Raw genomic sequence first — 56869 nt, 5'->3', positions numbered from 1 at the left:
TCAGGATCATGGAGGAGTTCCCGAGCCCGGTGTTGGGCCCGATGATCGTCATCCAGTTGGGGAAGCCGTCGACGGTCGCGCCGCGCAGCGACTGCACCCCGCCCTTCCACGCCTCGGACAGCCTGACGCCGTCCGCGCCGACGACCCGGTCGGCGATCGGCATGTCGGTGACGTGGAATCCCGTACCGAAGATGATCGCGTCGACCTCGGTCTCCGTCCCGTCGGCCGCGACGACGGTCGAGCCGCGCACCTCCCGCAGCCCCGAGGCGACGACGTCGACGTTGGGCTGTGCGAGCGCCGGGTAGTACGCGTTCGACAGCAGGATGCGCTTGCAGCCGATGCGGTACGACGGGGTCAGCTTGGCCCGCAGCGCCGGGTCCTTGATCGCCTTGGCCATGTTGGCCTTGGCGAGCGACTCGACGAGGCCCAGCTCGCCCGGCCGCTTGGTGAAGGCGCTGACCTGGAGCTCGCGGATCCCCCAGAGCAGCCCCCGGCGCGCGGTGCCGGTGAAGGGGAGCGTGCGGTGGAGCCAGCGCTCGGCGCCGGTGATGGCGCGGTCCATGCGCGGCATGACCCACGGCGGGGTGCGCTGGAAGAGGGTGAGCCTGCCGGCCTTGGGCTGGATCGCGGGCACGATCTGGATCGCGGAGGCGCCGGTGCCGACCATGGCGACGCGCTTGCCGGTGAGCTCGTAGTCGTGGTCCCACCGCGCGGAGTGGAAGACCTTGCCGGGGAAGTCGGCCAGGCCCGGTATGTCGGGGACCTTCGGGTCGGAGAGCGGCCCGGTCGCCGAGACGATGACGTCGGCGGTGAAGGAGCCCTGGCTGGTCTCGATCTCCCAGCGCAGCTCGTCGCCGTCCCAGCGCATCTCCGTGACCTCGTGGTTCAGCCGCAGGTGCGGGCGGAGCCGGAAGGTGTCGGTGACGTGCTCCAGGTACGCGCGGATGTGGCGCTGCCCGGAGAAGGTACGGGGCCAGTCGGGGTTGGGCGCGAAGGAGAAGGAGTAGAGGTGGGACGGGACGTCGCAGGCGCAGCCGGGGTAGCTGTTGTCGCGCCAGGTGCCGCCGACGGAGTCGGCCCGCTCCAGGACGACGAAGTCGGTGATCCCCTCACGGCGGAGCCGGACGGCGGCCCCGAGCCCGCCGAACCCCGATCCGATCACCGCCACTCGTACGTGCTCGTGCTTCGCCATGCCGCCTCCCGTGCGCCACGATTCCGCCAGCAATCACTGGCACAATCGGGACTGTAGAGCAGCGGCATACCGAGCGGTAGGGGTCGCGCAAGGGAAAGTTACCGGCGGTACAACATAGGCTGGCGGGCGTGGCAGAACGATCGGAAGACGGGTCGGAAGACGTGACGGTGGGCGGGGCGGCGGACGCGACGGCGGACCGGGCGGGCGTACGCGAGTACCGCATGGACGAGCTGGCCGCGAAGGCCGGCATCACCGTGCGCACGCTGCGCTTCTACCGCGAGCGCGGACTGATCGCACCGCCCCGCCGCGAGGGCCGGATCGCCTGGTACGACGACCACCACCTGGCCAAACTCCGTACCATCGCCGCCCTCCTCGAACGCGGCCACACCCTCAACGGCATCGCCGACCTCAACACCGCCTTCGAGAGCGGCAAGGACGTCAGCGAGGTCCTCGGCCTCGGCGAACCGACCGAGGAGGAGCCGGTCCGGCTCACCCCCCAGGACCTGGCCGACTACTTCGCGGGCCAGGACACCCCCGAGAACCTGCAGGCCGCCCTCGACCTCGGCTACCTCGCCACCGACGGCGACGCCATCGTCCACATCAGCCGCCGGCTGCTCGACGTGTCGGCCGCCCTGGTGAAGGAGGGCATCCCGCTCGCCGCCGTCCTGGAGGCGGGGCGGGCGGTCCGCGAGCACGCGGACGCGCTCGCCGGACTCTTCACCGAACTCCTGCGCGCGCACGCGGAGGAGAAGGACATCCAGCGGCTGCGCCCGCTCGCGAAGAGCGTGGTGGAGGCCGAGCTGTCGATGGCCATGGACCGGCGACTGCGGGAGGCCTGAGCCGGGCGGGGACGCCTCCACGCCTCCTCACGACCTCATGATCGGGTGACAGGTTCTTCAAAGGTTCTTCATCACCTCCGTCCTACGGTCGGTCCGCCCACCGCACCCGCGGCCGGGCGCGACAGGAGGAGCGGGAGAACCGATGAGGACGACGAACCGGGTCCTGATGGCCGCCGCTGCGTCGGTCATGGCCCTCGCGCTGACCGGCTGCGGCAGTGACGACGGCGGGTCGAAGGTTCCGACGGCCGGGGGCGCCACCAGCGGTACGGGAACGGGCGGCACCGGCTCCGGCTCCGGGGGCAGCGGAGGCGGAGGCGGAAGCGGGGACGGTGAACTCGCCGCGTACATCGACGGCAAGCGCGCCTTCGTGAAGTGCCTGCGGGAGAACGGGATCGACGCGCCCGACCCCGACGCGAACGGCCAGGTCGACCTCGGGGACAACGCGGCACTGAAGAAGAACCCGACGTTCCTGAAGGCCTCGGAGAAGTGCGCCGCGATCAACCCGCCGGTGCCCGAGGCCGTGGAGAAGAGCCTCCAGCCGAAGCTCTCGCCCGAGCAGATCAAGATCCGGCGCGACTACGCGGAATGCATGCAGAAGAACGGCGCACCCGACTTCCCCGAGCCCGCAGCCGACGGATACGACGCCGGCGACATCGAGTGGGACCAGACGTCCGCCGGGGCCAAGCGGGCCACCCGCACCTGCGCGCCGATCATCGGCGACCCCGTCGACCCGGGCCCGGGCAAGGGCTGACCGGACATGACGGGCACGGACATGACGGGCACGGAGACGACGTACGACCTCGACGAGACCGAGCCGCTCCCGGAGGCCTCTGCTCCGAACGGGCGGCGCCGGGCCCGGCCCCTGCTCGTGGGCGCGGGGTTCGTGGTGGTCACGGCGGTCGCCATAGTGGGCGCGCTGGGCCTCGGCGGCGGGGGCGGGGACGCGACCCCGGCCGCGCCCGCCCGGGCGGACTCCACGGTCCAGGTCACCCGCGCCACCCTCGTCGAACGGACCAAGGTGGACGGGGAGTTGGGTTACGGGGCGGAGATACCCCTGCCGGTCAAGGCGACCGGCACCGTCACCTGGCTCCCGGAGCCGGGCGCGCGCGTCGAGCGCGGGGACGAGCTGCTGCGGGTGGACGACCGGCCTGTGGTGCTGCTGTACGGAACCCTGCCGATGTACCGCGAACTGGGGCTCGGGGAGGGGCTCGGGCCAGGGGAGGGCGAGAACGTCCGGCCCTCCGGGACACCGGCGCCGGGGGGCGCCGGTGCCTCCGAAGGGCCGGACTCGGGGACGGACTCGGGGAAGGCCTCCGGGAAGGCCTCTGGGCCGACCCCTACGGGGACCCCGACCCCGCCGGCGTCCACCGCTCCCGTACCGATGCGCGGCATGGACGTCCTGCAGTTCGAGTCGAACCTCGCCGCCCTCGGCTACGACGGCTTCACGGTGGACGAGAAGTACACCTCCGGCACCGCCCGTGCGGTCAAGCGCTGGCAGAAGTCGCTGGGGCTCCCGCAGACCGGCCGGATCGGGGTCGGTGACGTCATCTACTCCTCCGGGACGGTACGGATCGGCCAAGCCGGCGTCCGCCTCGGCGCGACCGTCACCGAGAACGCCCTGACGTACACGGGCACCTCCCGGAAGGTCGTCGTCGACGCCTCGGCCCTGGAGGCGGCCTGGGCCGTACGGGACACGAAGGTCACGGTCCAGCTGCCCGACGGGCGCCCGGTGCAGGGGAAGGTGACGTCCGTGGGGAAGAGCGCGACCGCGCCCGAGGGGGGCGGCGGGGGCGACGGCGGCACCAACTCCGGGTCCGGCGGGGCCGGAGCGACCGTGCCGGTGACAGTCACCATCGCCGACCAGCGGGCCATCGGCCGCCTGGAGAGCGGCCCCGTCACCGTCGAGTACGTGGGCCGTGAGCGCAAGGACGTCCTGACCGTCCCGGTCGCCGCGCTCGTCGCCCTCGCCGAGGGCGGGCACGGCCTGGAGACCACGGACGGCACGTTCGTGGCCGTGAAGACGGGGCTCTTCGCGGACGGCCGGGTCGAGGTGAGCGGTACGGCGGTCCGCGAAGGCCTGAAGGTGAGGATCCCCCGGTGACGGCGACGGCGGTGATGGGGACGGAGACGGAGAGGGCATCGGCCGTCGTGGAGTTCGAGGCGGTCTCGAAGACGTACCCGGGCGGCGTCGCGGCCGTACGGGACGTGAGCCTGCGCATCGGGCGGGGCGAACTCGTCGCGATCGTCGGCCCGTCGGGCTCGGGCAAGTCCAGCATGCTCAACCTCATGGGCAGCCTGGACCGGCCCTCCGCAGGACGGGTCCTGGTCGACGGTCACGACGTGGCGGCGCTGACCGACCGCGAGGTGTCCGCGCTGCGGGCCACCCGGATCGGCTTCGTCTTCCAGCAGTTCCACCTGGCGGTCGGCGTGCCCGTCCTGGACTCGGTCGCCGACGGCCTGCTCTACGCCGGTACCCCGCTGCGCCGCCGGCGCGCCCGCGCGGCGGCGGCCCTGGCCCGGGTCGGGCTCAGCCACCGCGTCCACCACCTGCCCCACCAGCTCTCCGGTGGCGAACGCCAGCGGGTGGCGGTGGCCCGCGCGGTCGTCGGCGAACCGGCGGTCCTGCTGGCGGACGAGCCGACCGGCAACCTGGACTCCGCCTCCGGGGCGGCCGTCCTGAGCCTGCTCCGCGAACTCCACGCGTCCGGTACGACGGTCGTGGTCATCACCCACGACCGCGACATCGCCGCCGCGCTCCCCCGCCGTATCGAGATGCGCGACGGCCACGTCGTCGCCGACACGGCGACGGAGGCCCTCCGATGACCCGGGGACCGACCCCCCTCCGCGCCGCCCGCCTGCGCCCCGCCGATGTCGTACGGCTCGGCGGGACCGGGCTCCGTACCCGGCCGCTCCGGGTGTTCCTCTCCGCGCTCGGCATCGCGATCGGGGTCGCCGCCATGATCGCGGTGGTCGGGATCTCCGGCTCGGGCTCGGCCGAGGTGGACCGCCGGCTCGACGCGCTCGGGACCAACCTCCTACGGGTCGCCCCCGGCAACACCCTCGAAGGCGGCAGGGCCGAACTGCCCGCCGAGTCCGTGACCATGATCGACCGCATCCCGCCCGTGCGGCAGGTCGCCGCCACCGGCGCGACGAACGCGCACGTCTACCGCAACGAGCGCATCGCCGTCGGCCGCACCGGCTCCCTCGACGTCCTCGCGGCCGGCCGCGACCTGCTGCCCGCCGTCGGCGGCAGGCTCCACCGGGGCCGCTGGCTGGACGCGGCGACCGAGAGCTACCCGGCCGTGGTGCTCGGCTCCACCGCCGCCCAGCGCCTCGACGTCCACACCCCCGGCACCCGGGTCTGGCTGGGCGGACGCTGGTTCTCCCTGGTCGGCGTCCTGCGGCCGGTGCCCCTCGCCCCTGAGCTGGACAACGCCGCGCTCGTCGGCTGGCCGGCGGCCCGTACGTACTTGCGCTTCGGGGGCCATCCGTCGACCGTCTACGTACGGACCGAGGACAGTCAGGTCGCGGCCGTACGCTCCGTCCTAGCCGCCACCGCCTTCCCCGCGAGACCCGGCGAGGTGCGGATCTCCCGCCCGTCCGACGCGCTCGCGGCCCGCGAGGCCACCGAGTCGGCGCTGACCGGACTCCTCCTCGGCCTCGGCGGAGTCGCCCTGCTCGTCGGCGGCGTCGGGGTGGGCAACACCATGGTCATCTCGGTCCTGGAGCGCCGCCCCGAGATCGGCCTGCGCCGTGCCCTGGGCGCCACCCGGGGCCAGATCCGCACCCAGTTCGTCACGGAGTCGCTGCTCCTCTCGGTGATCGGCGGCCTCGGCGGCACCGTACTCGGCACACTGATCACCGCCGTGTACGCGACGTCCCGGGGCTGGCCCACGGTCGTCCCGGTCTGGGCGACGGCCGCCGGGGTGGGCGCCACGCTCCTCATCGGGGTGATCGCCGGCCTCTATCCGGCGGTCCGCGCGAGCCGGCTGTCCCCGACGGAGGCCTTGGCGGGCACCTGACGAGGCGACAGAAAGCGGCCAACTCTCTCCTCCCGTCCCTTGTGGGCCCGTTGGCCGCTTTCCGTCCGTACGGTGGCGGTGATTCCGCCGGGACCGGAGGAACGACCGGCCGACGCGCGACGCAGGCCGGGCGCACGGAACCCCTCCGACCGGAATTCCAACCCCCTCCGGGAAAGGATCAGTTCACGGTCCTGAATTACTCGCGCGCACTCCGTGAATCTTCTTTCTCGCCACCGCACAAAAGCGGCCGAGCATGTCGATGGCCATTGAAAGGGCCGCCGGGCCGGGCAATTCTTTCTCCGCACTCGAACGAACGAACCGGTCCCGCTCGGACGAACCGGGCGGGAATTCCAAAGAGTTCAGGAGAGATTGATGCGTCTTCGGACGAAGCTCGCCGCGGTGGCCGTCAGCGCCGTCGCGGCCACCGGTGGACTTGTCCTGCCCACCACCGTCGCCGTCGCGGCGCCCACGGAGGCCGCCGCCTGTTGGAGTTCCGGCTGGTCCACGAAGGACGGCAGCACCGGACGCACCAACACGAACTACGTGAACATCCGTTCCGGCCCCACCACCGACTGCCAGTCCAACGGGCAGGCGCAGATGAGCCACAGCCTGCGCTACGACTGCTTCGTCGACGGCCAGAACGGAACGTGGTCCCACGTCCGGGACAACGCCACGGGCGTCTCGGGCTGGATCAAGGACAGCCTGCTGGAGCGCTACGGGGCCGGCACCCGCTGCTGACACCCGCTCGGTGGACCGGGGCGCATGCCCCGGTCCACGCGGAGCGCCCGTCAGCGGGTGCTCCTCGGCGCCGGCAGCACGATCGTGAAGACCGTGCCCACGCCCACCTCGCTCTCGACCTCGATCGCCCCGTGGTGGTCGGCCACGATCTGCCGGGCGATCGACAGACCGAGCCCGCTGCCCCCGGTGGCCCGCCCGCGCGCGGCGTCCGCCCGCCAGAAGCGGTCGAAGAGCCGGGGCAGGTGCTCCGCCGGGATCCCGCTGCCGGTGTCCCTGACCGTGATCCGGACCATCTCGTCGCGTTCGGCCAGCTCCAGCCGGACGCCGCCCCCGGGAGCCGTATGCCGCACCGCGTTGCCGACCAGGTTGCTCAGCGCCTGGCGCAGCCGCCCCGGGTCGCCGTGCAGCCGTACGGGACCGGGCGTGTCGGCGGTGAGCCGTACGCCGGCCGCCGAGGCGTGGGCGGAGTGCGCGGTACGGCAGGTCTCCACCAGCTCGCGCGCGTCGAGCTCACCGCGGTGGTACGTGAGGGCTCCCGCCTCCGCGAGCGCGAGGTCCTGGAGGTCGTCGACGATCCGCTGCTGGAGCAGCACCTCCTCGTGGAGCGAGTCGAGCAGCTCGGCGTCGGGCTCCAGGACCCCGTCGCGCAGCGCCTCCAGATAGCCGCGCAGGTTGGCCAGCGGGGTGCGCAGCTCGTGCGCGATGTCGCCGACGAGGCGCCGCTGGCGCTCCTCGCTGGCCTGGAGCGAGTCGGCCATGCGGTTGAAGGACCGGCCGAGTTCGGCCATCTCGTCCCCGCCCGCGCCGGGGACGCGCCGCCCCAGGTCGCCCTCGCCGAGGCCGCGGGAGGCGGCGGTGAGAGCGCGGACCGGCCGCAGGACGGCCCGGCTCAGGAGCAGGGCGGCGAGGACGGCCGCGAGGGCCACCCCGGCCGCGACGGCCACGGTCGGGCCGACGGCGAGCGTGGTCTCCCCGGCGTCGTCCAGGGCGCCGAGGTGGACGCTGAGCGGCTGCGGGGCGACGGACGCGGTCCGCTCGTGGAACACCCGCTGGAGGCAGGCGCCGCGCCCGGTCTCCCGTACGACCTCGCAGGCGAGCGCCGCGTCGAGGTCGGGGCGGCCGGCCCGCACGTTCTCCTGCCGGACGCAGGCGCTGCCGCGGCCGGTCTCCGTCCCGCGCGCGCCCCCGTCGCCGAAGACGGGGACGCCCAGGTCGCCGGGGCGGGTGGTGACGGTGTGCCCGGCGCGGGTCAGGCAGGCGGCGTAGGTCGCGCCGTTCGCGTACGCGTCGACGGCGCTCGCGGTCACCTTGGCGACGGAGGGGAAATGGTCCCAGCGGGGCAGGGTCAGCGTGGGCCGGGGGTCGACGAGGAGCGGCGGGGCGGTGCCGCCGGGGCGCGGGGCGCGGCCGAGGACGGTGTCGGAGTCGGCGAGCTGGCCCTGGTTGGCGGTGCTGATCCGGATGCGCTGGCCGGTGTCGGCGGCGAGGGTACGGACGACGGCGGCGACGCCGTCCCAGGTGCCGTGGGTCCGCCCGTAGCGGAGCAGTTCGTCGGTGATCCGGGCGGTGACCTGGCGGTCGGCGGCGGCGGACTCGCGGAGCTGGTCGGTGGCCTGCCGCAGGGTCAGCCAGGCGGTGGCGGCGGTCGCGGCGACGGCGACGAGCAGCACCAGGGCGAAGACCCGCACCCGGAAGCTCACGACGCGCCGCCGCTGTCGGCGAGCCGGTACCCGCGCCCGTACACGGTCTCCAGGTACCGCGGCCGGTTCGGCTCGGCCTCCACCTTCAGCCGCAGGTTGCGCATGTGCGCGTCGACGGTCCGTTCCAGGACGTCCCGGTCGAAGCCGAAGACGCGCTCGATGATCTGGGCGCGGGTGAAGACCCGGCCCGGCTCGCGGGCCAGGGTCTCCAGGATGGCGAACTCCTTCGAGGTCAGCACCACCGGCCGCCCCGCCACCCGGACCTCGAAGCGCGCGGTGTCCAGCTCCACCTCGCCGACCCGCAGCAGGGCGTCCCCGGCGGCCGCGGCGACCCGCGCGGAGCGGCGCAGCAGCGCCCGGACGCGGGCGGTGAGCTCACGGGGGCTGTACGGCTTGGTGAGGTAGTCGTCGGCACCGAGGTCGAGCCCGAGGAGCATGTCCTCCTCGGTGCTGCGGGCGGTGAGCAGCAGAATCGGTACGTCGGAGGCCTCGGCGCGCAGAATGCGGCAGACGTCGAGACCGTCGACGTACGGCAGCATCACATCGAGCACGATCAGATCGGGCCGACTGGTCCGCGCCTTTTCCAACGCGGCCCGCCCGTCGGCGACGACCTGAACGGTGTGGCCTTCCCGTTCGAGATAGATCCGGATGAGCCGGGACTGTTTCGCGTCGTCTTCGGCGATCAGAATGCGAGCGCTCAACGATTCCCCCATGCGCGGCCTTCGACAATTCCCGAGCACGGTAATACAGATACGGAAGCCACGCGCCCGGGTGTCCGAAATCCGCCAAGGGCCGCATGCGCCTCAGGATCCTTCGACCTCTGCCATGAGAAGTCTAAGCGTGAGGGAGTGCCTTTCCGGCGGCAGTGCGTTCAGCGCCCTCCGGGCGTAGTCGGTGCCGCCGGCCAGGTCGCCGGAGCGCGCGAGCATGAGACCTCGGTGCATCTCCAGATGCGTGGCGAAGCGTGGGAGTTCTGAGGGGAGTTCGTGCCCTGCCGCGTCCTGTGCGCCTACTGCTGTGGACTCGTCCCCAAGCCGGGCGGCAAGGAGGGAGATGAAGACGTTGAGCCGCCACCACGGAACGGCGTAGTCGCTGGTCTGCTCGTGCGACCCGGCCTTGTCGAACACGCGCCGACCGTCATCCATGAGCCTGCGCGCCGTGTCCACGTCGCCCCGGATCGCTGCCGCGTGCGCCTTGCCGTAGATCGCGTTCAGCAGCCCGAGCGACGGCCGGTCACTGATGGCCATTGCCTGATCGGCAAGCACGTCGGCGACGCCGAGTGAAGCCCCCTCGTACCCCAGGGCGATGGCGGCCCGGCCCCGGACCCAGACGCGCGCGTCGTCGTCGCCCGACTGGTCCGCCGCCTGTGCTGCCATGCGGTACCACTGGACCGCCCTGGACCCGTCGGAACCAGGGAACGTCTTCGCGTACAGGGTCATGAGCCGTGCGGCCACCGACCACAGTCGGGGCTTCTCCAGCTGCTGTTGGACGACGACGAGTTCGCCGCTCACGCGCCGCTGAATGTCGGCAGCGCCGAGGCTCATGTACTCCGTGCCGTACGTGGCCAGCTTGGCCTCCCACGAGTCCACGGACGGGCCGCCCTGCAGCCGCGCCGCGAATCCCAAGCTGAGGAGGTCAGAGGCGACCACGGGCGCTATCGCGGCTCCGGCTGCGTCAGTGAGGAACGTTCGGCGCTTCACTTCACCTTCCAGAGCGGCTAGGGGCACGTCCAGGACGGCCGACAGGCACCGGAGGTAATAGGGCCCCGGCGTCACCTTGGAACGCTCCCAGCGGCTCACGTACTCCCGGTCGAGATTCGTCCCGAAGGCATCATTGATCGCTGACGCTAGCCGTCCCTGGCTCCACCCGCGAGCCGTACGCAGATCCCTGATCAGCTCCCCGATCGCCATGGGTCCATCTTGCCCCTACTGCTGCCCCTTGACGGGCCAAGAGAGGGTGATCCCGGGGCACTTGCCCCTAGGGATGCCCCTACGGGGGAGTGCTGGCCAACGGGACGATCGGCGGACCGAGACGCGAGGGGATGGCGGGGCGATGGCGACCCAGTCCGATACCGAGGCCGAGACCGACGCGCGACAGTGGGAGTACACGACGTACGCGCCGACGGGCGAGACGTGCCCGGCGTGCATGAAGCCCATCGAGCCCCTGGAGCGCTGCCGCCGGGGCTCACTCAAACCGAGGTCCGGCCCACCGATCGTGGTCTACCGGCACGCCGAAAGGTGCCCGTGATGATCACGGGAGAGAACGTCGGCCGACGGGTGGAAGACGGCGCAGGGCGGGTCGGCATCCTGCGGGACGTGATCCCTGACTATGAGGACCCATCCGACCCGCCGGCCGAGCGCCGAAAGAGCCCTACGGCGTTCCTGCGGCCCGAAGGCGGGGGTCGAGAATGGCTGGCCCCGCCGGACAGCGTGAAGTGCGTATAGCCACAGCCAGGCCCCGTCCGGCGACGGCGGGCAGCACAGCCGGACAGGGCCATCCGCCATCGCTCCCTACAGGTCGAACACGGCGGTCACAGGCGCGTGATCACTCCACCGCTCCGCATGGGTCGCCGCCCGCTCCACGTACGCCTTCACCGCTCGCTCGGCCAGGCGAGGCGAACTGACGATCAGGTCGATGCGCCAGCCGCTGTCGTTGTCGAAGGCGCGGCCGCGGTAGGACCACCAGGAGTATGGGCCGTCCTGGTCGGGGTGGAGGGCGCGGACGACGTCCACGTATCCCGCCTCGTCGAAGACGCGGGTCAGCCACTCCCGCTCCTCGGGGAGGAAGCCGGCGTTCTTCTGGTTGGCCTTCCAGTTCTTGAGGTCGGCCTCGCGGTGGGCGATGTTCCAGTCGCCGCAGACGACGACCTCGCGGCCGTCGGCGGCGGCGCGCTCCTTGAGCTCCTTCAGATACGGCAGGAACTCGTCCATGAAGCGGATCTTCTCGTCCTGCCGCTCGGTGCCGACCTCGCCGGAGGGGAGGTAGAGGCTGGCGACGGTGACGCCGGGCAGGTCGGCCTCGATGTACCGGCCGCTGGTGTCGAACTCGCTCGACCCGAAGCCGACGCGGACGGCGTCGGGCTCGCGCCGGGTGTAGAGGGAGACACCGGCCCGCCCCTTGGCGGCGGCGGGCGCGTGCGCGGTGAACCAGCCCTCGGGCGCCCGGACCTCGGCGGGGAGCTGGGCTTCCTCGGCGCGGACCTCCTGCAGACAGACAGCGTCGGCGGAGGTGCCCGCGAGCCACTCCACGAAGCCCTTCTTGGCGGCGGCTCGGAGACCATTGACATTGGCGGACGTCACTGTGTACAAGAAATTGCTCCTCGTCAGGCGGGCGTCGACGTCACGCCCAGGGGTCAGGTTCCCACATCGGGTGGACCTCCACCCGGAACCCCTTCTCCTGGCGGACCAGCGCGACCCGCCGGACGAGCTGCTTCAGCATCCCGTTCTTCTCCCCCTCGTTCAGCAGCTCCCACTTCTCGACGAGCCCCACGATCACAGGCTCGTAGTCGGCCTGCCTCGGCCTCGGCCCCACCACCGACACCCACTCCAGCGCTGCCGTCGTCGCGGCCTGCTGCTGCCGGATCCGCGCGACTGCGTCCTCATACTCCCCCGGCCCGTAGTCGTCCGGGTTCATCGCCCGGTCCACGCGCAGATTCGCCAGCGCCTTCTTCTGCTTCGCCGCCTCACCCTCAAGCCGGGCCCGTTCCCGGGCCGCGGTTTCCCGCTGGTCCACGGCCGGATCCCGGGGCGGCGGGACGCTGGGTGGGGCATCTATGGCCCGCGCCTGGTCCATGAGCCACTTGTGTACTTCCTTCTCCACCCCAGCGCGTACGGCGTAGACGCCTTCGCAGCCGTGGGTTCCGGTGACGGCCCGGCGCCCGCACATGTAGTTGTGGCCCTTGGTCGACTGCGGTCGGCCGTCGACCACCCTGGTGGCGCTCTGCACGGGCGTGGTGCCCCGGCACCCGGCGCAGCGCACAAGTCCTGTGAGCGGGTAGAGCGCCGTACGGGAGCGGGGCGGGGTCTTCTTCGTCTCCTGCCGCCGGTCCTGGTACTGCTGCCACAGTTCGAGGTCGATCAGCTCTTCCTGCGCCCCGGGGATGAGGAGCGTGTTCAGGCAGTTGCCGCGCGCGCTCGATACACAGTGACACTTCGGGTCGTGGATGCGGAGCAGCGCGGCGCAGAAGCCGGAGTCCATGTACCGGATGAGGGTCTGTGCGGTCCAGAGGCCGCCTCGGGTGGTGCGCCATCCGGCCGTGTTGAGGTCGTCGAGGAGAGCGTAGAAGGGGGCTCCGTCGATGTACTGCCGGTAGCGGTCAGCCATGACGGGGCCGGTTTCGGGGTGGGCGGTGTACTTCTCGTCCTGGAGGGTCCATCCTCCCTTGCCGTCGGGAATGCGACGGGGGTGCCATTCGTACCCGAAGCGGGGTCGGCCGGTTGCGGGGAGGTGGAGTCTGTAGCGGCGGTGGTCATGGGTCTCACGCCACTGCTCGCCGCAGGCGTCGGATTCATAGGCCGCGAATTCGAACAGGATGCCGCGTTGGAGACGGCCGGTCGCCGTGCGGGCGTCGGCTTCCTCGGTGGCGGACTCCAGCTCGCCGCCGGCGTCGTTGAGGCGCTTGAGGTTGACGGCGATGCCGTCGCGGGAACGACCGAAGCGGGAGTACTTCCAGACAACAATGCCGCGTGCTTCTCCTGCTTCGACGCGCTCGATGCACTCCACGATCTGGCGATTGAAGTGGCGGCCGGACACGTCGAGGTCTTCCACGAAGTCGACGATGCGGCGCCCGGTGCGCTTCGCCCATGCCTCGATCGCCGCCTGCTGCAGCTCAGGGCTGATCTTCCCTTCTTTCCAGGTGGAGACCCTCACATACGCAAGCCAGGGCTCGCCTTCTGCGAGGAGGTCCTGGCTTGTGGCGGGGTTCGGTGTCACTGTGCCTGCCGTTCTCGCTTGGGGCTCCGTCGCGCTCGTCACTTCTTCGTTGTGCGGCTGACGCCGGAGGCGATCTGTGAGACACGGGGTACGGAGATGCCGAGCTCCGCAGCCACCTCCGCGAGGGACTGCGTGGAGCGCATCTCGACGACGGCGGCCTGTCGGACGGAGCGGAGTTCCGACTGAAGCTGGGGCACGGCGTCCAGGACGGCACCGACCGCGCGGGCTCGGCCTGTCGGGTCGGGGTTGGCGGCAAGCTCAGCGATCACGGCGCGGATCGCGCCCACAGCAGGGGAGGTTTCGACCATAAATTTAAGGGTACCCCTAAATCGCCCGACCGATCACCCTTCCGCCCGGGAGTAGGTCCCGACGAATACCAAACCTCAGCCTCGCATACATGTACGATATTTCGCATGAACATGCGACCCACCCCTTACGACCACCCCGACGCGGTCAAGCTCGAGGACGCCGTCATGCTGGAGTACATGGTCCGCTACGGCGGTGAGGGCGACGCCACACCGCTCGACCCCGGGATGTTCGTACCGCCGCGCGGCCTGTACCTCCTCGCGTACGACGACGAGGGCCGCCCGGTCGCGTCCGGCGCCTGGCGCACCCAGGACGCGAACGACGAGGGGTACGCGGACGGCGACGCCGAGCTCAAGCGCATGTACGTGATCCCCGAGGCCCGCGGCCTGGGCCTGGCCCGCCGCATCCTGGCCGCCCTGGAGACCGACGCCCGCACGGCGGGCCGCACCCGCATGGTCCTGGAGACGGGCACGGCCCAGCCGGAGGCGATCGCGCTGTACACGTCCAGCGGCTACGAGCCCTGCGTGAAGTTCGGCCACTACCGCGAGTACGAGAACAGCCGCTGCTACGCGAAGCCGCTGACCGAAAATATGTGACACGCCCCTGACAACCGTCTCACTGTCTGGCACGCTGCCTCACGCACGTCGATCCGCACCGCTCTCATCCCCCACCTGCCTCGGCAGAAGGAGACATGCGTGAGACGCCATCGCACCGTCGCAGCGGTCCTGTTGTCGGTCGGAGCCCTGCTGACCGGAGCCCTGACCGCGACCACTGCGCAAGCAACGGAGCAGCCCGTCTTCTGGACCGCGGAGCGGATGCGCTCCGCGACCCCGCTGGACCTCGAGGTCACCCCCAGTGCCCGCACGACCCTGAAGCAGGTCGCCCGCTCGTCCACCCCCACCACGATCGCCCCGACGGCCTTCCCGCAGCCGGGCGGGCCCTGGACGGGCGGCGGCGAGGTCGTGAAGACGTCCGGCCGGGTCTTCTTCACCTTCCAGGGCCGTACGGCCTCCTGCTCGGGCAACGCGGTCACCAGCCAGAACCAGAGCACGGTGATCACGGCCGGCCACTGCGTGAAGTACCAGGGCGCCTGGCACACCGAGTGGGTCTTCGTGCCCGGGTACGACAACGGCAACGCGCCGTACGGCCAGTGGAAGGCGACGAAGACGCTCACCACCCCGCAGTGGGAGGCGAGCGAGGACATCAACTACGACGTGGGCGCCGCGGTCGTGGCCCCCCTGAACGGCCGCACCCTCACCTCGGTCACGGGCGCGCAGGGCATCCAGTTCAACGGCGGCTACAACAAGCCGATGTACGCCTTCGGTTTCCCGGCGGCGTCCCCCTACGACGGCTCGAAGCTCATCCACTGCGCGGGCAACTCCTCGAAGGACTTCCTCTTCTCCCAGGACCACAGCCTCGCCTGCAACATGACGGGCGGCTCCAGCGGCGGCCCCTGGTTCACCGGCTTCAGCGAGACCACGGGCACGGGCCTCCAGGTCTCGGTGAACAGCTTCGGCTACACGTTCCTCCCGAACCGCATGTTCGGCCCGTACTTCGGCAACGACGCGAAGGCCTTGTACGACCGGGCTCAGGCGTCGTCCTGACGTTCCGCCGGCCCGCGGCCCCGTCGGACATCGGTCCGCCGGGGCCGCGGGTGCCCGCCCGACGAGCCACGATGCGGCATTCGGGTGGAGATGCGCTCGTACCGCAACTGCTCCCGGCCTTCGCGTTGTCCTCCCCGGCAGTGGCAGGACAACTGAGGAGGCACTCATGACTGAGCTCCAGTCTTTCCCCACGGCCCCGAGCGCGCTGTCGGACTACGATCCCTACCGGTTCCCCGCCGTGTACATCGACGACCTTCCGGAGGCGTCGCCGGCCGCCTACGACATTCCGGCCGCCTACGACTACCCGCTGCCCCCGCCCGCTCCGGCCGGCCGCCTGTCCGTGCCTCTGGAGCCGGCCGACCGCCGCCGCCTGGAGCTGCACGCCGCCCTCACCACGGCGGGCATCGCGCCGCTCCCGGGCGACCTCGCCGCCATCGAGGCCCTGTGCACGCTGGACGACTCCACCCACATCGCGCTGCAGCGGTGGATCACCCGCGCGACGTGATCTCCGGTCGGACAGGAAGCGGGGCGAGGGTGGCCGCACGACGCGGCCACCCTCGCCCTGTCATCCCCGCGGGATCAGAAGTCGTCCGCGCCCTCGCGCAGTTCCGGCGTCCAGTAGCCCGTCTTCGCGGCCGAGTCGTCCATGGTGATGCCGTCCGCCGGGGCGGAGACCACCTCGCTGCCCTCGGCCGGGCCGTCGGCGGCGAAGAGGTTGACGTGGAAGGACGTGACGGCGCGGTTCTCGTCGTCGACACCGCCGTTGTTGATCCGTACGGCGGCGTGGGCCGGGGCGCCGACGGCGAGGACGACGGGGGTGGCGGGCCTGCTCTTGGCCACGGACGGGACATCCTTGGCCGTCTGGACGTCGCCGAACGCGATCAGCGGGTAGTGGAGCAGGGTGCAGGTGCGGCCCGAGACGTTGGTGGCGGTCAGGGTGATGTGCGTGGTGGGGACGCCGTCCTGCTTCGCCGCGGTGATCTTCACGTCGTTGACGGTGCAGGCGGGTGACGTGCGGGACGGGCTCGTGCGGGCGGGCTTCTTCGCGGCCGAGGCCGGGGACGCGGAGGCGGGCGACGCGGGGGGACACATCGGCGTCCGCACCCTTCGCCGGCGCGGAGGGCGCGACGGAAACGGCGGCCGCCTTCCCCGACTGACCCTCCGGACCCTTCGCCCCGCTCGCACCCGCACGGCCACCCTCGCCGCCCCCACAGGCGGTGTGCGCGAGGGCGAGCGCGGCGGTGGCGGCGGCCAGGACGGTGGTGCGGGTGCGGTACGAACGCATGAGAACTCCCCGTGAAAGACGGCGCGGTGGCCGAGGTGCGACCGCCCGCTCCGGCGGCCTGGGAAGACTCTGTCGGCCGCCCGCTCCCCCGGCCAGAGCCACCCGCCGATCCGGGAAGCTGGAACGTTCCACCCCCTCTGACCTGCGGGAACGCCCGCTCCCCGAACGCGGACTGGAACGCTCTCCCCGGACGACAGCACGCGACAGGAGCGGGCTCAGGCGCTTTACGGATCTCGCGATCATGTGATCGAGTGGGGGATTCCGGCCTCGCGGGGGCGCCGGAGTGGGCGCGGGGGACGGAGAAGCGGTGGCGATGGTGGCGACGGGGTGGGAGATTCTCCACGGGATCGAGTCGTGTCTGCTGACCGAGGTGCCACGGGGGCGGAGCCAGGAAGCCGAACGAACCTCCGGTGGCGACGCGTTGCGGGATCAGCGGTTCGCCGCGCTGGTGTCCGCGTATCAGGCGGGGCAGAGCGGGGCGCCCGGCGGCGGGGCGCCCGGCGGCGGGGCCGTACTGCTCGGGTGGCGGCGGGTGGGCGCGCAGCGGCCCATAGAGGTTCTCATCGGCGGTGCCGCTCTGTTCGGCGGGCAGGACGGTACGGGGCCGGGTGCCGCGACCCTGCTGAGCCTGCCGGCCGGTGCGCGGGCGCAGCGGCTGGCCGCCGGATCCGCCGCGCAGGGCATGGCCGCCGTGCCGTACTGGACGTCGGTCGGGGCGATCACCGACGGGCTGCTGGTGGACGAGGACGTACGGGAGCAAGCCACCGCGCTGCGCCCCTCGTTGGAGGACTCGTTGCTGAGCGTGTGGCAGGACGCGTTCGCCTGGCTGTTGATCGCCGAGCCGATCCCGCGCGGGGAGGCCGAGGAGCTCGCCGGGGAGGTCGCCGACCGCAGGCGCCGGGCGCAGGCGAAGGCCGAGGGCTCACCGGAGTACGCGCTGGAAGCGGATCGTCTGGAGCGGCGGCACCGGGAGTTGGCGCTGGCGGCTTCGAGCGGGCTGTGGCGGGTTCGACTGCTCGCCGGTTCGGACACACCCGAGCGGGCGGCGCGGGTCGGGGCGCTGCTGTGCGCGTCGGCCGACCTCAAGGGCCTGCCGTACGCACTCGCTCCGCGGGCCGACCGGTGCGGGTCCCTGGAGGAGATCCTCACCGCCGGAACCGATGGCGCACGGGGGCCCGCGACGGACCTCCTCACCGCCGCGACCGGTAGTGAACGAGGCTCCGCCGCAGATCCGTTCGTGGCGGGCGCCGGGCTGCTCTCGGCCCTCTTCCGGCCGCCCACCCAGGAGATCCCGGGCGTTCGGTTCGCCCTACGGCCCGAGTTCGACGTGACCCCGGAGAACGGGGTGGGCGGCGACCCCGACGCCGTCCGTCTCGGAGCCGTACTCGACCGCAATCGGATGCCCGTCGGCGACCTGAGGCTGTCGCGTTCCAGTCTGAACCGGCACACCTTCGTGTGCGGGGCCACCGGTGGCGGCAAGTCCCAGACGGTACGCGGTCTCCTTGAGGCGGCCACGGGTTCCGGTCTGCCGTGGCTCGTCGTGGAGCCGGCCAAGGCGGAGTACCGCTTCATGGCCTCCCGTCTGCCCGACGACGAGGTCGCCGTCATCCGGCCGGGCGACCCGGACATGCTGCCGGCCGGTCTCAATCCGCTGGAGCCCTCCACGTACGGGGGCGGCCTGCACTTCCCCCTGCAGACCCATCTCGACATGGTGCGGGCGCTGTTCCTGGCCTCCTTCGACCCGCAGGAGCCGTTCCCGCAGGTCCTCAGCGCCGCCCTGACACGCTGCTACGAGGAGCTGGGCTGGGACCTCACCCTGAACGAGCCCGCCGTCCCCGGCGCGACTCCCCGCTACCCGACACTGGAGGACCTCCAGGAGACCGCGGAGCGGGTCGTCGCGGACATCGGCTACAGCAAGGAGATCACCGACAACGTCCGCGGCTTCATCAGGATCCGTATCTCCAGCCTCCGTCTCGGTACCACGGGCCGCTTCTTCGAGGGCGGGCACCCGATCGACTTCGGCGAACTCCTCAAGCGGAACGTCGTCTTCGAGATCGAGGACGTCGGGGACGACAAGGACAAGGCGTTCCTGATGGGCACCGTCCTGATCCGGCTCGTCGAGTACCTGCGTCTGGAGCAACGCCACACCGGCAGGCTCTCCTTCCCCCTGCGCCACCTCAGCGTCTTCGAGGAGGCCCACCGGCTGCTGCGCCGCAGCGAGGAGGGCGGTGCGAGCGCGCATGCCGTCGAGATGTTCGCGGGGCTGCTCGCCGAGATCCGCGCGTACGGAGAGGGGCTGGTGATCGCCGAGCAGATCCCCGGCAAGCTCGTCCCGGACGTCATCAAGAACACCGCGGCCAAGGTCGTGCACCGGCTGCCCGCGCGGGACGACCGCGAGGCCGTCGGCGCCACGATGAACATCACCGAGGCCCAGTCGGAGTTCCTCGTCACCCTCAGCCCCGGTGAGGCGGCCGTCTTCACCGACGGGATGGACCAGCCGCTGCTCGTCCGCATGGCCGACGGCACCGGGCGCGAGAACGCGGGCCCGGTCACCACCGCCTCCGCCGCGCCCATGGTCGGCCGGCGCAGCGCCGCGTGTCCCGCCGCCTGCGCGGACACTCCGTGCACCCTCCGGCGACTGCGCGGCGCGCAACGGCTCCTGGATGTCGACGAGTCGAGGATCACGCTGTGGGCCGAGATGGCGGTCGCGGCGCATCTGCTGGGCTGGCGCACCCCGCTCCCCGGACCGGCGATGCGCGCCTCCCTCGCGCCCACCTGGGCACGCGACCGACACCTGGTGGAATGCGCCATCGCCCAGGCCGTCGACCGCGCGGTCGCGGACCGCCCCGCCGCCGTGGCCACCCCGGCCGAACTCGCCGAACACACCGCCCGCATGATGTCCTCCCAACTCGACGGCGCCGACCCCTGCCCGGTCGGCGAACCGATGTGGAAGGCCCTCCCCGGCACCAGAGCCCGCCACTACTACCACGGCCGCCGCACACCCTCCACGGTCGAGCACATCGTCGGCTGCGCGGATCCGTCGGAACACTGGGGCAAGCGCTTCGCGAAGGCCCTGTCGTGCTTCGAGCGCACGATCCGCAAGCCATGACGCGGGACGTACGGGACCTGGACCGGGGGAACACCTCATGAGCGAGCTGTACACGGCCGAAGGCACGGACCTTCCGGAGCCGCGGTCGGCCCTGGAGAGCCCGGAACTGTCCAAGGGCGAAGTCGTCGGCGAACCTGAGGAACCGGAGCCGTTCGAGGACGTCCCGGAGCTTCCGGACGACGACGCCGACTCCGAGTTGCCGGACGAGCCGGACGAGCCGGACGACCTCGCCGAGGACACAACGGAGCTTCCCGAGGCCGATGCGGAAGAGCCGGACGAGCCGGACGAGCCCGAGTTGCCGGACGAGCCCGAGACGCTGGACGAACCGGAGGCGCCGGACGAGGTGTCCGACGAAGTCCGTCTCGCGCAGGCCGAGGCCGAGGGACAGGAGATCGGTGACGCCCATGGTGTTCAGGTCGACTACACGACCCATCCCATCGCGCCCGACTCCGCGAACGACGTCAACCAGGCCATGGAGAAGCTGTCCGCCGAATATCCCGGTGTGTTCCAGGATCTGGAGGTCGTACAGTCCGAGGCCGCCGGCGCGGATTCCACTCTGGCATACGCCGTGCTCGAGCCCGGTGGTGAGGATGCCGTCGGGATCTACCTCGACTCGGGCGACTTCGGCGACTACGAGGCACTCTCGGAACAGGGGAAGCTCGAAGAGGAGAGCAATTGGACCGTTCCTGGAGGCGGATCCGTCGAGGGGATCTTCCATCACGAGTTCGGGCATCATTGCGCTCAGCGGATCTTCGACTCGCCCGAGGCCAACCAGGAACTCGAGACCGTCGTGTCCGACGCGATCGGGCAGCCTTACGACACCGGTGTCGAGCCGCACGACGACGAGACGGCCGCGGCGATCGAGTCCCTGGTCTCGGAGTACGGGGCCACGGACCCGCACGAGATGGTCGCCGAGTGCTTCACGGAATACAAGCTGGCCGACAGTCCCCGGCCATTCGCCGTGGAAGTCGGCCAGATAATCGACAAGTACCTCAAGGACACGAAGGAGTGAGCACGTGCGCCGATCGCCTGTGCTGTGTGATGCCTGCAAGCACCTCCAGCGCCGTCGAAATCCCGAGTCCCGGACCACGGCTGACAGATACATCATGTACTGCGTGGCTTTCCCGGATGGAATTCCGGGTGACATCTCTCCCGGCGGGTTCGACCATCGCCGTCCCTACCCCGGGGACGGCGGAGTGCTGTTCGAGCTGAAGGAAGGGAAGGAGAAGATCGTGGCCCTGTACGAGGCCACGGTGCCGGAGGACCGTAGGACGCGCATTTCCGACGGCGAAACGAAGAAATGACCGCGAATCTCGGGCCGGGCTGGACACGCCCGTGGGGCCACCGTTTTCGCGGTGGCCCCACGGCGTCGTCACTGCTGCGGCCACTGAGGTGGCCAGGCGCCGCCCTGTGGGGGCTGCTGCGGGGGCGTACCGGGTGGCCAGTTCCAGGTCGGATGCTGACCCGGCTGCGCGGGCTGACCGGGCTGACTGTGCTGACCCGGCTGGAAGCCCTGCGTGCCGTACGACCCCGCGTAGGGGTTCGGGCCGCCGGCCTGCGGCTGCGTCACCGGTTGACCCGGCACGTACGGAGGCAGCGTCGGCGCCGGCTGGGCCGGGACGCCCGGGTGCTGCTGGGGCTGCTGCTCCATGGCCGGGGGCTGCTCCGCCAGCGGCTCGGTGCCGACCCGCTCCAGCTTCACGATGTTCGGGTTGCACAGCGCCGTGTACGTCCGGACGGAGCCGTCCGCAGCGCGCTCCACGAAGACCAGGCCGAACTCCTGCAGCCCCTGGAGCTGCGTCGGCTCCACCATGTACTCGTACACCCGCTGCGTCGTGGTGCCTTCGCTGGTGCTGACCGTCGTGCCCTTGGTGTGCGTCGTGGACTCGTTCGTCGTACGCGTACGCGTGGTGCTGGAGTTCTCCGTCTCCGTGTAACTGCCACCGCTGCTGCTGCCGCTGGTCGTGCTGGGGAAACCGGGTCCGTCCGAGTACGTGCTCGACGAGCTGTCGCCCCAGTTCCTCCCCCATGAGCGGGAGAAGCCCTCCGTCTGGGCCACGGACATGGACGTTCCCTTAGTGACGGCCACCGACGAGGTGACGCTCTCGCCCTTGGTGTCCGTCAGCGAGTACAGCTTGAAGCTGTACCCCCGCCCGAGGAAGTCCGCCGCGACGCCCGCCTCCTGGTGGTTGCCGAGCCGCATGAAGGCGACGGCGCCGCCGCCGATCATGTCGCGCGCGGTCTCCCGCACGTGCGCGTGCATGATCGTCAGCTGGGCACCCCGCCACTCGCAGACGCTCGCGAGCCGCTCCAGGTGCCGCCGCTGCACCTCGTGCTCGCCGAGGGCGACGACGACGGCCGGCGCCTCCTCCTGGAGCATGGACAGGCGGCGCGACACGCTGAGGATCGCCAGGTCGACGAGCAGCTCCGTGCTCGCGCTGCCCGTCGCGCGGTCCAGGGTCAGGCAGGTCAGGTAGCCGGGGCCACGGCCCGCCCGCTCGGCGCCGAGGGTCGCCAACGGCTGGATGAACGACTCCAGCCGCATCAGGTTCTCGCGTGCCTGGTCCTTGTTCTTGTCCGTGAGCAGGTCGTCGGCGATGTGGTTGCGTTCGGCGCGCGTCAGACCGCTCCCGTCCGGGCCGTCCGCGTCCAGCTCACCGAGGAGGGCACGGAGGCCCGCGGCGATCCTGGCCGGGGTGACGTTCTCCCCGAGGGCGTCGCACAGCCGCCCGAGAATACGGGTGTCCATGCTGCGCGCGGCCCGGGTGGCTTCCCCGCTGTCCCCGTACACCGCCTCGACGAGCGCGTCGACCAGCTCGCCCTTCGACAGTCCGTCGAAGACGCTGCTCTGCGCCTGCTGGCTGGGGAGCAGCTGTACGTCGACTGGGGCACCCATCTGCGCGGCCAGGACGGACAGCTCCCGGCATATCTGGGCCTGGGTGAGGTCCAGGACGATCAGCGGACGCTCGCGCAGGGTGGACGCGCCGAAGACGGTGAGGAAACCCTCGCGACTGCGCTGGCTGCCGCCGAAGACGTCGAGCCGCCGGGTGCCCGGCTCCAGCGGCATGGCGCCCCACAGGTTCAGGGCACGGACGCGCCGGTCCTCGGCGTACTCGAAGTGCGCCTTGCGCTGGGCCCACGCCGCCGCCGCGTGCTGGTACCGCTGCGTCACGTCGTGCTGCGCCTGCCGCACCTGCTGCACGGCGGTCGTCGCCGAACCGCCGGTCGTCCCGTACACGATGCCCGCGGCGACCGCGGCGAGGGCCGCGAGCCCCCAGCCCGCCCCGCTGCCCGTGACCAGGGCGACCAGCACGAAGAACACGGTGGCGCCGCCGCCGACCTTCAGCGCCATGCGCATGCGGTCGTCCGCGTTCAGGGTTTCCGCCCGCGCCCGGTTCTGGAGCATTTCGGGTACGAGTTCCTGGTGGGGCGGCGGCTCGACGAAGGGGCGACGGCAGGTCTCCGCGTCACGGTAGACCCAGCCCAGCCGCTGGCCCGGATCGAACAGCCGGGTCAGCGGCTCGGCCTCCGGCTTCGCCTCGGACGGTTGGACGGACATGAGGGCGACTCCTGGTCGATGAGGAACGGGCTCGGCTCTCGGAGCTGCTCAGTGGCCGATCGCTCCGGCGAACTTCTCCAGCTCACGGATGCGCTCGTGCATCGGAGGGTGCGAGGCCAGGAGGCGGTCGAGGACCTTCTGATCGCGGCGACCGTCGTCCGCGCCCTCCCCCTGCCACTCGCTGAACACGGCGTGCAGCGCGGGCCCGTACCCGAGCTGTGCCGCGCTCCGGTCGGCACGCAGTTCCCCGGACCGCCCCGCCCATGCCAGGAGGTACGGCGTCACGAACACCACCAGGATCGGCGGGAACGCGAACGCGACCCCCAGGACGACAGCGACGAACACCAGGCCCACCAGGCAGCCGAGCAGCGGCACGGCCTGGGCGACGACGGCGACGACGAGGAGCAGCCACCGCGCGAGCACCATCACTAGCCGGCCGGGCAGCGCGTACCACTGTCCGAGCAGGCCTGCCCACGCGTGGCCGCCGAGGTGGTGCCCCAGCTCGTGCGCGAGGATCGCCTCCAGCCGCTCGGGCGGCAGCTTGAGCGCCCATCGGGTCACACCGACCATGTGTCCGGCGGCGGCAGCGGCGTTGATCTCCTCGCTGTCCTCCACCCACAGCTCGTACTTCGAGTTCTTGATACCGGCCCGCTGGGTGACGCGCGCCCACAACGGCTCCATCGCCGCTCGTTCGGCACCGGTCGGCTCACGCCACCTGAACAACATCTTCGCGAGCACCCGCTCGACCGCCGGGGAGAAGACCAGCGCACCGGACGCCAGCCACACGATCACGAACACCACGTCGAGGCCGCTCGGCATGAGCGACGCGGCCATCAGGATCACGAGGAGGCTGCCGAAGAAGTTCGGCAGCATCAGGAGGAGCCTCGTCACGGCCGTCGAGTCGGCCCCCCGACTGACCCGGACGGCCTCGGGGGCGTACGGCTCCCCCGGCGCGGCCATGATGCCGGGCGGCTGCTGGGGAGCGATGGGCTGCGGCCCGTACGGCCCCTGCTGCGACGGCGCGAACCCCGGCGCCGCCGGAGGAAACACACCGGGCTGCTGCGGGGGGTACGCGGGGGGCTGCTGGGGGGCGTATGCGGGAGGCTGCTGCCCGGGGTACGCCGGGGGCTGCTGCTGGGAGTACGCCGGAGGCTGCTGCTGGGGGTACGCCGGAGGCTGCTGACCGTAGACGGGAGGCTGCCCCGGGTACGGCGCGCCCGGAGCCTGCCCGTACGCGGGGGGCTGCTGCGGGGGTATCCCCTGCTGCCCGCCGTACGTGGGCGGAGGCATCCCGGGCTGCTGGCCATGGGCCGGGGGTGTCTGCGACTGTTCCGGTGGCTGCGTCGGCTGCGGCTGTGCGCCGTACGAGGCGTACGGATTGGTCGGGTCACAAACCGGACTTCCCTTCGGGACCGCGGCAGCGTAGTCGCGCTGCGGGCCATATGTGTCAGGGCCACAAGAGCGCTGCGCATGCGAAAGGTTGGAAGAGAAGAGACATCGAGATCCCGCGCCCGCCCCCGGCATCTGCAGTCACTCGGACCTGTGCAGAACGACCTATCATGGTGCAACACAACGGCCGCCGTCCACTCGCGGGATGCGCGACCCGAGAGTCTCACGGCACGTCAAAACGTCCTGGATCAGGACGAGTCCGCAGGCACCGCTACGGCGCCCAGTAGCGGGTACGCCGTCCTGCGTGGCCACGGTGATCTTCAGGCTCACCTCGGCCTGACACCTGCCCCGACCGGCCGGCCCCTGTCAGTCGACGGGACGCTACTCGGCGTCCGGCAGGTCCTCGTCGAAGATGCCGGCCTTGGCGATGAGATAGGCGAGCTGGGCGCGGCTGCGGCTGCCGAACAGCTCCGACGCCTTGCGTACGTGGGTCGCGACCGTTCTGACGCTCATGCCGAGGCGGCCGGCGATGGACTCGTCGGTGTAGCCGCTCACCATCAGCTGCAGGACCACCCGGCGGGTCTCGTCCACGAGCAGGGCCGGCCGGTAGTCGCTCGGCGTGTGGGGCAGCGGGACCGCCCGCTCCCAGGAGTGCTCGAAGATGCCGACGAGGTACCGGATCAGGCCGGGGTGCTCGATGGCCAGGGCCGCGTGGCGCCGCTCCTCCGCCGGGTCGGGTACGAAGGCGATCCTGCGGTCGCAGACGATCAGCCGGTCGAACACCTCGTCCAGCGTGCGGACTTCGGCGCCCGCCGCGGAAATCTGCTCCACGTAGGAGAGCGTGGGTCCGTGCGTGCGCACGGTGTGCTGGTAGATGGTGCGCTGCCCCACGCCACGGCTCAGCGCGTCCAGCGCGCCGCCGAGCGCCTTCTCCAGAAGCGTCTGCGGCCGCCCGCCGCCGGGCTGGGCGGTCAGGAGCTCGTGCCGGCAGGACCGTACGGCCGAGGCGAGCGCGGTGCTGATGACGTCCGCGTCCCGGATGACACGGACGAGGCCGCCGTTGGCGCTCGTGCTGCCGCGGTAGACCTCCTCCGCCAGGTGCATGGAGGTGCGGGCCGCGGCGAGCGTGCGCTGGCTCCGCTCGATGACCTCCTCCATGGGGCGCATGACGGTGTTGGCGGCCAGGCTCGGGGGGATGGCGACGAGGCTGCCGGATTCCAGCCGCTGGAGCAGACCCAGAGAGATCAGGCATTCGGGGCATTCCCCCGTCGGCGTGTGGCCCGCCAGGACCTCCGCGTAGAAGCTCAGGCCCTCTTCGCAGGCCTGAAGAGGCGAGAGATTGCCCGGTTCGCCCCTGTTTACGCACATGTGTCGATCCTTCTGGTTCCGGCGTTGCAGGTTCATGCTCCAGGACTTTCCTGTGCCGGGCGAGAACGGCCGGTCATGATTCTTCTCACGGGCCGGAACAACACGGCCCGGCAGAAAAACAGGGGGGATTCTCCTGCTCAAGAGGCATGTACTTCGCAGTGTTCTCGGTGGTTTCGCGGTAGCGGTTCTGGCGGCCCTCGCCCTGACCGTCCAAACCGAGGGGGAGACCACGAGCGCAGCCGAAACCGTCTCGATCGCCGCCCTGCCGCTCGACCCGGAGTGGGGCTGATGCCGGGCCCCTTCACGGGCTCCCGCACCCCTTCCCTTCGGCTACAGGAGGCGTAATGTCGGCACTTCCCATCGACACCCAGGCCCTGTCCGTGTTCGACGGATTGGGCGAGCGTCTGGCGGATCTGAAATCCGCCGGGCTTTACAGGGACTTCACACCCTGTTCATACCTGGCGGAGCAGCCCGGTCACGCCATCCACAAGGGGCGGCGCATCCAGGTGTGGTGCACCAACGACTACCTGGGCATGAGCCAGAACCCCCAGGTCATGGAGGCCCAGATCGCCTCGACGAGGCGGCACGGGACGGGCAACGGGGGGTCGCGCAACATCGCCGGCACCAGCGAGGCCCATGTCGAGCTGGAGCGGCGCCTCGCCGAGTGGCACCGCCGGCCCCGCGCCCTCGTCTTCACAAGCGGGTACGTGGCGAACTTCGAGACGCTGAGCACGCTGCTTTCCGCCGTACCCGACATGGTGGTCTTCTCCGACTCGCTGAACCACCGTTCGCTGATCGAGGGAATACGCGCCTCCAGCAACCGCAAGCACATCTTCCCGCACAACGACGTCGCGGCGCTGGAGGAAATGCTGTCCCAGTACGACATCGAGCGACCCAAAATCATCGTCTTCGAGTCCGTGTACTCGATGGACGGGGACATCGCGCCGATCCACGAGATATGCGATCTGGCGGACCGTCACAATGCCATGACCTACCTGGACGAAACGCACGCCATCGGCGTCAACGGCCCGACCGGCGCCGGAATATGCGAGGAGATCGGCGAGTACCGGCCGACCTTCGTTCAGGGCGTCTTCGGCAAGGCGGTCGGCACGACCGGCGGCTATGTGGCGGGGCCCGACACGGCCCTGGACTACGTACGCTCGAACGCCCCGGGGTTCATCTTCACCACCACCATTCCGCGCTCCAGCCTGGACGCCACACAGCGCAGTCTCGATGTCGTCCAGTCGGCCGCCGGCGTCGAACTCCGGAAGAAACTACGGGAGAATGCGGCCCGCATGCGCGCGGCCCTGCACAAGGCCGGCATCGACTTCATCGACGCCGAGAGTCACCTGGTCCCGGTCCTCGTACCCGGTGGTCAGCGCGTGAAGAGCGTGTCGGCACGGCTGCTGGACGAGTTCGGCATCTACGTCCAGCCCATCAACTTCCCGTCCGTCGCCAAGGGCGGCGAACGCTTCCGCGTCACGGTCGCGCCGTTCCGCACCCAGACCCAGATCGAGGAGTTCGTACGCGCCCTGCGTACCTGTCTCGACGGTTCGTGAGAACGCCCGCAGCGGACCTCTTCTCCGACAGGGACATCCCACTCGCATTCCCCATCTCATTGCCACACGCATTGCCACACGCATGCATTCCGAGGAGAAACATCCATGGAAATCAAGGAACTCACCCCGTTCATCGGCTCCGAGGTGGCCGGCGCGACGTATGAGGACCTTCAGCGCCCCGAGGTCTTCGAGCAGCTGATCGACATCGTGCACCGGCGCGAGCTCCTCGTGGTCCGCGGCCTCGAACTCACCCCGGAGCAGCAGATCGAACTGGCCACCCGGGTGGGCAGGCCCGTTCCGTTCCTGATGGCCACATACCGCCACCCCGAGCACGAGGAGATCATGATCTCCTCGAACGCCATGAAGGCGAACCGCCCGGTCGGCATCGCCCGGGTCGGCAACTTCTGGCACCAGGACTCCTCGTACATGAAGGACCCGGCGCCGTACACCATGCTGCACGGGGTCGACGTGCCGAGCACCAGCGGCCACACCCTCTACGCCAGCGCCCTCGACGTCTACGACCGGCTGCCGCAGGAGTGGAAGGAGAAGATCGCCGGCCGCACGGCCCTGCACACGGTGAGCAAGCGCCAGCGCATCTCCCCGGAGCACGCGGGCCTCTCCATCGCCGAGTTCAAGGCCCTGGTCGAGCAGCAGTACCCGCCCACCGAGCACCCGCTGGTCCGGGAGGACCGGTACACCGGCCGCCCGTACCTGTACGGCGCCCCGGAGTACATGGACTCGGTGGTGGGCTTCGACGCCAACGAGAACGCCGAGTTCTTCGCGGTCGTCGACGGGCTCATCCAGGACCCCGAGCACGTCTACACGCACCGCTGGACCACCAACGACCTGGTGGTGTGGAAGACGGCGACGACCTACCACGCGGCGACCGAGGTCGAGCCCGGTGCGACCCGGACCGTGCACCGGGTGAGCATCGAAGAGGGCGAGCAGTGGGCGGCATAGTCGACTTCGACGTGTGCTTCCCGTCCGCGAGGGCCGACGTCCACGCCATGCACGCCGCCTCGGGCGTGGCCCTCGCGGACATCGTCCGGATCACGCACTGCGAGAGCTTCCCGGTGCTCGCGGACGACGAACAGGCCTGGGAACTCGCGCTCACCGCGGCGCGCACCGTGATCCGCCGGACCGGCGTGGCGCCCTCCGCCGTCCGGCAGGTCGTCTACGCGGGTTCCGGCGAATGGGACCGCCCCTTCTGGTCCCCCGCGGCGAAGGTGGCGCACGGCCTCGGCATCGAGGACGCCCACTGCTTCGAGGTGGCGAACTTCTGCAACGCCGGAATGACCGCGATCCGGCTCCTCAGCGGGCCGGGGGCGCTGGCCGAGGGCGAGTACGCGCTGGTTCTCGTGGGGGACCGGCTGAGTCGGATGGTGGACCACGGTGACCCGGATTCCAAGGCTCTGTTCAACTTCGGTGATGCGGCTGCGGCGGTGCTGCTGGCAGGCGGTGCGGGTCGTTTCCGTGTCCTCCACTCCGCCATGCGCACCGACGGCGGCTGGGCCGACTACTACCACGGCGAGCTGACCGGCGACCGCGTCCGCATCCGGCGCGCGGCCCACCGCAGGGGTCTCGCCGACACCTACGTACGCCAGTTCACCGGGCTTGTGCACGAGACGCTGGCGGCGCTGGAGGTCGAGCAGGACGACATCGCCCACTTCCTGATCAACCACGGCGACCGGGACATGCACGAGCGGCTGCTCCGGACCCTGGGCATCCCGGCCGAGCGCAGCGTCTTCAACTACCACCGGCTGGCCCACATGGGCGGGGCGGACACCCTCATCGCCCTCGGGGACCTGGAGCGGGCGGGCCGGCTGCGACCCGGCGATCTGATCATGCTCGCCACCAGCGCCATGGGGTTCAGCTGGGGCATCACGACCTTGGAGTATCAGGGATGAAGAACCTCGTCATTCACCAGGTGCCGTACCGGAAGATCTCGTACGACCGGGGCATCGACCACGAGCGGCACCAGGTGACGTACATCGGCCACCCGCACCGCATGGCCGACCTCCCCGAAGAGCTGCCCTGCGAGCGCATCACCCTCGACGCGGACGAGGACCTGGTCGCCGGTGTGTGCGCCCGCACCTCGCCTGCCGACCGGTACGAGAAGGTGCTCGCCCTCTCGGAGTTCGGGATCACCGAGGCCTGGCACGTACGCCGCCACCTGGGCATCGAGGGTCCCGCGCTGGACAGCCTGGAGCGGGTCCGCGACAAGGTGCGGATGAAGGAGGCGCTGGTCGGCTCCGGGCTGCGCCACCCGCGGTTCGTCTCCGACCCCGCACCGTGCCGGCCGCTGCCCTGGGAAGGCCCCACGGTCCTCAAGCCGCGGCAGGGAGCCTCCAGCGAGGACGTCACGATCCACGAGACGGCCCGTGCGGCCCTCAGCGCCTACCACCGGCTGCCGGACCGGGAGATGTTCCAGCTCGAGGAGTACATCGACGGCGACATCCTGCACGCCGACGGTCTGGTGGCGGACGGCCGGCTCGTCGACCTCGCGGTCAGCCGCTACGTCAACAAGCCGGTCGAGTACGCCTCCGGGGTGCCGCTCGGCTCGCACCAGGAGCCGTGCACACCGGCCCACCGGGCCCTCGCCGCGCAGGTGGTGGCGGCGCTCGGCATCGAGGAGGGCAGCCTCCACCTGGAGTTCTTCGAGACCCCCGAGGGCGAGCTGGTCTTCCTGGAGGTCGCCAACCGGGTCGGCGGAGCAGCCGTCGTCACGACGCACGAGCTCCACACGGGGGTGCACCTGCCCTCGCACGAGATCGCCGTCCGGCTCGGCCTGGAACGGCCGGCGACCGAGCCGCCCACCGGTCGGCACCACGGCTGGCTCGCCTTCCCCGGCCACCACCTGGCCGAGGACGGGGTACGGGAGACCGAGGTGCCGCAGTGGGTGCGCGCGCATCCCTGTGTCGACCGGATCCACACCCTGGCGCCGGAACAGCTGACGCCCCGCCACATCACCTACCAGGAGTGGGAGGTGCCGGTCTTCATCGAGGCCTCCGACCCCGACCCGGCACGGTTGCGCCGTTTCCTTCAGGATTGCACCCGCGCCGTGTCCGTCACGACCCGGCCGACGAAGACCGTCTCGAAGACCGGGACGAAGACCGATTCGACCAGGGAGCCGGCGGCATGAGCAACTCGAACCCCGTACGCATCGCACGGGCCGTACAGCAGAAGCGGCGCCCCGACGGGATGCCGGTGCCCGAGGACTTCGCCGAGGTCGAGCTGGTCCTGCCGCCCCTGGAGAGCGGCACGGCGCTGGTGGAGAACCTCTGGCTGTCCGTGGACCCGTACATGCGCGAGTGCATGGACGGGGACTGGGAGCTGGACACCCCGCTGGAGGGGCGCTCCATCGGCCGGGTCGTCGAGTCCCTGAGCCCCGAACTCCCCGTCGGCTCCCTGGTGTTCCACCGGGACGGCTGGCGCACCCACGCGGTCGTGGCCGCCGACGAGGTCAGGGTGCTCCCCCGGTACGAGGGCATCGCGCCCGAGTCGTTCCTCGGACTGCTCGGCGGCACCGGCCTGACCGCCTACGTGGCCCTGACCCGGATCGCCCGACTCCGCGCGGGCGAGACGGTCTTCATCTCGGCGGCGGCCGGCGGCGTGGGGACGGCGGCCGGCCAGCTGGCCCGGCTGCTCGGCGCGGGCCGCGTCGTGGGCAGTGCCGGATCGCCGGCCAAGGTGCGCCTGCTCACCGAGGAGCTGGGCCTCGACGCCGCGTTCGACTACCGGGCGGGCCCCTCCCTCGACGCGCAGCTGGCCGAGGCGGCGCCGGACGGGATCGACGTCTGCGTCGACAACGTCGGCGGTACGCACATGGAGGCCGCCATCGGCGCGCTGCGCGAGTTCGGCCGGATCGCCTGGTGCGGCGCCATCGCGCAGTACAACACGGGGACCGCCCCGGCGGCCCCGCGCAACCTCTTCGACCTGGTGGAGAAGAGCAGCCGACTGGAGGGCTTCCTCGTCGCCAACCATCGTGACGTGCAAGGGGAGTTGGAGGAGTTCCTGGTGCCGCACCTGCGCGCGGGGACGGTCTCCGACCGGCTCGGCGTGACGGACGGCTTCGACCGGATCGTGGACGCCTTCCTCGGGATGCTGCGCGGTGAGAACACCGGCAAGTCGGTCGTACGGCTGACTCCCCAGGGTTGATCGAGGCCGCACGGAGTGGCCGTGGAAGAGCCGCACGGAGTGGCCACGGAAGAAATGAGACAAGCGGCATGCCCACCTTCGCCGCGGGACTGCACCTCCACGTCGTCTCCCTCGGCCACACCCACCGGATCTGCGCCGTATGGAGAGTCGTCGCATGGCGCGTCGGCAGCCCGCTCGGAGCCCCCGCCGACGATCCGCCCTGCGCGTTCTCCGGAGCTCTGCTGCTGCCCCGCCGGGGGGCGGAGCAGCGGTGGGCCGTGGAGACCGCGGTCGCCACGCTGGACGAGGGCGACGCGGGCGACGGTCCCGTCTGCGTGGATCTGACCACGACGGCCGAGGGCATCGAACCCGGCGCCGTACGGCCGGGCCTGTGCCGGTCCGAGGAGCTGCTCGAACTGGCCCGCGCCGCCACCGGCGACGGACAGCGGGAATGGGCCGACCTTGCCCGCGACGCCCCCGCCGCGTTCCACGCCCGGGCGGCCGATCCCTACCCCCTGCAGCGGCACGCCGCGGCGGTGACCCTGCGCAGCCCGGACGGTCCCGGATCCCCGGACCGCCGCGTACGGCTGCTGCACCGCCGGCCGCAGGACGTACTGCGCGGCTACACGACGGCTCTGCTCGCCAATGCCGCGAGCGATGCGACAACCCCCGACGCCACCCGCCCCAGGAGACCGTGATGCGCTTTCCCGCAGAGCTGAGAGCAGAGCCGAGAGAAACGTCCCTGCAGCCGGTCGGCACCCCGCTGGAGCACTACTTCTCCGACAGCGCCCGGCGGATGGTGCCCTCCGAGGTGCGGTCGCTGTTCGCCGTCGCCGACCGGCCGGAGGTGGTCTCGCTGGCCGGCGGCATGCCGAACGCCGCGGCCCTCCAGTACGGCTCCGCCCAGGGCGACCCCGGGCTCCGGGAGCGGATCTGCGGGGTCATGGCGAGCGCCGGGATCTCCGCCCGCCCGGACGAGGTCCTGGTCACGGTGGGTTCCCAGCAGGCCCTGGACCTGGTGGCCCGGGTCCTGCTCGACCCCGGCGACACCGTCGTCGCGGAGGGCCCCACCTACGTCACGGCGCTCGGCACCTTCGCCGCGGCGCAGGCCGAGGTCGTCCAGGTCGGCATGGACCGGGCCGGCGTGATCCCGGACGAACTGGCCGCCGCCTTCGCCCGGTCGGCGGCGGAGGGGCGCCCCGCGAAGCTCTTCTACACGATCCCCACCTTCCAGAACCCGACGGGCGTGACCCTCTCCGCGGGCAGGCGGCGGCAGATCCTGGACATCTGCCGGGCCGCCGGGGTCCTCATCGTGGAGGACGACCCCTACGGCCTGCTCCACTACGGGGGCGGACCGTCCCGGGCGCTGTGCGCCGACGACCCGGAACGGGTCGTGTACCTGGGCTCGTTCTCCAAGATCCTGGCCCCCGGCCTGCGGATCGGCTGGGCGCACGCCCCGGCCGTCCTGACGCGCAAACTCGTGCTCGCCGCCGAGAGCGCGATGCTCTCCCACTCGGCCCTCGCCCAGCTGACGGTGGACCGCTACCTGTGCACCCAGCCCTGGCAGGAGCGGCTCGCATCGGTACGCACGAGCTACCGCGAGCGGCGCGACGCCATGCTGCGCGCGCTGTCCGCGTACATGCCCGCAGGCGTGTCGTGGACCGTCCCCGACGGCGGCTTCTTCGTCTGGGTGACGCTCCCCGAGGGCATCGACGCCCGGGTGCTGCTGCCCCGCGCGCTGGCCGCGGGAGTCGCCTTCGTCCCCGGGACCGGCTTCTACGCCGACGGCCGGGGCACCCGGAACGCCCGCCTCTCCTTCTCCTACCCCCTGCCGGAAGAGATCGACCTCGGCGTACGCCGGCTCGCCGCCGTGATCGCCGAGTGGCGGTGAACCCCCGGCACCGACGTGAACCTCAGCGCTGACCGCCCGACCGCCTGACCGCCCGACCGCCCAACCCAAGGACTCCCTCATGAGGCACTACCCCACCGATCTCCTCCTGGCGGTCGAACACGTCGAGAGCTCCCTCCGGAGCGGCCAACTCACCGACTTGCACGCCGGGTTGACGGAGGCCGGCATCTCCGACCCGCTCGCGCGCTTCGACGGCGACCGGCTCTTCGAGGGCCTGGACCGCCTGCTGGGCGGCGTCAGCCAGTACCCGTTCCAACCGCTGTACGACAGCAACGAGGTGGTGGAGACGGGCCCGGTGGGAACCGTCGTCCTCGACGACCCGGCCGCCGGGTCGGCCGATCCGACCACCGGGTCGGCCGACGCGACGCTGCGCGCCCTGCTGCTCGCCTGGGCCCTGGGCAACCGGGTGGTCGTCCGCTCCGCGCGGCCGGGGCTGTGGACCTCGGTCATGGACGCGCTACGCCAGGCGGACATACCGCTGCCCGAGGGAGAGGTGACCGCCCCCGGCACGCAGGTGCCCGGGACCCTCGTACAGGCCCCCGCCCTGCCCTCGGAAGGGAACCTCACGCTCGACTGCCAGGCCCCCTGGGCACACAGCCTGCTGCGGCGCGAGCACCGGCCCGGTGTCTCGCTCGCCCGGGCCCGCAGCGAGGACGCGGCGGCCTACGAGGGCAGGATGGCCGCGAAGCTGCGCTACCTCGTCGCCCGCGCCCGCCGCACACCCCACTACGCGGCGCTGCCCACGGTGGCCGGCCCGGCCGGCCTCACCCGGTTCCCCGTCCTCGACAAGCCCACCCTCGAAGCCCGCTCGCTGCCCGCGAGCCGGGATCTGTGCAGCGGCGGGATGCCCACCGGCGAGGTCCTGCGCTCCGGAGCGACCAGCGGCAGCCCCCGCTACATCGTGTACGCGCGCGGCGACTGGGACAACATGGTCCGCGAGGCCGTGCCGGTGCTCTACGACCTCGGTGTCGAGCCGGGTGACCGGATCGTCAACACGCTCTTCGGCGGCGGCATGTACGGCGGCCTGACCACCACGTTCAGCGAGTTCTCCCGCATGCCGGTGGAGTGCTACTCGACCGGCCAGTTCGTGACCGTGGACGACCTGCTGATGCTCGTGGACAGCTTCCGCGCCAATGTCGTCCTCGGCATGCCGGCCCTGCTCCTGCCGCTGCTGCGCGATGCCAAGCAGCGCCACCCCGGCCTGCGCCTGGAGAAGGTGATCTACGGCGGCACCCCCATGACGGAGACCGACAAGGAGTGGCTGCGTACGGAGCTGGGGGTACGGGTGGTCTCCAGCATCCTCGCCGCCAACGACGGCGCCCAGCTCGGCCACCAGTGCGCGGCGCTCGGCGGGACGCTCCACCACGTCAACGACGACTACAACCTCATCGAGGTCGTGGACGACCAGGGCACGCCGGTCGCGGAAGGAGAGGTCGGCGAACTGCTCGTCACCTGCCTGCAGAAGTTCGAGGGGCCGCTGGTGCGCTACCGCATCGGTGACATGGGACGGATCTTCCACCACACCTGCGCCTGCGGGGTCTCCGGCAAGGTCCTGGAGTACCTGGGCCGCTCGGACGGGCTGATCCGCTTCAAGGGCGAGACCGTCCTCTACAACGAGATATACGACGTGCTCGCCGCCCTCCAGGTCTCCCAGCTCCAGGTCGAGGTCTCCTCGGAGAGCAGCAAGGAGTGCCTCACGATCCGTACGGAGTCCCCCCGCCCGCTGGGCGCCGACGAGGTGCGCTCGTTGCTGACCTCCAGGTTCGACGTGCTGGGCGACTACCAGGACTTCGACGCCGCCCTCGATCTGTACGAGCTCAGGGTCGAGTGCCACGCGGAGGGCGAACTGCCCCGCAACGCCGTCAGCGGCAAGGTCAAGACCGTCATCGACCGCCGGCTGGAGGTGACGGTCTGATGTTCCGCGACCCGGTGGCCCGCACCATGCTCGGCGTCATCTCCCTCTCCAGCGTCGGCGTGGGCATCCACACCCTGGCGATGGGTCAGCTGCTCTACACCCGCACGGGCAGCCCGGCCGCCTTCGCCCTCATCCTCACCCTCCAAGGCGTGGCGGCCTTCTGCGTCCTGCCGGTGTGCGGGCCGCTCGTGGACATGGTCAGCTCCAAGTGGGTGTACGTGGCCTGCGGCATCGGCCGCGCCGTCACCGTCCTCCTGATCGTCCTGCTGGCGTCGATGCCCGGAGACGGCGCCGTGCCCTGGATGGTGGCGGTGGCCGTACTCCTCGCCGTCTTCGACAACGTCGAGCGATCGGCCCTGTTCAAGCTCACCGCGCACCATGTGGACCAGACCCACATCACCCGGTTCAACAGCCTGATCGGGGTGGCGTTCCAGGCGGGGGCGCTCAGCGGCATGGCCCTGCTCGGCCTGATCCTGACCTGGGGCACCGCCCAGCAGGCACTGCTCGTGGACGCCACGATGGCGCTGGGCTGCGCGCTGGTGGTGAGCCGTATGCGCCTCACCGGAGCCGAGAGCACCTCACCGCTGTCGGCCCGGACGCTGGGCACGGCGGTGGCGGGCACGGTCGGCGAGTGGCGGCTCATGCTGCGCCGCTACCGGGGCGACAAGATCGTCTTCCTGCTGATCGCCCTGTGCGCCGGGGACTTCGTCTTCGCCCACGGCCTGAGCACCCTGGTGGTCCCGCTGGCCGACAACTCCCAGGGCGGGCAGGGCTGGTACATCGCCGCCCTGGAAGCCACCTTCGCGGTGGGCATGATCAGTGCCTCGGTCTTCACCGACCGGCTGGTCTCCCAGCGGCTGCTGCCGCTGTGGCTGCTCTGCCAGGCCGGCGCGGCCGCCGCGCTCGCGCTCGGCGGGTCGAGCGCGGTGCACTTCGCCGCCTTCTTCCTGGCCGGCTTCGCCAACCTGAACAGCCTCACGTGGCTGCTCACGACCCTCCAGCAGAGGGCCGACGAAGGCGACAAGGGCAAGATGGCCTCGCTCCGGCTGCTCTCCATCGGCCTGGGTACGGCCGTCCTGATGCCGCTGGTCGGCCGCTCCGCGGCCGCCTCCCTCGGAGCGGGCTTCTGGAGCCTCGCGGCCGCCATGCTCCTCTTCGCCCTGGCCGCCGCCTGGGCGGCCCGCGCCTATCGAAAGCCCGCCGAAACGACGAAGATCCCGTCCGATCTTTCGACCGGACGGGATCTCGTTGACGCTGGTGGACCTGTGGGGATTTGAACCCCAGACCCCCTCGATGCGAACGAGGTGCGCTACCAGACTGCGCCACAGGCCCTTGCGACGTGTGAAACATTAGCATCCCGATCGGGGTGCATGGAAATCCGTTCCCCCGCAGGTCAGCCGCGGGCTCCGGAGAGCCCGCGGCCGACGGTCACTCGTTGGCCGCGCGGGGGCGGTCGTCGTCCGCGTACTGGTCGAAGAGCGGGGTGCGGCCGTGGTCGCGGCGGCCCCGGCCCGGGTTCGTGCGCTGCCGCGGCGCCGGGTTCGGGGTCACGGCCGGGGACGGTGCCGGGGCGGCCGGCGGGGTCGCCTCCGTGGCCGCCGTCGAGGAGCGGGCCGAGCTCCAGGTCTCCGGGTCGGTGATGTCGATGCCGCTCGTGGCGCGCGGGGCGACCGGGGCGGTGACGTACGTGGGCAGCGGGACCGGGACCGGTTCCCAGCTGTCGCCGCGGGCCGGGCCGCGCTCGCGCTGCTGGTCCACCCACTCCGCGTGGTCCGTCTGCTCGACGAGCGCGCGGCGGTCGGCCTCCTGCGGGGAGACCTCGGGGGCCGGTTCGGGTTCGGGGCGGGCCGGTTCCTCCTCCGGCTCGGCGGGCGCGGCCTGGCGGCGCGGGCGGTTCTCCCGCAGCCGGGCCGCCGCCGCCTCGGCGCGCCGACGGTCCATCACGTACACGAAGCGGCGCCGCTCGGTCGTCCGCAGATGCACGATGTACGCGCTCAGCAGGGCTGCCGGGACGGCCGGCGCCCACAGGAACGCCAGGCCACCGACCGCGGCGACGACCGCGCCGAGCGTGAACGCGAGGAAGAGGACGACCGTGGTCCGACGGCGCCGGGCGAGCACCTTGCCGCGGCGGGCCCGCTCCACGGCCGCCTTGGAGGGCGGCCGGCGTACGGGGGCCCGTACGGGAGCCCGGCCGGACACCCGTACGGGTTCGGGCTCCGGCTCCGGGACCTCCAGGCGGGCTTCCGTCCTGGCCGCGGGCGCGGAAAAGGCCCGGACGTCGACCGAGCTCAAATGCTCGGTCTCGGCGTCCGGGTCCGCGTCGGGTTCCCGGTCCTTCAGCTCCTTGGCGTACCGGCGCTCCATTCCCGCCCGTCCGGACAGCAGCCGGATGGCGGTGCTGAAGCGTTCCGTCGGACGGGCCTCGTTGAGCTCGTCCTGCCTGCGGAGCCACATCGGCACCAAGTAGGCGGCCCAGGCCCCGACGATGACTGCGTAGATGAGGCCGCTGCTGCTCACGCCTCACACCGTAGAGGGGTTCCGATACGGGCATCGGCCAATTGGCCCGGTGTGTCGCACGATCTGGCTGATATCACTGAACTTTTTTGTGATTGTTCAGATCGATTGGTGGTCAACTGCTGATTGAATTCGAACATTTATTTCATTGGGCGGGATGGGAAGGACGTGCCTGGTGCCAGCGCCGCACCAGCCCGCCGGGGACTTCCTCGGCCGTCAGCGCGAAGACGAGATGGTCCCGCCAGGCCCCGTCGATGTGGAGGTAGCGCGGGCGGAGCCCCTCCTCCCGGAATCCCAATTTCTCCACGACCCGGCGCGACGGAACGTTCTCCGGGCGAATGCAGACCTCGATCCGGTGCAGCCCTACCGTACGGAAGCAGTGGTCGGTCACGAGCGCGACCGCCGTCGGCATGACGCCCCGGCCCGCCACCGCGCTGTCCACCCAGTACCCCACATGGCCCGAGCACATCGAGCCCCAGGTGATCCCCGCCACCGTCAGCTGACCGACCAGTTCTCCCCGGTACTCGATCACGAACGGCAGCATCCGGCCGGCGTTCGCCTCGCCGCGCAGATGGCGGACCATCTGCCGGTACGTCGGCCGCTGCGCGACCGGGGCGCCCGGCGCCGCCGGCGGGATCGTCGCCTCCCAGGGGCGCAGCCAGTCCCGGTTGCGCCGGTTCACCTCGCGCCAGGCCCGCTGATCCCGCAGCTTTATCGGCCGCAGCACGACATCGCCGTCGGCGAGGACCACGGGCCAGGTCGGGATCATGACGGTCTCGGGTGGTCGCCGCCGCGGATCTGGTCGACGGCGTGGACGAGGAGCGGCTCCAGTACGGCGAGGCCGTCACGGACCCCGCCCGAGGAACCCGGCAGGTTCACGATCAGCGTCCCGCGCGCGACCCCGGCCAGGCCGCGCGAGAGCGCCGCCGTCGGCACCTTCTCCCGGCCGTACGCGCGGATCGCCTCGGGGATGCCGGGGATCTCGCGGTCGAGGACCCGGCCTGTGACCTCGGGGGTCTCGTCGGTCGGCGAGATGCCGGTGCCGCCGGTGGTGAGGATGACGTCGTACCCGGCCTCGATCCCGGCCCGCAGCGCCGCCTCGACGGGCGCGCCGTCCGGCACGACCTGCGGTCCGTCGACCGCGAAGCCCAGCCGCGTCAGGCCCTCGGCGATCAGCGGGCCGCCCTTGTCCTCGTACACGCCGGCCGCGGCGCGGTTGGAGGCGGTGACGACGAGCGCGGAGTACGCGGAGAGGAGGGCGCTGCCCGTGGCGGCGCCGACGGCGCCGGGCGCGGTCTCGTCCGCCGGGGCCGTGGCCCCGGCCGCGTGTGCGTCGTGCCCGTGCGTCTCGCCCACCCGTCCGGCCCGCGCCTGCGCGTGGAGCCCGGCCGTCGCTGTGGCTGTGGCCGTGGATGTGGCTGTGGCGTCCGTCGTCGTCATGACTCGGTCGTCCTCGTCCACGTGCCCGACTTGCCGCCGGTCTTCTCCTCCACCCGTACGTCGGAGATGACCGCGCCCTTGTCGACCGCCTTGATCATGTCGACCACCGTCAGCGCCGCCACCGAGACCGCCGTCAGGGCCTCCATCTCGACGCCGGTGCGGTCCGTCGTCTTCACGGTCGCCAGGATCTCCACGGCGTCGTCCGCGACCGTGAGGTCCAGCGTCACGCCCGAGACCGCCAGCGGGTGGCAGAGCGGGATCAGGTCCGGGGTCTTCTTGGCGCCCATGATCCCGGCGATCCGGGCGGTGGCGAGCGCGTCGCCCTTCGGGACGCCCTCGCCCCGCAGCAGCTCGATCACGCGCGGCGAGACGAGGACGCGGCCACTGGCGCGCGCGGTCCGCGCCGTGACGTCCTTCGCGGAGACGTCGACCATGCGGGCCGCACCCGCCTCGTCGATGTGGGTGAGTCCTTGCTGCGTGCTCATGGCCGTGACACTCCCGGTCGCTGTGTGGGACGCCACGGTACCGCCACCAGGACCTCCTCAGCCGAGGAGGACCACGTCCAGGTCGGCGCCGGGCGCCACCTCCATACTCTCCTCCGGTACGACGAGCAGCGCGTTGGCGTGCGCGAGCGCGGCGATCAGGTGCGAGCCCGCTCCGCCCACCGGAGTGACGGTGCCGGACCCGGCGTCGTACGTGCCGCGCAGGAACTGGCGGCGGCCGGCCGGGGACGTCAGCGCCTTGTCGGCGGCCAGCGTGGCCCGCACCGTCGGCCGGTGGAGGTCGTGCAGGCCCATCAGGGCCCGGATCGCGGGGCGGACGAACAGCTCGAAGGAGACGTACGAGGAGACCGGGTTCCCCGGCAGGGCGAGCAGCGGCGTGTGCTCCGGACCGATCGTCCCGAACCCCTGCGGCTTGCCCGGCTGCATGGCCAGCTTGCGGAAGTCGACCTGCCCCTCGAACTGCCCCTCCGCCGTCAGCGCCTCCTTGACCACGTCGTACGCGCCCACGCTGACGCCGCCGGTGGTGACCAGCAGGTCGGCGCGGATCAGCTGGTCCTCGATGGTGGCGCGCAGCGTGTCGGCCTCGTCGGTGACGGCGCCGACCCGGTACGCGATGGCTCCGGCGTCGCGCGCGGCGGCGGCCAGCGCGAAGCTGTTGGAGTCGTAGATCTGGCCCTCGCCCAACTCCTCGCCGGGCTGCGCCAGTTCGCTGCCCGTCGAGATCACGACGACCCGCGGGCGGGGACGCACGCGCACGGTGGCGCGGCCGATGGCGGCAAGGAGGCCGATCTGCGGCGGCCCGAGGACCGTGCCCGCCTCCAGGGCCAGGTCGCCGGCCTGGACGTCGCTGCCGCGCGCGCGGACGTGCGCGCGGGCCTCGGCGGACCGGTGGACGCGGACCTCGCCGCCCGCGCCCTCGGGGGCGGCGCTGGCGGCGCGCATCCCGCTCGCCGCTCCCCCGCCCGTACCGCCGTCGGTCCACTCGACCGGCACCACGGCCTCGGCGCCGGGCGGCAGCGGGGCGCCGGTCATGATCCGGGCGGCCTCGCCGGGGCCGACGGTCGGCAGGCCGCCGGCCCCGGCCGCCACGTCACCGATGACGGTCAGGACCGCCGGGAACTCCTCGGTGGCACCGGCGACATCGGCGACCCGCACCGCGTAGCCGTCCATGGAGCTGTTGTCGAAGGGGGGCAGCGCGACCGGCACCGTGACGTCCTCGACGAGGACGCAGCCCTGGGCGTCGGGGAGTTGCAGCTCGATCGGTTCGAGCGGGGTGACCGCCCCGAGGATGTCCGCCAGGTGCTCGTCCACCGACCACAGGCCACGGGACGGCCCGGCGCAGGGATCACCCGACGTGTCGCCGACCGCCTCCGTGGTCGAGGCCTCGTCGGCCGCCGGATCCCCTGGCACCGGTGCCGTGCTGCTGCTCAAGGTGCTACATCTCCTCGCTGACGTACTTGCGGAGCCAGGTCCGGAAGTCCGGTCCCAGGTCTTCACGTTCGCACGCCAGTCTGACAATGGCACGCAGATAGTCGCCACGGTCACCGGTGTCATAGCGCCGGCCCTTGAAGACGACGCCGTGCACCGGGCCGCCGATCTTCTCGTCCTGCGAGAGTTTCTGCAGGGCATCGGTCAGCTGGATCTCGTTGCCCCGGCCCGGCTCGGTCTCACGCAGTATCCCGAAGATGGCCGGATCCAGTACGTAACGGCCGATGATCGCGTAGTTGCTCGGCGCCTCGTCCACGTCCGGCTTCTCGACGAGGTCCGTCACCTTCACGACGTCGGAGTCGGCCGTCCCCTCGACCGCCGCACAGCCGTAGAGGTGGATCTGCGAGGGCTCGACCTCCATGAGTGCGATCACGCTGCCGCCCTCGCGCTCCTGGACGTCCACCATCCGGGAAAGCAGCGGATCGCGCGGGTCGATCAGGTCGTCGCCGAGCAGCACGGCGAAGGGCTGGTCGCCGACGTGCGGGGCCGCGCAGAGCACGGCGTGCCCGAGGCCGCGCGGGGCGCCCTGGCGCACGTAGTGCATGGTGGCGAGGTCGCTCGACTCCTGCACCTTGGAGAGGCGTTTCTCGTCGCCCTTGCGGGCCAGCGCCTCCTCCAGCTCGTAGTTCCGGTCGAAGTGGTCCTCCAGGGGACGCTTGTTACGACCGGTGATCATGAGGACGTCCGAGAGTCCGGCCGCGACGGCTTCCTCGACGACGTACTGGATCGCGGGCTTGTCGACGACCGGCAGCATTTCCTTCGGGGTGGCCTTGGTGGCCGGGAGGAAGCGCGTGCCGAGACCGGCGGCCGGGATGACAGCCTTGCTGATCCTGGGAGGCGACTGAGTCATGCGGAGCACCATAGCCGTTCGGAATGAGACGAAGATGGGGCTCCGATTAACTTTCTGTGCATAAAGACACTTACGAGAGGTTCGTGAAGCCACGTGATGACCCGATGATGACCGACATGCCCGAAAAAGCCGTCTTGCGCGGCCAACTCCTGGCCCTCCGCGCCCAGCTGACCAGCCATGATGTCGAATCCGCCGGCGAGCTGCTCGCGCGGGGTGCGCGGGAGCTCCCCGAGCTGGCGACGGCGGCCACCGTCGCCGCCTATGTGTCCGTGGGCCGCGAACCGGGCACGCGCGCGTTGCTGGACGTTCTGCGTGCCCGGGGCGTCCGCGTCCTGCTGCCGGTCCTGCTGCCCGACAACGACCTCGACTGGGCCGCGTACGAGGGCTCCGAGCAGCTGGCGAAGGCGGGCCGGGGCCTGCTGGAACCGACCGGTCCGCGGCTCGGCCCGGAGGCCGTGTGCGCGGCGGACGTGGTCCTGCTGCCCGGGCTCGCCGTCGACGAGCGCGGGATGCGGCTCGGCCGGGGCGGCGGCTCGTACGACCGCGTCCTTGCCCGGCTCGCCCGGGCGGGCGCGGACCCCGCCCTCGTCGTCCTCCTGTACGCGAACGAGGTGGTCGCCCGGGTCCCGGAGGAACCGCACGACCACCCCGTGCACGCGGTGGTGACCCCGGAGGGGGTCATCCGTTTCGCCCCGTAGCTACGGCTTCAGGACCAGCGTGTCCTTCGTCGAGGCGTCGACCGCCGCCTTGCCGAAGGACCAGTCGAGCAGCTCGCCCTTGACCCACTTGTCGGTCTGGTCGGTGTAGTTGTCGTGGTACGCGTGCCCCGAGGCGCCGGACAGGTTGATCCAGCGGGACCGGTCCCAGTCGCCGACGTTCACGACCATCCGCATCGACGGCACCCAGATGACCTCGTAGCCGCCGGCCGCGTTCCAGCCGGTCGCGTTCACCGCCGCCTCGCCGCCGCCCAGGTTCCACGGGCCGCGGTTGAGCAGGGACTGGACGAAGCCCGGTCCCGCGGTGCCGAGGGTCTGGTTCTGCAGGGTCAGCTGGTGCAGCCGGCCCCAGCTCCAGGTGGAGACGTCCTTGCCGAGCTTGGCGGTCAGCTCCCAGCGGGCGTCCTCCATGGCGCGCGCGAGCAGCTGGTCACGGGTCTCGGTGGCCTGGTCCGTGCGGTTGGCCTCGGTCTTCCACCACTCGCTGTTCTCCTGCTTGAGGAGCGGGCGGACCACCTCGTACCAGCGGTCGCCGCCGTCCGGCTGCGCCGTGTCCGCGTCGCGCTCGCCGCACTCCCGGACCCGCTTGTTCTGCTCGTCCACCGGGAGGCCGGTGAGGTCCGCCGGGCGGACGCTGATGCAGTCGCCCTCGGCCCGCAGCTCCTTGGGCAGCTTGTCGCCGAAGGCGAGCTTGAGGACGTTGCGCCAGACCGCGTTGAAGTACGCGGCGGCGGCCGAGTCGGGCTCCTGGGTGTAGTCCCAGCCCTCGAGCAGCTTCTGCGCCTCGCGGACGTACGGGTCCGAGATGTCGATCTTCAGCAGGAGCGGGTTGAGCAGGGTCGCGATCTCGCTGCGGTTGTCCATCTGCATGGTCCGCATGTCGTCGGGCGAGACCTTCCCGCCGTCCTTGATCTTCGACTCGACGAGGTCGTTGATCCGCTGGCTGCGGGAGCCGTATCCCCAGTCCTCCGTAAGGAGGTAGGGGTACTTGTCCCTGTCGACGACCGCCTGGTTGGCGGTGACGATGTAGCCGCGGGAGGGGTTCAGCTCGTACGGCAGCTCGTCGTACGGGATGTAGCCCTTCCACTTGTACGAGGAGTCCCAGCCGGGCGCCGGTACCGTGCCGTCGCCCTTGGCGCGCTCCGGGATCCTGCCGGGCGCCTGGTAACCGATGTTCTCGGCGTCGGCGTAGATCAGGTTCTGGGAGGGGACCTCGAAGTTCTTGGCCGCGGCGCGGAACTGCTTGAAGTTCTTGGCGCGGTTGAGCTCGAAGATCGCGTCCATGGATCTGCCGGGCTGCAGCGCGGTCCACTGGAGGGAGACGGCGTAGCCGGTGCCGCGGTCCGGGGCGGCGTTGCCGACGGGGGCCTTCTGGCCGACCTTCTCCAGTTCGGAGGAGCGGTCGGAGACCAGTGGGCCGTGCTCGGTCGAGCGGACGGTGATCTTCCGGTCGCCGCCGCCCGCGACCTTGATGGTCTCCTCGCGGGTCCTGAACGGCTTGACCTTGCCGTCCACGACGTAGCCCTCGTCCGAGACCTTCTCCAGGTACAGGTCGGTGACGTCGGCGCCGAGGTTGGTGAGGCCCCAGGCGACGGTGTCGTTGTGGCCGATGATCACGCCGGGCGTACCGGAGAAGGTGTAGCCCGAGACGTCGTAGCGGCAGGTGGCCGAGACGGAGCGGCAGTGCAGGCCCATCTGGTACCAGAGGGACGGCAGCATCGGCGCGAGGTGCGGGTCGTTGGCGAGCAGCGGCTTGCCGGAGGTCGTGTACTTCCCGGAGACGACCCACGAGTTCGAGCCGATGCCGTTGCCGTTCGGGCCGAGCAGGGCCGGGATCTCGTCGAGCGTGTTCGAGAGCGCGCCCAGCTGGGTCTGCGCGCCCCGCAGCGCGTCGCCCGAACCACTGCCGTCACCGTCGTCGTGCTTCGACGCCGTGGCCTTCGGGTCGAACTTCCCGGCCCCCTTGTCGACCGCGCCGTTCTGCATGATCGGCTGGTGCAGGTCGGTCGGGTACCCCGGGTACAGCTGCTTGATCTGCGCCGGGCTCAGCCGGCTCGTCATCAGGGAGCGGTCGATCTCGTCCTGCATGTTGCCGCGCAGGTCCCACGCCATCGCCTTGAGCCATGCCACCGAGTCGACGGGGCTCCAGGGCTCGATCTCGTAGTCGTTCGTGAAGGCGAGCGCCGCGTACTCGACGGAGACGTCGGAGGCGTCCCGGCCCTTGAGATAGGCGTTGACACCCTCGGCATACGCCTGGAGGTTCTTCTTCGTGTCCGCCGACAGGACCTTGTCGTACTCCTGCTGCGCGACCTGGCGCCAGCCAAGCGTGCGCAGGAACGCGTCGGTGTCGACCTGGCTCTTGCCGAACATCTCGGAGAGGCGGCCGGCCGTCATGTGACGGCGTACGTCCATCTCGTAGAAGCGGTCCTGCGCCTGGACGTAGCCCTGCGCGCGGAAGAGGTCGGCCTCGGTGTCGGCGTAGATCTGCGGGATCCCGTAGGCGTCGCGCTTCACCTCGACCTCGCCGGAGAGGCTGTCGAGCCGGATATCGCCCGTCGTCTGCGGGAACGAGCCGCGGACGGTGCTGACGCCCCAGTACCCGCCGTAGCCCGCGCCCGCGACCAGCGCGAGGACCAGGACGAGGACGATCAGGCGGGCTCGCCGCCCCTTCTTCTTGGCGGGGGGCGCGGTCGTGTTGGAGGGCATCGCTGTCCTTCGAGGGGCAGGGTGGTCCTGGAGTACGGGAGCAACCTTAGGCGCAGCGTCCGAGCGGCCGGGACGCGGTGTCCCAAGGAGGCCTTGAGGAAGGTCTGGAGCGAGGTCTTGAGGAAGGTCTGGAGGAAGGGCCGCCAAGATCGCACTGGCGATCGAGGGGGCGCAAGGGGGGCATCAAGAAAGCGTTAAAGATTAGGTAAGGTAACGAAGTACCGGCTGCTGGAGGAACGATCCGGCCGCACGTGAGGGGAAGGATCGGCCACTGACTGTCCAAGAGCTCAACGAACTCCTGCTCATCTGCTCCCTCGTCCTGCTCATCGCCGTCGCGGCGGTGCGGATCTCGTCCCGCAGCGGGCTCCCCAGCCTGCTCCTGTACCTCGGGATCGGGGTCGCCATAGGGCAGGACGGGATCGGCAACGTCGCCTTCGACAACGCCGAACTGACGCAGGTGATCGGCTATGCCGCACTGGTGGTGATCCTGGCCGAGGGTGGCCTGGGCACCAAGTGGAAGGAGATCAAACCCGCGTTGCCCGCGGCGGTCGTGCTGTCGACCGTCGGCGTCGCGGTGAGCGTGGGCATCACGGCGGCCGCCGCCCACTATCTGGTCGGCCTGGAGTGGCGGCAGGCGCTGATCATCGGCGCGGTCGTCTCGTCCACGGACGCCGCCGCCGTCTTCTCCGTCCTGCGCAAGGTCCCGCTGCCCGCACGCGTCACCGGTGTCCTGGAGGCCGAGTCCGGCTTCAACGACGCCCCGGTCGTCATCCTCGTCGTCGCGTTCTCGACGGTCGGTCCGGTCGACAGCTGGTACGTCCTGGTCGGCACCATCGCCATGGAGCTGGCCATCGGCGCCGCGATCGGCCTCGGGGTCGGCTTCCTCGGCGCCCTCGGCCTGCGCCACATCGCCCTGCCCGCCTCCGGCCTCTACCCGATCGCCGTCATGGCCATCGCGGTGGTGGCGTACGCGGCCGGCGCCCTGGCCCACGGCTCCGGCTTCCTCGCCGTCTACCTGGCCGCGATGGTCCTCGGCAACGCCAAGCTGCCGCACGCCCCGGCCAACCGAGGCTTCGCCGAGGGGCTCGGCTGGATCGCCCAGATCGGCATGTTCGTGCTGCTCGGGCTGCTCGTGACCCCGTCCAAGCTGGTCGACGACTTCTGGCCGGCGGTGATCATCGGCCTGGTCCTGACCATGGTGGCGCGGCCCATGGAGGTCTTCGTCAGCCTGCTGCCGTTCCGTATCCCCTGGCAGGAACAGGCCCTGATGTCCTGGGCCGGCCTGCGCGGAGCCGTCCCCATCATCCTGGCCACGATCCCGCTGGTGTCCGGGATCGAAGGCAGCGAACGCGTCTTCAACATCGTCTTCGTGCTCGTCGTCGTCTACACGCTGGTCCAGGGGCCGACGCTGCCCTGGCTCGCGCGGGCGCTGAAGCTGGGCGACTCCTCCGAGGCCGCCGACCTGGGCGTCGAGTCCGCCCCGCTGGAGCGGCTGCGCGGACACCTGCTGTCCGTCGCCATCCCGGACGGCTCGAAGATGCACGGCGTGGAGGTCGCCGAGCTGCGGCTGCCGGCCGGAGCGGCGGTCACCCTAGTCGTACGGGAGGAGAAGAGCTTCGTGCCCAGTCCGGCGACGGTGCTGCGGCGCGGGGACGAGCTGCTCGTCGTCGCGACCGATCCGGTACGGGACGCCACCGAGCGGCGGCTGCGGGCCGTCGGGCAGGGCGGCAAGCTGGCCGGCTGGCTCGGGACGGGCGGCGCGACGGCGGTCTCCGAGCCCAAGGGGCACGCGCACTGGCCGCATCTGCCCTTCACCAAGCGAACGTCCGGTTAATCACAGGCGTAGATTCGCGAGGAAGGGCGTTTTCCCAGGCGGGAGGACGCCCTTCCCTGTACCATGAAGGCACACTTGATCGAACCAACTCTGCCTGACGCAGAGCTGGCGCGACCGTATGGCGGCCGAGCAGCCCTCCGCAGGGGTCCGGTATCTACCGCAGTTCCGCGCAAGAGGACAGCTCTCGGCTACGCCCGCACCACCGTGCACGGGGCGCGCTACCAGGCGGCAGAAAGGCAAGGACCGTGGTGTCCACGGTCACTTCTGACGCGTCTGCGCAGACGGCGGGCAAGGGCGGGAAGCCCGGCAAGGCCCGCAAGCGCGCCGGATACGGGCAGCTCCTCCGTACCCCTGGAGCCCTGTCCTTCCTGCTCCCCGGCTTCGCCGCCCGGCAGCCGTTCGCGATGCTGACGATCGGCATCGTCCTGCTCGTCCAGCACACCACCGGCTCCTACGGCAGCGCCGGCGCCGTCGCCGCCGCCACCGGCGTCTCGATGGCGCTCTTCGCGCCGCAGAGCGGCAGGCTCGCCGACCGCTTCGGCCAGCGCGCCGTCCTGATCCCCGGCGTACTGATCCACTCCGTCGCCGTCTCCCTGCTCGTCGTGCTCGCGCTGGCCGGCGCCCCGATGTGGGCCCTGTTCCTCGCCGCCGTACCGGCCGGTGCCTCCGTCCCGCAGATCGGGCCGATGGTCCGCGCCCGCTGGGCGGCGAAGCTGGAGAACTCCCCGCTGATGCCGACGGCCGCGGCCTTCGAGTCCGTCACGGACGAGTTCACCTTCGTCGTCGGCCCGGTCCTCGCCACGGCGCTCAGCACCGGCGTGCACCCGGCGGCCGGCCTGATCGCCGAAGCGGCGCTGACCCTCTTCGGCGGCCTCTTCTTCGCCGCCCAGCGGCGCACCCAGCCCGCCTTCGGCCTGGTCGCGGCGGCCGCCGCCGAGCCGCACGCCTCCGCGCTCTCCATCCCCGGCGTCCGCGTCCTGGCCGTCGCCTTCCTGGGCATCGGCTCGGTCTTCGGCGGCATGCAGGTCTCGCTGACCGCGTTCTCCGAGGAGATCGGCAACCCCGGCGCCAACGGTCTGCTCTACGGGATCTTCGCCGCGGGCAACATGCTCGCGGGCATCGCGTGCGGCGCCATCGCCTGGAAGATCGGCCCGCGCAAGCGCCTGATCCTCGGGTACGCCGGACTGACCGTGGCCGCCTCGCTGCTCTGGTCCGCGCACTCCGTACTGCTGCTCGGCGCCCTGGGTCTGGTCGTGGGTCTGTGCATCGCCCCGGCCCTGATCACCGGCTACACCATCGTCGAGACCCTGGTCCCGGCCTCCGCCCGGACCGAGGCCTTCACCTGGCTCACCGGCGCCGTGGCACTGGGGCAGGCGGCGGCCGTGACGGTCGCCGGACAGCTCGCCGACGAGCACGGCGCGAGCACCGGATTCCTGGTGCCGCTGGTGGGCACGGCGCTCGCGCTCGCCACGCTCCTCGCGCTCCGCTCGCGCCTGACCCCCCGGCCTTCGGGGCGGGTCGCGGCACGTGGTATCGGTCACCGAGTGCCGGTGACGGTGGACTGAACCGGCGGAATACGTCACTATGGATCGTCGTTAGCACTCGATGAGTGTGAGTGCCAGGAGGAAGACAAGTGCCGACCTACCAGTACCAGTGCACCGAGTGCGGCGAGGGCCTCGAGGCGGTGCAGAAGTTCACCGATGACGCGCTGACCGAGTGCCCGAGCTGCAAGGGACGCCTGAAGAAGGTGTTCTCGGCGGTCGGCATCGTCTTCAAGGGTTCCGGCTTCTACCGGAACGACAGCCGCGGCTCGTCGAGCTCCAGCTCCCCCTCGTCGTCGAAGTCCGCCGCGGCGTCGACCTCGACGACCTCCTCGTCGTCGTCCTCGGACTCGAAGCCGGGCGCTTCGTCTTCGTCGGGTTCGACCTCGTCGTCGACTTCGAGCACGTCGAGCTCGTCGAGCTCCAGCTCGGCCGCCTGACGAAGACGCTCGATCCAAGTTCTTACGAAAGCCCTACCGCTGTGCGCGGTAGGGCTTTCGGCGTTTCGCGGGCCGTTAATGTGACCGCCATGGCGACCAAGGCATTTGCGGACATCGGTGTGATCGGCGGCTCGGGGCTCTACTCCTTCCTGGAGGACGTGGAGGAGGTGGCCGTGGAGACCCCGTACGGCAGCCCGAGCGATGTGCTCCTCCTCGGCGAGGTCGCGGGGCGGCGGGTCGCGTTCCTGCCCCGGCACGGCCGCGGCCACAGCCTGCCGCCGCACCGGATCAACTACCGCGCCAACCTGTGGGCGCTGCGCTCGGTGGGCGTACGGCAGGTGCTCGGGCCGTGCGCGGTGGGCGGACTGCGCGAGGAGTACGGGCCGGGGACCCTCGTCGTACCGGACCAGTTGGTCGACCGCACGAAGGCACGCGTGCAGACGTACTTCGACGGGGAGCCGCTGCCGGCGGCCTGGGGCGGGGCCGTGCCGAACGTCGTGCACACCACCTTCGCCGACCCGTACTGCCCCGACGGGCGCCGGGTGGCGCTGAAGGCGGCCCGGGGGAAGGGCTGGGACCCGGTGGACGGCGGCACGATGGTCGTCGTCGAGGGGCCGCGGTTCTCCACGCGCGCGGAGTCGCGCTGGCACGCGGCGGCCGGCTGGTCGGTGGTCGGCATGACCGGGCACCCGGAGGCGGTCCTCGCCCGCGAACTGGGGCTCTGCTACACCTCGCTCGCCCTTGTGACCGACCTGGACGCGGGCGCGGAGACGGGTGAGGGGGTCTCGCACACCGAGGTGCTGCGGGTGTTCGGCGAGAACGTGGGGCGGCTGCGGGAGGTGCTCTTCGACGCGGTGGGCGCGCTGCCGGACACGGCGGACCGGGACTGCCTGTGCACGCATGCGCACGACGGCTGGGACCTGGGGATCGAGCTGCCGTGAATCCCCCTGGGGAGTGAGGGAGTTGTCCACAGTGGGCGGTTGATCCACAGGCGGGAGCGGGATTCTCGTCGGGCCGGGATGGTGGGAGCGAGCCGTTCGACTCGGCTCGACTCGAACTCGACTCCCGACAGGCGGTGTCCGCGATGACGACCTCTCACTCCCTCGACTTTCCTTCTCTCGACTCCCCTCCTCTCGAGCGTTCGCCCGTTCCCGCGCCGATCGGTGTCCCGCCGTTCGAGCCGCTGCGGGTACGGGGCGGGCGGCAGCGGTTGCGACGGGCGCTGCGGCGCAGGGGGCGGGCACCGGCGGCGATCCTCGCGATGAGCGCGGCCGCGCTGGCGGTGGCGGGCGGGGGCGAGGTCTCGGCCGACCCGCCGCCGACGGCGCCGGTACGGGAGCAACGCCCCGCGCCAGCGGTGCGGCTGGTGTCGGCGCCGGTACGGATCGCCGACGCGGCGACCGTGCGGCTGCTGCGGCCCGGGGACCGGGTCGACGTGATCGCCGCGCCCAACTCGCCGATGGGCGGGGCCGGTGAGGCCCGCGTCGTGGCTACGGGCGCTCGGGTGGCCGAAGTTCCGCGCACGGCTGAGACTCGTTCGGACGGCGGAGCGCTCGTCGTCCTGTCCGTTCCACGGCCCACGGCGACTGCTCTGGCGGGTGCGGGTGTCACGTCCCGGTTGGCGGTGACACTGTGCTGATTCGCACTGACTGTCTGTCAAGTAACCGTTGCGTGTGTACGGATTGGACGGCTCTGCACCGTTCGCGGCCTAATGGCTGCGCTAACTGCACACGTAACCGCACATGCGACGAAAGGCAGCCGGGTGAGCCCGAAGAAGGAAAGCGTGATGGCAGGCTTCAAGGCCTTCCTCACGCGCGGCAATGTGATCGACCTGGCGGTCGCGGTCGTCATCGGTGCCGCGTTCACCAACATCGTGAACTCCGTGGTGAAGGGCGTCATCAACCCGCTGGTGGGTGCCTTCGGCACCAAGGACCTGGAGAGCTACCGGTCCTGCCTGAAGGGCCCGTGTGTCGTCGACGACGCGGGGAACGCGGTCGCCGGCATCCCGATCATGTGGGGCCTGGTGCTGAGCGCGATCCTCAGCTTCCTGATCACCGCCGCCGTCGTCTACTTCCTGATGGTGCTGCCCATGGCGAAGTACCTGGCGAAGCGGGCCGCCCACGACAGGGCGAAGGAGGGCGTCCAGGAGACGCTGGAGATCAGCGAGCTGGAGGTCCTCAAGGAGATCCGCGACGTGCTCGTCGCACAGCGCGGCCCGAGCGGCGACTCCGGGACGGGCGGCGGTTCCGGTACGGGCTCCGGATCCGGGACGGGCTCCGGATCCGGGACGGGGACGCACCCCACCCCCTAGCCGGCGACTCGCACCGGCATCAGAGGTGGTGCGGCGGCTTCTCTTCGAGGAAGCGCGCGAGATCCGCGGAGCTGTCGCTGCCGCCGAGAGGCCGCTCGCCCCACCCGCGGTCCGTATCGTCCGCGGATTGCTGGTCCAGTGGATCGTCGAAGATCAGCTTCGGCTTCGTGGTGTTCTCGGGGGTGGACTGTTTGCCGGGCTGCTTCGCGTCTCGCGGTCCGTGGGCGGGGGCGGTGCTCATACCTCCAGGGTACGCCGGGATTTCGGCCCTGAACCGCCCCGATCAGCGGTCTTTCGGATCGAGCAGCCACAGGCCGAGCACGACGAGGAACGACAGGACGAGGAAGCCGGCTCCCCACCAGGCCGTGCCGGTGTCGCCCGCCATCCACTCGTCGACGACGATCGTCAGCCGACCGTGAGGGCCAGCGCCAGGCGCGCGCTCGGTTTCGAGGAACGCTCGGGCCCCTGCTCCGTACCGGCGCCCGGGCCGGGGCCGGTGTGGCGGACCCGGGGGTCGCCGTAGCCGCTGGTGGGCCGGATCTGCGGGTAGCGCTCACGGACAGGACGGTTCAAGCGGGGCTGCGCGCTCCCGGGGGTGTAGGCGGGGAGCGGCGGGTACTGGGGGCCGGCGCCGGGAGCCTGGTCGGGGGCGCCCGGGGCGCGGTCGGGGACGTCCGGGGCGCGGGGGAAGGGGGCGTCGGTCATGTCCGCTCACTCCTCGTGGCCGCGGCCCGCGTCCCCGTCGCCCTCGTAGCCGGGCCGCCCGCCGAGGCGCCCGGGCAGCCGAGGCGCTCGGCCAGGTCGGGGCGGTCCTCGCCGAGCTGGCGGCACAGGCCTTCCCGGGCGCTCTCACCGGAGCGGGTCGTGCCGACGGCCCAGACGCTGCCGTCGACCTCCTCCACCAGGAGCACCTTGGGCAGCGCCCGGGGTGGCGGGCCGGCGGTCGGCGGTCACCTCTCCCGTACGGGCGTCGAAGGGGGGAGGTCAGAGGCCATGGTCGCGACCCCGCCGGGCGGAGGTCCCGTCAGTCACGGGCCGTACGGGCACCGGAGGGGGCGTCGTGGACGGGGCCTGAACGGCCCGGGCACCCGGGGGGTGGGCCCGCCCTCCCCCCGAGCAAGGGGACCCCCATCACCCTGCGGAACCCCACAGCGGTGGCGACCCGTGGACGGGAGTCCCGCGTGCCTAAGCCGGCCGTGAGGCGTGCGTTCTGGTGTTGTGGGGTGCATGACGCAACCGTTCCAGCCGCTCATCGCGCGGTCTCGTGGCGAGGCGCATCGGGCCGCCACGCCGCTCGAACTCTTCTTCGACCTCTGCTTCGTCGTCGCCGTCGCCCAGGCCGGCGCCGAGCTCGTGCACGCGGTCGCCGAGCACCACGCCGCCGACGGGACCGCCCACTACGCGATGCTCTTCTTCGCCATCTGGTGGGCCTGGATGAACTTCACCTGGTTCGCCTCCGCGTACGACAACGACGACACCCTCTACCGCGTCGTCACGTTCGTCCAGATCGCCGGTGTCCTGATCCTCGCCGCCGGCATCTCCCGCGCGTTCGAGGACGACTTCCTCATCACCGTGCTCGGCTACGTCGTCATGCGGATCGCCCTCGCCTTCCAGTGGCTGCGCGCCGCACACCACGCCACCGACCCCGCCGAGCGCACGATGTGCCGCCGGTACGCGGGCGGCGTGCTGCTCTGCCAGATCGGCTGGACCGCCCTCCTCTGGGCGCCGGAATCCGCCCGCACCTGGATCTTCCTCGCCGGGATCGTCGCCGAGCTGGCGGTCCCCGCGTTCGCGGAGAAGGCCGTCAGCACCCACTGGCACCCGCACCACATCGCCGAGCGGTACGGCCTGTTCACGATCATCGTGCTGGGCGAGACGATCGCGGCGGCGACCATCGCCGTGAAGACGGGTGTCGCGGAGTACGACGCCCTCGACAAGCTGCTCCCGATCGCGGCCGGCGGTCTGCTGATCGTCTACGCCGCCTGGTGGATCTACTTCGCCTCCCCGGCCCACCTCCGCCTCGCCTCCAACCGGCAGGCCTTCCTCTGGGGGTACGGCCACTACCTGATCTTCGGCTCCGCCGCCGCCATCGGCGCCGGCATCGAGGTCGCCGTCGAGCAGGCCGTGGGCAAGGCCCACATCTCCACCCTCGCCGCCTCCTCCGCGGTGACGATCCCCGCCGCGGTCTTCCTGCTCTGCGTGTGGCTGCTGCACGCGCGCTACTTCAAGGCCGGCATCGCCCAGCAGCTCATCCTGCCCGTCTCGGCGCTGGCGATCCTGATGTGCACGTTCGCCGGCCGCTGGGCCGTCCTGGCGGCGGGTCTCGTCGCGGCGGCGACGGTGGCGGTCGGAGTGACGCTGGCCGCGCGCAATCCGGCCTCGCACGGCACAGGCCCCGGCCACTGACCGAACGCCCGTGGTACGCAAGGACCATGACCCAGACGACGGCCAAGACCGAGACCACGATGTCGAACCATGACGCGATCACGGACGTGACCGGGCTGCGCGTCGGCCACGCGCGCGTGGAGGGGGCCGGGGCCCTGAGCGGGACCACGGTCGTCCTCGCCCCGGAGGGCGGGGCGGTGGCGGCCGTGGACGTGCGCGGCGGCGGCCCCGGCACCCGGGAGACCGACGCCCTCGACCCCCGCAACCTCGTCCAGCGGATCGAGGCCCTGGTCCTGACCGGCGGCAGCGCGTACGGGCTCGACTCGGCCGGTGGGGTGATGGCCTGGCTGGAGGAGCGGGGGCGAGGGGTACGGGTCGGGCCCGAGCCCTCGCACGTGGTCCCGGTGGTCCCCGCCGCCTGTGTCTTCGACCTGGGGCGGGGCGGCGACTTCTCGGCCCGGCCTGACGCGGCCACGGGACGCGCTGCGGTGGAGGCCGCCGCCGCGACGGAGCTCCACGCGCGCGTGGAGACGGGCGCGGTCGGCGCGGGCACCGGGGCCGTGGTCGGCGGGCTCAAGGGCGGGGTCGGCACGGCGAGCACGGTCCTGGAGTCGGGGATCACGGTCGGCGCGCTCGTCGTCGTCAACGCGGTCGGCTCGGCGCTCGACCCGGAGACCGGGGTCCTGTACGGGGAGTACTTCCAGGGCGGACGCCCCGCCTACCCGGACCCGGCCGTGCACGAGGCGGCCCGGCGGCTGCTCGCCGAGGCGCGGGCCCGGAACACCCCGCCGCCCCTCAACACCACCCTCGCGGTCGTGGCGACCGACGCCGACCTGACCCGCGCGCAGGCGCAGAAGTTCGCGGGCACGGCGCACGACGGCATCGCGCGCGCCGTCCGCCCGGTGCACCTCCTCAACGACGGCGACACCGTCTTCGCCCTCGCGACCGGCGACCGCCCGCTGCCCCCGGAGGGCGGGCCGCTCGCCCTCAACGACATCCTCGCGGCGGGCGCGGACGCGGTGACCCGGGCGATCGTGAAGGCGGTCCGGGACGTCATCGAGGGGGTGGCCGGACCGGGCGGAGACTTCCCCGCGCACCGCGAGCTGTACGGCCCCGACGCCACTATCAACTCCCTTTCCAACAAGAGGAGTTGAGACGAACAGCCGACGAACGACGACCGGCGGGTGGGAACTTCCCGCACACCCCCTTCGTTTTGCCGAACCCGGACACGATGCCAGACCCAGGGACTACGTTAAGCAAGCACCAAGTGACATGCGGCGACGGCCTGGAGACCCTCTTGAACGATCCGCAGCATCCGTACGATCCGGACGATCCGTACGAGACGACCGAGACGCACCTTGAGCGGCTCCTCGGCCGGGCGCTCAACTCCTTCGACCTGCCCGACACCACGATCGAACGACTGGAGACCGCGTTCGCCCACTCCAGCGCGCTGCACTCCTCGCACCACAGCGCGTCGCTGCACCGCACCACGTACCGCCACACCTATCTGCTCGCCGACGGCACGGCGCTCGGCCTGTGGGAGCTCGTACACAACTCCGGCCGGGACGGCACCGAGCGGCACGAGCTGTACGCGGACGAGGCGGACGCCCGGCTCGCCGCCTCCCGGCTGCCGGCCCGGTTCTCCCCGGGCCGGGGCGTGGACCACTCCGCCGGTCCGGAGTTCGACGAGGACAACGACCTGGAACTGCTGAGCGCGCTCTTGTCGCGCCCGATACCCAGGCAGCCCCGGATGTACGTCCCGGACAACTCCCCGGACCACGCCCGCCGGGTGCTGCGCCGCGCGGAGAACCCGGACCGGCCCGGCGAGGAGACGGCGCGCCGGCTGCGGGTCGCGTTCGCCCACCACATCACGCAGGCGTTCGGCCGCCTGTGCCCCATGGAGGGCGGCCGGGACGCCGGATTCACGCTCTACGAGCACGCGTTCCTGCTGCTCGACGGCACCGAACTGAGCCTCTGGGAGGTGGAGCACACGGCGACGCCGGACGGCCGCCACATGTGCGAGGTCTACGGCGACGAGCACACGGCCCGCGAGGCGATGGAGCACCGCGCCCGGGTGCGCTAGCGGGCGCGTGGGGCCGGTTCCGGTGCGTGCGGGGCCGGCTCCACCGCCGGGTGCGGGGCCGGCACGAGCTTGCGTACCGCGAACTCCCGGTTGGTGCGGGTCTGTTCGCGGTACGGCTCGGGCAGGTCCGGCAGGGCCAGCAGCCGGTCGCAGGCCGCGAGCGAGGCGGCGTGGCCACCCACCCAGTACGCGGTGATCGAGTACTCGAAGAGCAGCCCCCAGCGGTACACCCACGGCTGGATGAAGAGCAGGTCGTCCGGCGGCCGCTCCCGGTCGACCACGGCGGAGACGACGGCGTGGGCGGCGTGGTGGCAGCCCCTCAGGCGTAGCCGCGAGACCAGTTCGTAGCAGGCTCATCAACTTCATTAGTTATCCCTAGTGTTGTGCCTGTATAGTTGAGGGCATGGAGTTGCTGCGCATGTCCAAGGCTGCGAAGCGTCTCGGGATACACCCGATGACGCTTCGTCAGTGGGCGTTGGACGGCAAGATTCCGTT

General features: G+C 71.4%; 53 protein-coding genes, 1 tRNA gene and 2 pseudogenes (1 of these 56 cut by a window edge). 33 read left to right on the top strand and 23 right to left on the bottom strand.

What is annotated here, in order from left to right:
* On the bottom strand, positions 1–1192 hold the 5' portion of the coding sequence (locus tag Q5762_RS30140; RefSeq protein WP_315895432.1) for an NAD(P)/FAD-dependent oxidoreductase. It extends 338 nt beyond the left edge of the window; the window shows 1192 of its 1530 coding nt (coding positions 1–1192); its start codon is at positions 1190–1192; the stop codon falls past the left edge of the window.
* 221 nt (positions 1193–1413) lie between these two features.
* Here Q5762_RS30140 and Q5762_RS30135 point away from each other — a divergent pair, with 221 nt between their 5' ends.
* From Q5762_RS30135 to Q5762_RS30110, 6 genes are all read left to right on the top strand, one after another.
* Positions 1414–2031 (top strand): MerR family transcriptional regulator, encoded by a 618-nt coding sequence (locus tag Q5762_RS30135; protein ID WP_315895452.1) that lies wholly within the window; start codon positions 1414–1416, stop codon positions 2029–2031.
* Positions 2032–2173: 142 nt separating this feature from the next.
* A complete protein-coding gene (locus Q5762_RS30130; protein ID WP_315895431.1) occupies positions 2174–2782 on the top strand; it encodes a hypothetical protein in 609 nt (202 codons plus the stop codon).
* A gap of 6 nt (positions 2783–2788) precedes the next feature.
* On the top strand, positions 2789–4132 hold the full coding sequence (locus Q5762_RS30125) for a peptidoglycan-binding domain-containing protein (RefSeq protein WP_315895430.1): 1344 nt from the start codon (positions 2789–2791) through the stop codon (positions 4130–4132).
* A 14-nt stretch (positions 4133–4146) separates the two neighbouring features.
* Positions 4147–4854, top strand: coding sequence for an ABC transporter ATP-binding protein (locus Q5762_RS30120; RefSeq protein WP_315895451.1), 708 nt, complete (start codon positions 4147–4149; stop codon positions 4852–4854).
* On the top strand, positions 4851–6053 hold the full coding sequence (locus tag Q5762_RS30115; RefSeq protein WP_315895429.1) for an ABC transporter permease: 1203 nt from the start codon (positions 4851–4853) through the stop codon (positions 6051–6053). Before Q5762_RS30120 ends, Q5762_RS30115 begins: the two co-directional genes overlap by 4 nt.
* A gap of 372 nt (positions 6054–6425) precedes the next feature.
* Complete coding sequence (locus Q5762_RS30110; protein ID WP_315895428.1) at positions 6426–6791, top strand: SH3 domain-containing protein; 366 nt, start codon at positions 6426–6428, stop codon at positions 6789–6791.
* Positions 6792–6841: 50 nt separating this feature from the next.
* Here the strand turns inward: Q5762_RS30110 and Q5762_RS30105 are convergent, their stop codons facing one another.
* From Q5762_RS30105 to Q5762_RS30080, 6 genes are all read right to left on the bottom strand, one after another.
* Complete coding sequence (locus Q5762_RS30105) at positions 6842–8491, bottom strand: ATP-binding protein (protein ID WP_315895427.1); 1650 nt, start codon at positions 8489–8491, stop codon at positions 6842–6844.
* On the bottom strand, positions 8488–9192 hold the full coding sequence (locus Q5762_RS30100; protein ID WP_315895426.1) for a response regulator transcription factor: 705 nt from the start codon (positions 9190–9192) through the stop codon (positions 8488–8490). The genes Q5762_RS30105 and Q5762_RS30100 overlap by 4 nt, the downstream gene beginning before the upstream one ends.
* A 102-nt stretch (positions 9193–9294) precedes the next feature.
* Positions 9295–10401, bottom strand: coding sequence for a helix-turn-helix transcriptional regulator (locus Q5762_RS30095; protein WP_315895425.1), 1107 nt, complete (start codon positions 10399–10401; stop codon positions 9295–9297).
* 600 nt (positions 10402–11001) lie between these two features.
* Entirely contained in the window at positions 11002–11799 is a 798-nt protein-coding gene (locus Q5762_RS30090) for an exodeoxyribonuclease III (protein ID WP_315895424.1), read from the bottom strand.
* 31 nt (positions 11800–11830) lie between these two features.
* Complete coding sequence (locus tag Q5762_RS30085; protein WP_315895423.1) at positions 11831–13360, bottom strand: recombinase family protein; 1530 nt, start codon at positions 13358–13360, stop codon at positions 11831–11833.
* Positions 13361–13461: 101 nt separating this feature from the next.
* Positions 13462–13731, bottom strand: coding sequence for an RNA polymerase subunit sigma-70 (locus tag Q5762_RS30080; protein WP_315895422.1), 270 nt, complete (start codon positions 13729–13731; stop codon positions 13462–13464).
* Between the two features lie 105 nt (positions 13732–13836).
* Between Q5762_RS30080 and Q5762_RS30075 the strand changes: the two genes are divergently transcribed.
* The 3 genes from Q5762_RS30075 to Q5762_RS30065 all read left to right on the top strand — a co-directional run bounded on the left by Q5762_RS30075 (position 13837) and on the right by Q5762_RS30065 (position 15838).
* Positions 13837–14325 carry a GNAT family N-acetyltransferase gene (locus Q5762_RS30075; protein WP_315895421.1) on the top strand — a complete coding sequence of 163 codons (489 nt, stop codon included), beginning with the start codon at positions 13837–13839 and terminating at the stop codon, positions 14323–14325.
* Between the two features lie 99 nt (positions 14326–14424).
* Positions 14425–15333, top strand: coding sequence for a peptidase (locus Q5762_RS30070; protein ID WP_315895420.1), 909 nt, complete (start codon positions 14425–14427; stop codon positions 15331–15333).
* 166 nt (positions 15334–15499) lie between these two features.
* Entirely contained in the window at positions 15500–15838 is a 339-nt protein-coding gene (locus Q5762_RS30065; RefSeq protein WP_315895419.1) for a hypothetical protein, read from the top strand.
* Positions 15839–15912: 74 nt separating this feature from the next.
* Here the strand turns inward: Q5762_RS30065 and Q5762_RS30060 are convergent, their stop codons facing one another.
* Positions 15913–16320, bottom strand: a complete 408-nt coding sequence (locus Q5762_RS30060; protein WP_315895418.1) for a DUF4232 domain-containing protein — start codon at positions 16318–16320, stop codon at positions 15913–15915.
* Positions 16321–16324: 4 nt separating this feature from the next.
* Between Q5762_RS30060 and Q5762_RS30055 the strand changes: the two genes are divergently transcribed.
* The 4 genes from Q5762_RS30055 to Q5762_RS30040 all read left to right on the top strand — a co-directional run bounded on the left by Q5762_RS30055 (position 16325) and on the right by Q5762_RS30040 (position 21031).
* Complete coding sequence (locus Q5762_RS30055; RefSeq protein WP_315895417.1) at positions 16325–16633, top strand: hypothetical protein; 309 nt, start codon at positions 16325–16327, stop codon at positions 16631–16633.
* A 298-nt stretch (positions 16634–16931) separates the two neighbouring features.
* Entirely contained in the window at positions 16932–19727 is a 2796-nt protein-coding gene (locus Q5762_RS30050; RefSeq protein WP_315895416.1) for an ATP-binding protein, read from the top strand.
* A gap of 37 nt (positions 19728–19764) precedes the next feature.
* Positions 19765–20739, top strand: a complete 975-nt coding sequence (locus Q5762_RS30045; protein WP_315895415.1) for a hypothetical protein — start codon at positions 19765–19767, stop codon at positions 20737–20739.
* 103 nt (positions 20740–20842) lie between these two features.
* Positions 20843–21031 (top strand): hypothetical protein, encoded by a 189-nt coding sequence (locus Q5762_RS30040; protein WP_315895414.1) that lies wholly within the window; start codon positions 20843–20845, stop codon positions 21029–21031.
* Between the two features lie 68 nt (positions 21032–21099).
* On the opposite strand, the gene Q5762_RS30035 is transcribed toward Q5762_RS30040, so the two are convergent.
* The 3 genes from Q5762_RS30035 to Q5762_RS30025 all read right to left on the bottom strand — a co-directional run bounded on the left by Q5762_RS30035 (position 21100) and on the right by Q5762_RS30025 (position 26043).
* Positions 21100–23286, bottom strand: a complete 2187-nt coding sequence (locus tag Q5762_RS30035; protein ID WP_315895413.1) for a hypothetical protein — start codon at positions 23284–23286, stop codon at positions 21100–21102.
* 48 nt (positions 23287–23334) lie between these two features.
* On the bottom strand, positions 23335–24576 hold the full coding sequence (locus Q5762_RS30030; RefSeq protein ID WP_315895412.1) for a M48 family metalloprotease: 1242 nt from the start codon (positions 24574–24576) through the stop codon (positions 23335–23337).
* Between the two features lie 480 nt (positions 24577–25056).
* Positions 25057–26043, bottom strand: coding sequence for a LuxR C-terminal-related transcriptional regulator (locus Q5762_RS30025; RefSeq protein ID WP_315895411.1), 987 nt, complete (start codon positions 26041–26043; stop codon positions 25057–25059).
* A gap of 344 nt (positions 26044–26387) precedes the next feature.
* Here Q5762_RS30025 and hemA point away from each other — a divergent pair, with 344 nt between their 5' ends.
* From hemA to Q5762_RS29980, 9 genes are all read left to right on the top strand, one after another.
* Complete coding sequence (gene hemA / locus Q5762_RS30020; protein ID WP_315895410.1) at positions 26388–27602, top strand: 5-aminolevulinate synthase; 1215 nt, start codon at positions 26388–26390, stop codon at positions 27600–27602.
* Positions 27603–27707: 105 nt separating this feature from the next.
* Complete coding sequence (locus Q5762_RS30015; protein ID WP_315895409.1) at positions 27708–28562, top strand: TauD/TfdA family dioxygenase; 855 nt, start codon at positions 27708–27710, stop codon at positions 28560–28562.
* Positions 28550–29509 (top strand): 3-oxoacyl-[acyl-carrier-protein] synthase III C-terminal domain-containing protein, encoded by a 960-nt coding sequence (locus tag Q5762_RS30010; protein WP_315895408.1) that lies wholly within the window; start codon positions 28550–28552, stop codon positions 29507–29509. Before Q5762_RS30015 ends, Q5762_RS30010 begins: the two co-directional genes overlap by 13 nt.
* Positions 29506–30744, top strand: a complete 1239-nt coding sequence (locus Q5762_RS30005) for a hypothetical protein (protein WP_315895407.1) — start codon at positions 29506–29508, stop codon at positions 30742–30744. Before Q5762_RS30010 ends, Q5762_RS30005 begins: the two co-directional genes overlap by 4 nt.
* Positions 30741–31760, top strand: coding sequence for an NADP-dependent oxidoreductase (locus Q5762_RS30000; protein ID WP_315895406.1), 1020 nt, complete (start codon positions 30741–30743; stop codon positions 31758–31760). The genes Q5762_RS30005 and Q5762_RS30000 overlap by 4 nt, the downstream gene beginning before the upstream one ends.
* A 68-nt stretch (positions 31761–31828) precedes the next feature.
* Positions 31829–32437, top strand: a complete 609-nt coding sequence (locus Q5762_RS29995) for a hypothetical protein (protein ID WP_315895405.1) — start codon at positions 31829–31831, stop codon at positions 32435–32437.
* On the top strand, positions 32437–33630 hold the full coding sequence (locus Q5762_RS29990; protein WP_315895404.1) for a PLP-dependent aminotransferase family protein: 1194 nt from the start codon (positions 32437–32439) through the stop codon (positions 33628–33630). Before Q5762_RS29995 ends, Q5762_RS29990 begins: the two co-directional genes overlap by 1 nt.
* Positions 33631–33709: 79 nt before the next feature.
* A complete protein-coding gene (locus Q5762_RS29985) occupies positions 33710–35563 on the top strand; it encodes a phenylacetate--CoA ligase family protein (protein ID WP_315895403.1) in 1854 nt (617 codons plus the stop codon).
* Positions 35563–36840: an MFS transporter gene (locus Q5762_RS29980; protein WP_315895402.1), complete on the top strand. Its 1278-nt coding sequence runs from the start codon at positions 35563–35565 to the stop codon at positions 36838–36840. Before Q5762_RS29985 ends, Q5762_RS29980 begins: the two co-directional genes overlap by 1 nt.
* Here the strand turns inward: Q5762_RS29980 and Q5762_RS29975 are convergent.
* The 7 genes from Q5762_RS29975 to galU form a co-directional block, all read right to left on the bottom strand.
* Positions 36819–36895, bottom strand: a tRNA-Ala gene (locus Q5762_RS29975). The genes Q5762_RS29980 and Q5762_RS29975 overlap by 22 nt on opposite strands.
* 96 nt (positions 36896–36991) lie before the next feature.
* Positions 36992–38080, bottom strand: coding sequence for a gephyrin-like molybdotransferase receptor GlpR (gene glpR / locus Q5762_RS29970; protein WP_315895401.1), 1089 nt, complete (start codon positions 38078–38080; stop codon positions 36992–36994).
* 142 nt (positions 38081–38222) lie between these two features.
* The gene (locus Q5762_RS29965; protein ID WP_315895400.1) at positions 38223–38846 is read right to left on the bottom strand and encodes a GNAT family protein; all 624 of its coding nucleotides are present in this window, start codon (positions 38844–38846) and stop codon (positions 38223–38225) included.
* Positions 38843–39517, bottom strand: coding sequence for a molybdenum cofactor biosynthesis protein B (locus Q5762_RS29960; RefSeq protein WP_399495297.1), 675 nt, complete (start codon positions 39515–39517; stop codon positions 38843–38845). Before Q5762_RS29960 ends, Q5762_RS29965 begins: the two co-directional genes overlap by 4 nt.
* Positions 39514–40002 carry a cyclic pyranopterin monophosphate synthase MoaC gene (gene moaC, locus Q5762_RS29955; RefSeq protein WP_315895399.1) on the bottom strand — a complete coding sequence of 163 codons (489 nt, stop codon included), beginning with the start codon at positions 40000–40002 and terminating at the stop codon, positions 39514–39516. The genes Q5762_RS29960 and moaC overlap by 4 nt, the downstream gene beginning before the upstream one ends.
* A 57-nt stretch (positions 40003–40059) precedes the next feature.
* Entirely contained in the window at positions 40060–41331 is a 1272-nt protein-coding gene (glp, locus tag Q5762_RS29950) for a gephyrin-like molybdotransferase Glp (RefSeq protein WP_399495300.1), read from the bottom strand.
* 124 nt (positions 41332–41455) lie between these two features.
* Positions 41456–42358, bottom strand: coding sequence for a UTP--glucose-1-phosphate uridylyltransferase GalU (gene galU / locus Q5762_RS29945; protein ID WP_315895398.1), 903 nt, complete (start codon positions 42356–42358; stop codon positions 41456–41458).
* A 104-nt stretch (positions 42359–42462) separates the two neighbouring features.
* On the opposite strand from galU, the gene Q5762_RS29940 reads away from it, so the two are divergent.
* Entirely contained in the window at positions 42463–43056 is a 594-nt protein-coding gene (locus tag Q5762_RS29940) for a 5-formyltetrahydrofolate cyclo-ligase (protein ID WP_315895448.1), read from the top strand.
* Here Q5762_RS29940 and Q5762_RS29935 read toward each other — a convergent pair whose 3' ends face one another.
* Positions 43057–45780 (bottom strand): penicillin acylase family protein, encoded by a 2724-nt coding sequence (locus Q5762_RS29935; RefSeq protein WP_315895397.1) that lies wholly within the window; start codon positions 45778–45780, stop codon positions 43057–43059. It lies immediately after the preceding gene.
* A 271-nt stretch (positions 45781–46051) separates the two neighbouring features.
* Here Q5762_RS29935 and Q5762_RS29930 point away from each other — a divergent pair, with 271 nt between their 5' ends.
* The 6 genes from Q5762_RS29930 to Q5762_RS29905 all read left to right on the top strand — a co-directional run bounded on the left by Q5762_RS29930 (position 46052) and on the right by Q5762_RS29905 (position 51906).
* The gene (locus tag Q5762_RS29930) at positions 46052–47614 is read left to right on the top strand and encodes a potassium/proton antiporter (protein WP_315895447.1); all 1563 of its coding nucleotides are present in this window, start codon (positions 46052–46054) and stop codon (positions 47612–47614) included.
* A 245-nt stretch (positions 47615–47859) separates the two neighbouring features.
* On the top strand, positions 47860–49179 hold the full coding sequence (locus Q5762_RS29925) for an MFS transporter (protein WP_399495296.1): 1320 nt from the start codon (positions 47860–47862) through the stop codon (positions 49177–49179).
* A gap of 68 nt (positions 49180–49247) precedes the next feature.
* Positions 49248–49595 (top strand): FmdB family zinc ribbon protein, encoded by a 348-nt coding sequence (locus Q5762_RS29920; RefSeq protein ID WP_315895396.1) that lies wholly within the window; start codon positions 49248–49250, stop codon positions 49593–49595.
* Positions 49596–49684: 89 nt separating this feature from the next.
* Positions 49685–50536 (top strand): S-methyl-5'-thioadenosine phosphorylase, encoded by an 852-nt coding sequence (locus Q5762_RS29915; RefSeq protein WP_315895395.1) that lies wholly within the window; start codon positions 49685–49687, stop codon positions 50534–50536.
* A gap of 143 nt (positions 50537–50679) precedes the next feature.
* Positions 50680–51234 carry a hypothetical protein gene (locus tag Q5762_RS29910; RefSeq protein ID WP_315895394.1) on the top strand — a complete coding sequence of 185 codons (555 nt, stop codon included), beginning with the start codon at positions 50680–50682 and terminating at the stop codon, positions 51232–51234.
* A gap of 123 nt (positions 51235–51357) precedes the next feature.
* Positions 51358–51906, top strand: a complete 549-nt coding sequence (locus Q5762_RS29905; RefSeq protein WP_315895393.1) for an MscL family protein — start codon at positions 51358–51360, stop codon at positions 51904–51906.
* A gap of 19 nt (positions 51907–51925) precedes the next feature.
* Here the strand turns inward: Q5762_RS29905 and Q5762_RS29900 are convergent, their stop codons facing one another.
* The 3 genes and pseudogenes from Q5762_RS29900 to Q5762_RS29890 form a co-directional block, all read right to left on the bottom strand.
* The gene (locus tag Q5762_RS29900; RefSeq protein ID WP_315895392.1) at positions 51926–52147 is read right to left on the bottom strand and encodes a hypothetical protein; all 222 of its coding nucleotides are present in this window, start codon (positions 52145–52147) and stop codon (positions 51926–51928) included.
* 42 nt (positions 52148–52189) lie between these two features.
* Positions 52190–52611: pseudogene (locus Q5762_RS29895) on the bottom strand (hypothetical protein).
* Positions 52608–52881 (bottom strand): annotated as a pseudogene (locus Q5762_RS29890) ((2Fe-2S)-binding protein); the annotation flags it as partial. The pseudogenes Q5762_RS29895 and Q5762_RS29890, both read right to left, overlap by 4 nt.
* 252 nt (positions 52882–53133) lie before the next feature.
* On the opposite strand from Q5762_RS29890, the gene Q5762_RS29885 reads away from it, so the two are divergent.
* From Q5762_RS29885 to Q5762_RS29875, 3 genes are all read left to right on the top strand, one after another.
* Positions 53134–54312, top strand: a complete 1179-nt coding sequence (locus Q5762_RS29885) for a low temperature requirement protein A (RefSeq protein ID WP_315895391.1) — start codon at positions 53134–53136, stop codon at positions 54310–54312.
* A 26-nt stretch (positions 54313–54338) separates the two neighbouring features.
* Positions 54339–55445, top strand: a complete 1107-nt coding sequence (locus Q5762_RS29880) for a P1 family peptidase (protein ID WP_315895390.1) — start codon at positions 54339–54341, stop codon at positions 55443–55445.
* Between the two features lie 143 nt (positions 55446–55588).
* Complete coding sequence (locus Q5762_RS29875) at positions 55589–56374, top strand: DUF6227 family protein (protein WP_315895389.1); 786 nt, start codon at positions 55589–55591, stop codon at positions 56372–56374.
* Here the strand turns inward: Q5762_RS29875 and Q5762_RS29870 are convergent.
* Positions 56371–56655 carry a hypothetical protein gene (locus tag Q5762_RS29870; protein WP_315895388.1) on the bottom strand — a complete coding sequence of 95 codons (285 nt, stop codon included), beginning with the start codon at positions 56653–56655 and terminating at the stop codon, positions 56371–56373. The genes Q5762_RS29875 and Q5762_RS29870 overlap by 4 nt on opposite strands.
* Positions 56656–56777: 122 nt before the next feature.
* On the opposite strand from Q5762_RS29870, the gene Q5762_RS40065 reads away from it, so the two are divergent.
* On the top strand, positions 56778–56869 hold a 92-nt coding region (locus Q5762_RS40065; protein WP_399495299.1), incomplete at its 3' end, for a helix-turn-helix domain-containing protein.

It is taken from the genome of Streptomyces sp. P9(2023) (genome assembly GCF_032436795.1).
GTDB lineage: Bacteria > Actinomycetota > Actinomycetes > Streptomycetales > Streptomycetaceae > Streptomyces.
Note: the sequence above shows the minus strand (reverse complement) of the source record. Positions and strands in the feature narration are given on the sequence as shown.

Coding starts and splice junctions, on each gene's coding strand:
- Q5762_RS30135 (WP_315895452.1), top strand. CDS start 1,414: ATGGACGAGCTGGCCGCGAAGGCCGGCATCACCGTGCGCACGCTGCGC.
- Q5762_RS30130 (WP_315895431.1), top strand. CDS start 2,174: ATGAGGACGACGAACCGGGTCCTGATGGCCGCCGCTGCGTCGGTCATG.
- Q5762_RS30125 (WP_315895430.1), top strand. CDS start 2,789: ATGACGGGCACGGACATGACGGGCACGGAGACGACGTACGACCTCGAC.
- Q5762_RS30120 (WP_315895451.1), top strand. CDS start 4,147: ATGGGGACGGAGACGGAGAGGGCATCGGCCGTCGTGGAGTTCGAGGCG.
- Q5762_RS30115 (WP_315895429.1), top strand. CDS start 4,851: ATGACCCGGGGACCGACCCCCCTCCGCGCCGCCCGCCTGCGCCCCGCC.
- Q5762_RS30110 (WP_315895428.1), top strand. CDS start 6,426: ATGCGTCTTCGGACGAAGCTCGCCGCGGTGGCCGTCAGCGCCGTCGCG.
- Q5762_RS30095 (WP_315895425.1), bottom strand. CDS start 10,401: ATGGCGATCGGGGAGCTGATCAGGGATCTGCGTACGGCTCGCGGGTGG.
- Q5762_RS30080 (WP_315895422.1), bottom strand. CDS start 13,731: ATGGTCGAAACCTCCCCTGCTGTGGGCGCGATCCGCGCCGTGATCGCT.
- Q5762_RS30075 (WP_315895421.1), top strand. CDS start 13,837: ATGAACATGCGACCCACCCCTTACGACCACCCCGACGCGGTCAAGCTC.
- Q5762_RS30065 (WP_315895419.1), top strand. CDS start 15,500: ATGACTGAGCTCCAGTCTTTCCCCACGGCCCCGAGCGCGCTGTCGGAC.
- Q5762_RS30050 (WP_315895416.1), top strand. CDS start 16,932: ATGGTGGCGACGGGGTGGGAGATTCTCCACGGGATCGAGTCGTGTCTG.
- Q5762_RS30045 (WP_315895415.1), top strand. CDS start 19,765: ATGAGCGAGCTGTACACGGCCGAAGGCACGGACCTTCCGGAGCCGCGG.
- Q5762_RS30035 (WP_315895413.1), bottom strand. CDS start 23,286: ATGTCCGTCCAACCGTCCGAGGCGAAGCCGGAGGCCGAGCCGCTGACC.
- Q5762_RS30030 (WP_315895412.1), bottom strand. CDS start 24,576: ATGCCTCCGCCCACGTACGGCGGGCAGCAGGGGATACCCCCGCAGCAG.
- Q5762_RS30025 (WP_315895411.1), bottom strand. CDS start 26,043: ATGTGCGTAAACAGGGGCGAACCGGGCAATCTCTCGCCTCTTCAGGCC.
- hemA (WP_315895410.1), top strand. CDS start 26,388: ATGTCGGCACTTCCCATCGACACCCAGGCCCTGTCCGTGTTCGACGGA.
- Q5762_RS30015 (WP_315895409.1), top strand. CDS start 27,708: ATGGAAATCAAGGAACTCACCCCGTTCATCGGCTCCGAGGTGGCCGGC.
- Q5762_RS30005 (WP_315895407.1), top strand. CDS start 29,506: ATGAAGAACCTCGTCATTCACCAGGTGCCGTACCGGAAGATCTCGTAC.
- Q5762_RS30000 (WP_315895406.1), top strand. CDS start 30,741: ATGAGCAACTCGAACCCCGTACGCATCGCACGGGCCGTACAGCAGAAG.
- Q5762_RS29995 (WP_315895405.1), top strand. CDS start 31,829: ATGCCCACCTTCGCCGCGGGACTGCACCTCCACGTCGTCTCCCTCGGC.
- Q5762_RS29990 (WP_315895404.1), top strand. CDS start 32,437: ATGCGCTTTCCCGCAGAGCTGAGAGCAGAGCCGAGAGAAACGTCCCTG.
- Q5762_RS29985 (WP_315895403.1), top strand. CDS start 33,710: ATGAGGCACTACCCCACCGATCTCCTCCTGGCGGTCGAACACGTCGAG.
- Q5762_RS29980 (WP_315895402.1), top strand. CDS start 35,563: ATGTTCCGCGACCCGGTGGCCCGCACCATGCTCGGCGTCATCTCCCTC.
- Q5762_RS29965 (WP_315895400.1), bottom strand. CDS start 38,846: ATGATCCCGACCTGGCCCGTGGTCCTCGCCGACGGCGATGTCGTGCTG.
- Q5762_RS29960 (WP_399495297.1), bottom strand. CDS start 39,517: ATGACGACGACGGACGCCACAGCCACATCCACGGCCACAGCCACAGCG.
- moaC (WP_315895399.1), bottom strand. CDS start 40,002: ATGAGCACGCAGCAAGGACTCACCCACATCGACGAGGCGGGTGCGGCC.
- galU (WP_315895398.1), bottom strand. CDS start 42,358: ATGACTCAGTCGCCTCCCAGGATCAGCAAGGCTGTCATCCCGGCCGCC.
- Q5762_RS29940 (WP_315895448.1), top strand. CDS start 42,463: ATGATGACCGACATGCCCGAAAAAGCCGTCTTGCGCGGCCAACTCCTG.
- Q5762_RS29935 (WP_315895397.1), bottom strand. CDS start 45,780: ATGCCCTCCAACACGACCGCGCCCCCCGCCAAGAAGAAGGGGCGGCGA.
- Q5762_RS29915 (WP_315895395.1), top strand. CDS start 49,685: ATGGCGACCAAGGCATTTGCGGACATCGGTGTGATCGGCGGCTCGGGG.
- Q5762_RS29910 (WP_315895394.1), top strand. CDS start 50,680: ATGACGACCTCTCACTCCCTCGACTTTCCTTCTCTCGACTCCCCTCCT.
- Q5762_RS29900 (WP_315895392.1), bottom strand. CDS start 52,147: ATGAGCACCGCCCCCGCCCACGGACCGCGAGACGCGAAGCAGCCCGGC.
- Q5762_RS29885 (WP_315895391.1), top strand. CDS start 53,134: ATGACGCAACCGTTCCAGCCGCTCATCGCGCGGTCTCGTGGCGAGGCG.
- Q5762_RS29880 (WP_315895390.1), top strand. CDS start 54,339: ATGACCCAGACGACGGCCAAGACCGAGACCACGATGTCGAACCATGAC.